Raw genomic sequence first — 56,805 nt, forward strand, 5'->3', positions numbered from 1 at the left:
CCAGGGATCTCGGGTGCACCACCGTCGGCTGTCGCCCCCGCCGCCTCGTCGCCCCCGCCTTGGGCAATCTGCCTCCCCCAGACTCCGTCCGGGGGGCCCAGGGCGGCAGGGTGGGCAAGGCGGCGCCCCAGCGCCGGGTACGCCATGTAAGGACTCGCGAAAGCGCTGAGACGGTGGTCCCAGCGCCGGGGCACCACGTAAGCGCGCCTCCGCGAAAACACCGATACGGCACCTCGCGCCGGGCACCGTGCGCGCAGGCCCGAGCGAAGAACTCGATGCAGCGCACCCGTCAGCACAGGGATATGACCTTCGGGGATGCCCGGGTCCAGGTGGAGAGTGGGTGGAAACCCGTGTGGCCGCATTCGCCGAAGACCGTCACCGGGGCGCCTCCCGAGAGGGCTACCAGGCGCCACAGGCCGGGGGATGTCGCCGCGGACGTGGGGAGGGGGAGGGCTGCCTTGCCATCGGCGTCGGCGAGTTGCCAGCCGCCCTCGGGGGACTGCGTCGGGATGACGTCCGTCAGTGTCGCCGGCCACGACTCCAGCCATGGATCCGCGGAGAGCGCCTGGCCGTATGCCGAGAGCGCCTGAGCGACATCGACCCCGACCGGCCGGCCCCCGGAGGGAACCGGCGCCGAGAACTGCTCGCCCAGCTCCGCCCGGAGGGCCCCCGCTCCGGGATGTCCCGCGATCTCCGCGTCCAGGGTCAGTCCGGCGGGCAGGGCCAGGGACGGGGCTCGGCCCGCCGCTCCGAAGGAGAGGAGCAGCGCGGTGCGGGCCGACTCGGAGCCGTACAGCCAGATGCGGCGTGTGGTGAGGTGCCCGTCCGCCGTGTCGCGCTGGGACAGGATCAGCCAGTTGTCCCGGAGCGCGGGCCCCTTCGATGAGGCGGGCAGGCCGATCCGGGTACGGACCGTGGCCGCCAAGTCGTCGGGGAGCGCCGCGCGGTGCAACCAGCCCTGGTCGAGGAGGTGCAGGAGAGCGCATTCCTCGAGCAGCCGCACCGGCCAGCCGGGGCCGCTAGCCGGGATCGCCCCCAACTCCCGGACCCGCGAGGCAAGTCCGGGTGCCTGCGCGTCGACCATGCGGGCCGCCGTCTCCTCCCACAGCCCGTAACCCGCCTGCTCCGCCTGGGCCAGTCCGCCGCGCAGCAGATCGGTGAGGCGCTGCTCCAACTCCGAGGCCCCCGCGGTGATCCGCAGCGCACGCCGCTCGGCTCTGCGCCGCGCCGCCTCGGGGTCGGCCGGGGCGGCGGCGCCGCTTGCCCCCGCTGCCGCGTCCTGCTCAGGCCCGGTCCGCTTCCTGCGGGCCTCCAGCCACTGCCCGGCCCAGTCCGGCGGCCCCTGCCCGGCCGGTGTCCCTGTGTCCCCGTCCGCCCAGAGTATGAGCAGTCCCAGCGCGTGCTTGCACGGGAACTTGCGGCTCGGGCAACTGCATTTGTACGCCGGGCCCGTGCCGTTCGGTCCGCCGCCGGTGTCCACGATCGTCTGGTACGGCTTGCTGCCGCTGCCCTTGCACAGTCCCCATACCGCCCCCTCGTCCGAACTCCCGGTCTCCGACCAGGGCCCCGCCAGCCCGAGCTTGCTTCCCGCCTTGCGTGACGAGGCGTCAGGCGCCAGTGCCAGCACCTGGTCCGTCGTCCAGCGCACCCCCTGCTGAGTCATGTCACCGACGGTAGATCCCGGCACTGACAATTCGTGTCGTGTCGTGTCTGACCTGCGGTGATCGTTGGCGCGCGGTCGATTGTCAGTGGCGTGGTGCACCGTGGAATCCATCAACGCGGCGAGGTCGTCACCTTTCCCGTCGCGATGGTTCGAGGTCGAGTGTGCGGGCGAGTTGAGTGAGCTGGAGGGGTGGGGAGAGCATGACCGCTTCCGTCGAGGTCCGGGCCGGGGAACAGGCCGAGGGCGAGGTGCTGAGGGCGCACGCCGAGGACGCCTTCGCGGGTGAACTCGCGGCACTGGCCGCGCAGGACGACCGGCAGCGGCCGGCCCGCTGGCGCCTTTCGCCCTGGGCCGTCGCCACATATCTGCTCGGCGGCACCCTGCCGGACGGGACGGTGATCACGCCGAAGTACGTGGGGCCGCGCCGCATCGTCGAGGTCGCCGTGACGACGTTGGCGACCGACCGGGCCCTGCTGTTGCTCGGCGTGCCGGGAACCGCCAAGACGTGGGTGTCGGAACATCTCGCGGCCGCCGTCAGCGGGGACTCCACCCTGCTCGTGCAGGGCACGGCCGGGACGCCGGAGGAGGCCATCCGATACGGGTGGAACTATGCGCAGTTGCTCGCCCACGGGCCGAGCCGGGACGCCCTCGTCCCCAGTCCCGTCATGCGGGCGATGGCGGACGGCATGACGGCGCGGATCGAAGAACTCACCCGCATCCCCGCCGACGTGCAGGACACCCTCATCACGATCCTCTCCGAGAAGACCCTGCCCATACCGGAGTTGGGGCAGGAGGTGCAGGCCGTGCGCGGGTTCAACCTCATCGCCACGGCCAATGACCGGGACCGGGGGGTCAATGAACTGTCGAGTGCGCTGCGACGCCGGTTCAACACGGTGGTGCTGCCGCTGCCCGCCAGTGTCGAGGCGGAAGTGGACATCGTGTCGCGCCGGGTCGAACAGGTCGGCCGTTCCCTGGAGTTGCCCTCCGCCCCGGACGGCATCGATGAGATCCGCCGGGTCGTCACCGTCTTCCGTGAGCTGCGCGACGGGGTGACCTCTGATGGTCGTACGAAGGTGAAGTCGCCCAGCGGGACCCTGTCGACGGCCGAGGCGATCTCCGTTGTGACCAATGGACTCGCGTTGTCGGCACACTTCGGTGACGGGGTGCTGCGTCCGTCCGACATCGCCGCCGGGATCCTCGGCGCCGTCGTCCGTGATCCGGCGGCGGACCGTGTCGTCTGGCAGGAGTACCTGGAGGCCGTGGTGCGCGAGCGGGACGGGTGGAAGGACTTCTACCGGGCCTGCCGCGAGGTGAGCGCATGACCGGGCCGCTGCTGCTCGGCGTCCGGCACCACGGGCCCGGCTCCGCGCGGGCCGTGCGCCGCGCACTGGACGCGGCCCGGCCGCGGGCCGTGCTGATCGAGGGGCCGCCGGAGGCCGACGCGCTGGTGCCGCTCGCCGCCGAGGAGGACATGCGGCCGCCGGTCGCGCTGCTCGCCCATGTCGTCGACGAGCCGGGGAAGTCGGCGTTCTGGCCTTTCGCCGAGTTCTCGCCCGAGTGGGTCGCCGTCCGCTGGGCCCTGGCTCACGGGGTGCCGGCCCGCTTCATCGATCTGCCCGCCGCCCACAGCCTGGCGATGAGGGACACCGAGGACGCTCCGGAGGAGGGGGCCGACAGTGATGACGTGCGCGTCGACCCCTTGCGCGTCCTCGCCGAGACCGCCGGGTACGACGACGCGGAGCGCTGGTGGGAGGACGTCGTCGAACACCGTGAGGGCGACGCCTTCGCCGCGCTCGGCGAAGCCATGGGCGCACTGCGGGAGTCGCATGGGGAGGGTGGCGACCGTGGAAACAGTGGGAATGAGGGGAACGGCGGGCGCGACCGTGATCTTGAGCGCGAGGCCCATATGAGGCTTCAAGTGCGGTCTGCGCAGAAGGAGTTCGGTGATTCCTTTGCCGTGGTGTGCGGTGCTTGGCACGTGCCCGCGCTGCGGCAGAGAACCACCGTCGCCGCAGATCGCGCCCTGCTCAAAGGGCTGCCGAAAGCGAAGGTCGACATGACCTGGGTGCCGTGGACCCACCGCAGGCTCGCCCGCACCAGTGGATACGGGGCGGGGATCGAGTCGCCCGGCTGGTACGGGCACCTGTTCAGCGTTCCGGACCGGCCCGTGGAGCGGTGGCTGACCAAGGTCGCGGGGCTGCTGCGCGACGAGGACAGGATCGTGTCGTCCGCCCATGTCATCGAGGCGGTGCGGCTCGCGGAGAGCCTCGCCGTGATGCGTGGGCGCCCGCTGGCCGGGCTGACGGAGACCACCGACGCGGTGCGGGCCGTCCTGTGCGAGGGCTCCGACGTCCCGCTCGCCCTCATCCACGACAGGCTCGTGGTCGGCGACGTCCTGGGGGAGGTGCCCGAGGCTGCGCCCGCCGTCCCCTTGCAGCGCGACCTCACCCGGCAGCAGCGCACCCTGCGCCTCAAACCGGCCGCGCCGGAGAAGGAGATCGACCTCGATCTGCGCGGCGACACCGACATCGCGCGCAGCCGCCTGCTGCACCGGCTCCGGCTGCTCGGCGTCGCCTGGGGCGAACCGGCCAGATCGGCCCGCGGCTCCACCGGCACCTTCCGCGAGACCTGGCGTCTGCGCTGGGAGCCGGAGCTGTCGGTGCGGGTCGCCGAGGCCGGCGTGTGGGGGACGACCGTGCTCGCCGCGGCGACCGCCAAGGCGCAGGGGGACGCTGTCTCCGCGACCGCCCTCGCCGACGTCACGGCCCTCGCCGAGCGCTGCCTGCTGGCCGGACTGCCGGACGCGCTGCCCGTCGTGATGCGCGTCCTCGCCGACCGTGCCGCTCTGGACACGGACGTCGGCCACCTCGCCCAGGCACTGCCCGCCCTGGTCCGCGCCCTGCGCTACGGCGATGTGCGCGGCACCGACACCCGCGCCCTCGCCGGGGTGGCCACCGGCCTGGCCGAGCGGGTCTTCGTCGGGCTGCCCCCGGCGTGCGCCGGCCTCGACACGGACGCGGCCGACGAGATGCGCGGGCACATCGACGGGGTGCACTCCGCCGTCGGCCTCCTGGAGGACGCCGCACTGCGCGAGCGCTGGCGCGCCGTGCTGCGCGTCCTCGCCGCGCGGGACAGCGTGGCGGGCGTGGTCCGGGGCCGGTGTGCCCGGATCCTGCTGGACGAGGGCGCACTCGACGACGACGGCGCGGCCCGCCTGATGGGCCTCGCCCTCTCTCCCGGCACGCCGCCGGACGAGGCGGCGGCCTGGATCGAGGGCTTCGTCGGGGGCGGTGCGGGCGGCGGCCTCCTCCTTGTCCACGACGAACGGCTGCTCGGCCTGGTCGACGCGTGGCTGACGGGGGTGTCGGGCACCGCGTTCACCGACGTACTGCCGCTGCTGCGCCGCACGTTCTCGGCGTACGAGGCCGGAGTGCGGCGTTCTCTGGGCGAACTGGTTCGGCGTGGGCCCGCGGCGTCGGCTTCCGCCGGGGCGGGCGGGGTCCCCGGGTTCGCCGATGAGCTCGATCCGGACCGGGCCGATGCGGTGGTGCCCGTTGTTCGGATGCTGCTCGGGGTGGGTTCGGGGGATGGCGGATGAGGGGTGGGGTGGTGGGGGTTGGTTGCCGGGTGCGGGCCGGTGGGGCTTCTCGCGCAGTTCCCCGCGCCCCTGAAATGCGCACTGCGTGCGCCATTTCAGGGGCGCCCACGGGGAAGTGCGCGACCAGCCACGACGAAGCCCGCGGCCGCGCTCCCGACGCACACCGCAGACCAGATGACGTATCAACAACCCCGCGGAGGCGATGACATGACCGGGACCACAGCCACCGACGACGAACGGCTCCGGCGCTGGCGCCTCGTGCTCGGCGGCGACGCGGCCGACGGCACGGGCTGCCAACTCGCGGGCGAGGACGCCGCGATGGACGGCGCCCTGACCGCGCTGTACGGGACGGGCCGAGGTGAGCAACCGGCATCCGGTGGCAGCCGAACCGCCGGGCTCGGGGCCTCCGCCCCGTCCGTCGCGCGCTGGCTCGGTGACATTCGCACGTACTTCCCGTCCTCCGTCGTCCAGGTCATGCAGCGCGACGCGATCGACCGGCTCGGCCTGGCCGCGCTGTTGCTCGAACCGGAGATGCTGGAGGCCGTCGACGCCGACGTCCACCTCGTCGGCACCCTGCTCTCGCTCAACAAGGCGATGCCGGAGACGACCAAGGAGACGGCCCGCGCGGTCGTCCGCAAGGTCGTCGAGGACCTGGAGAAGAAACTCGCCTCCCGCACCCGCGCCACCCTCACCGGCGCCCTCGACCGCAGCGCCCGGATCAGCCGGCCGCGCCATCACGACATCGACTGGAACCGCACGATCGCGGCCAACCTCAAGCACTACCTGCCCGAGTACCGCACGATCGTGCCCGAGCGGCTCATCGGATACGGCCGGGCCGCGCGGTCCGTCAAGAAGGACGTGATCCTCTGCATCGACCAGTCCGGCTCGATGGCCGCGTCCGTCGTCTACGCCTCCGTCTTCGGCGCCGTGCTCGCCTCCATGCGCTCGATCTCCACCCGGCTCGTCGTCTTCGACACGGCCGTCGTCGACCTCACCGACCAGCTCGACGACCCGGTCGACGTCCTCTTCGGCACCCAGCTCGGCGGCGGCACCGACATCAACCGGGCGCTCGCCTACTGCCAGTCGCAGATCACCCGCCCCGCCGAGACCGTCGTCGTCCTCATCTCCGACCTCTACGAAGGCGGGATACGCGACGAGATGCTGAAGCGGGTCGCCGCGATGAAGGCGTCCGGTGTGCAGGTCGTGACGCTGCTCGCCCTCTCCGACGAGGGCACGCCCGCCTACGACCGGGAGCACGCGGCGGCGCTCGCCGCGCTGGGCGCACCGGCGTTCGCCTGTACGCCCGATCTGTTCCCCGACGTCATGGCCGCGGCCATCGAGAAGCGGCCCCTGCCCATACCCGACGCGGCAGCCGAAACCGGTGGACCGGCGGCAAACCGGATATGAGTACCCATCGGTAACACGGGGCTTGCGCAGGCGCCCTCGTCCCATGCGAGGATCTGCGCACCGTGACTGCCCTGATCGCTTCTCCCGCCCCCGCCGCGCGCTTGCCGCGTGCGGTGCTGCGGCGGCGTGCGCTGCAACTGGCGCTGTTGCTGGGCGGGTTGATCGGGCTCGGTTACCTCTGTGGCGGGCAGGCCCACGCGGACGACGCCTCCGGTGCGGCCGTCGGCGCCCCCGCACCGCGTCACGTCGCGGTACGCGAGTCGGTACATGAGGCGGCGTCCGCGCCCGAGCGCAAGGTGCGTACGGCGCCCGGCCGGGTGTCCGGCGACGTGCGTGCGCGGGTCGCCGAACCCGTGCGGGAGAAGGTCGTGAAGCCCGCCGTCGACACGGTGCGCGAGGTGACCGAACCCGTGACCGAGCCGGTGACCGAATCGGTGGGCGAGTTGACCGGCCAGGTCGTCGGAGGCCTCGTCGAGAAGACTCCGCGGCCGCTGCCGGACGTGCCGCCGGCACTCCCCGCACTGCCGGAACTGCCGGGCATGCCCGGTCACTCCGCTCCTCGGCCCGTTCCCGCCGAGCCCGCGGAACCCGCCGCGACGCAGCCCGTCCACGCGCCCGCGGCCGAGCGCGGGAAGCACTCCGCTCCCCGTGCGCACGGCGCGGCGACGGCGGGCCCGACGGCGTACGACTCCGCGTGGCCCGGCGACGTACAGCGAAACGGAGTACGTCACGCGTCCGCGGCCCGGCACACCGCCGCGGCGCAGCCGGCCGCGCCGCACGCTCCGCCCCGCCCGGACGGCGCACTCGTGGCCGGTGCGGCCGCGGGTGACGGGAGTTCGACGCGCCACGGTGATCTGCACGCGGCCGCGTTCGGCAGCCGGGTACCTGTTCTGCTGCCGCCCGGCGCGCTCGCGTCCGGCGGTCCCGCGCCGGTGGCGGACCGGCATCGAGACATCCCCGAATTTCCCGGCTAGGGCAGCCCCTTCCCCGCTCGTGACCTGTCGCGCGGGGGCGGAACAGGTCTGCCCGACTCCCGGAAAATCGCCGGAAATTCGAAGGAACCACGTACGCATGAACAAGAACATTCGCCGCTCCATCGTCATAGCCGCGGGCGTCTCCGGCGCCTGGGCACTCGGCTCCGCCGTGGCCAGCGCCGACGAACTGCCCGCCCACTCGCTGTCCGTGCCGGATGTGGCCGCCGACGCCGTCTCCGACGTGCAGGACACGGCGTCGCACCTGACGCAGGGCGCCACCGACAAGGTCACGGCAAAGGTCACGGACCAGGCCGCCGGCACGGTCGCTGACAAGGTCGCTGACAAGGTCACGGACAAGGCGACCGGCCACGAGGTCACCGCCCACAAGGTCACCGGGAAGGCCGCGTCCACGGTCGCCGATGCCAAGGCCACCGCCACCAAGGGCGCCGCCACCAGGACCGCAGCCGCCAAGGCCCAGGTCAGGGCCACGGTCGCCACCGCCACCACTACGGCCACCCCCGCGCGGGACGACGTCGACTACCTCTTCGGCCCGCTGTCCACCTTCGCTGCCGAGGACGTGACCGCCACGGCCACGCCGATCGCCGACGAGACCGCCGCCGCCGTCCTGCCGCCCGTCGCCGCCACCGCCGTGCACGGCGTGCTGCCGGTCGCGGGCCGGGCCGTCGGTGATGTCGGCACGCTCGCGGGCGGCGCGGTCGGGGACGTCGCACCGTTCGCGACCGGCCTGGTCGGGCAGCAGGTGGGCCCCTTCGCCACGGGCGTGACCGGTGAGGTGCAGCCCCTGGCGACCGGTGTGGTCGGCACCGTCGGGCCGCTCGCGCAGGGTCTGGTCGTGGGTGACGTGGCGCCGTTCGCGGGCGGCGTCGTGGACTCCGTGGACCCCCTCGTGCAGACGGTCGTCGACCAGGTGCGGCCCGTCGTGCAGGGCGTCGGCGCCAGCGCGCACGGACTGGCGCAGGGCGTCACCGGCGATGTGACGCCGTTCGCGTACGGCGTCGTCGGTGAGAGCGTCGCCCCCTTCGCCCAGGCCGTCGTCGGTGACGGCGTGGCGCCCCTGGCGGGCGGCGTCCTCGGCGACGTGACCCCGTTCGCGCACGACCTGACCGGCACTGTCGTCGCCGACGTCCAGCCGCTCGCGGGCAACGCCGTCTCCGGCGTGCACGGCGTGGTCGGTTCCGTCGCGCCCAGCTACGTGCAGGGCATCTGACCGACGCCGGTGAGCCGGGGCGGCCGAAAACCATCGGTGTGACCTGGCCGACAGCCGGCGTGCGGGCGGGCGTATCCGTTGGGGACGGAACGCCCGTCCTGGGCCCCGTTTCGCGCATTTCCGGGGCTCTCGGGTGGCCTCACCGTGCGTACCCCCGCACGGTGAGGCCGCAAACGACCCGCATACGACCCGCATACGACCCGCGTACACCCCGCTTGCAAGCAGCAAACAAGTGGCGGACAGCGCGACAAACGGGACGCTCTGTGACCGGTATCACCGCTCAGGTGTGATCTGCGATTTAGAGCCCATCGCTGAGCGGCGATAACCTGCGAGACGGACATGCCGCGTACCGGCCACTGTGTACGCCTCGTACGCCTCCCTTGTGACAGCGGAGTCACGTTGCCCATCGCGGCACGCCCACGCAGGAAGATCGAACCGCGAGATCACTGATAGGGACGGACGCGCGTGGACCTGTTCGAGTACCAGGCGAGGGACCTCTTCGCCAAGCACGGTGTACCGGTGCTGGCCGGTGAAGTCATCGACACGCCTGAGGCAGCCCGCGAGGCGACCGAGCGTCTTGGCGGCAAGTCTGTCGTCAAGGCCCAGGTGAAGGTCGGTGGCCGAGGCAAGGCAGGTGGCGTCAAGCTTGCCGCCACCCCCGACGAGGCCGTTGAGCACGCCACCAACATTCTCGGCATGGACATCAAGGGCCACACGGTCCACAAGGTGATGATGGCCGAGACGGCTCCGGAGATCGTGGAGGAGTACTACGTCTCCTTCCTCCTGGACCGCACCAACCGCACCTTCCTCTCCATCGCCTCCGTCGAGGGCGGCATGGAGATCGAGGAGGTGGCGGTCGAGCGCCCCGAGGCCGTCGCCAAGACGCCGATCGACGCCAACGAAGGCGTGACCCCCGCGGTCGCGCGCAAGATCGTCGAGGACGCGAAGTTCCCGGCCGAGGTGGCCGACAAGGTCGCCGACGTGCTGGTGACGCTGTGGAAGACCTTCATCGAGGAGGACGCCCTCCTGGTCGAGGTCAACCCCCTCGCCAAGGTCGCCTCCGGCGACATCATCGCCCTCGACGGCAAGGTGTCCCTGGACGAGAACGCGGACTTCCGCCACCCCGACCACGAGGCGCTTCAGGACAAGGACGCGGCCGACCCGCTCGAGGCCGCTGCCAAGGAGAAGGGCCTCAACTACGTCAAGCTCGACGGCGAGGTCGGCATCATCGGAAACGGTGCCGGTCTGGTCATGTCGACGCTCGACGTCGTCGCGTACGCCGGTGAGAACCACGGCAACGTGAAGCCGGCCAACTTCCTCGACATCGGTGGCGGCGCGTCCGCCCAGGTGATGGCGAACGGCCTGGAGATCATCCTCGGCGACCCGGACGTCAAGTCCGTGTTCGTCAACGTCTTCGGTGGCATCACCGCCTGTGACGAGGTCGCCAACGGCATCGTCCAGGCGCTCGCGCTCCTCGAGGAGAAGGGCGAGAAGGTCGAGAAGCCCCTCGTCGTCCGCCTCGACGGCAACAACGCCGAGCTGGGTCGCAAGATCCTCTCCGACGCCAACCACCCGCTGGTGCAGCGCGTGGACACCATGGACGGCGCGGCCGACAAGGCCGCCGAGCTCGCGGCCGCGAAGTAAGGGACGAGGGACAGAACAGCCATGGCTATCTTCCTCAACAAGGACAGCAAGGTCATCGTCCAGGGCATGACCGGTGCCACGGGCATGAAGCACACCAAGCTCATGCTCGCCGACGGCACGAACATCGTCGGCGGTGTGAACCCGCGTAAGGCGGGCACCCAGGTCGACTTCGACGGCACGGAGATCCCGGTCTTCGGCTCCGTCGCCGAGGCGATCGAGAAGACGGGCGCCAACGTGTCCGTCCTCTTCGTCCCGCCGGCCTTCTCCAAGGCCGCCGTGGTCGAGGCGATCGACGCCGAGATCCCGCTCGCCGTGGTCATCACCGAGGGCATCGCCGTCCACGACTCCGCCGCGTTCTACGCGTACGCGAAGTCCAAGGGCGACAAGACCCGCATCATCGGCCCGAACTGCCCCGGTCTCATCACCCCGGGCCAGTCGAACGCCGGCATCATCCCGGGCGACATCACGAAGCCGGGCCGCATCGGCCTGGTCTCGAAGTCCGGCACGCTGACGTACCAGATGATGTACGAGCTCCGTGACATCGGCTTCTCGTCCGCCGTCGGCATCGGTGGCGACCCGGTCATCGGCACGACGCACATCGACGCGCTCGCCGCGTTCGAGGCCGACCCCGAGACCGACCTCATCGTCATGATCGGCGAGATCGGCGGCGACGCCGAGGAGCGCGCGGCCGACTTCATCAAGGCCAACGTCACCAAGCCGGTCGTCGGCTACGTCGCGGGCTTCACCGCCCCCGAGGGCAAGACCATGGGCCACGCGGGCGCCATCGTCTCCGGCTCCTCCGGCACCGCCCAGGCGAAGAAGGAGGCCCTCGAGGCCGCCGGCGTCAAGGTCGGCAAGACGCCGACCGAGACGGCGAAGCTGGCCCGCGAGCTCCTCTCGTAGTCAGCGCCTGTACGCAGATCAGTGGGCCCGCACCGGCACGGTGCGGGCCCACTGATCGTTCGCTCCGCTCGTTTCGCCTACTCCGCCGCGGGTGTGAGGCGTTCGGGGCCGCCGCTCAGCTCCGCCCGCAGCTGCCTGCGCAACTCCAGGTCCTGTGCGGTGAGCCGCTCGGGCCCGGTCAGCGGGGGCACTCCGCTGATGGGAGCACCGGGCGCGGGCACCGGCTCGTAGTGCGTCGGGGCCACCCGCACCGTCAGCGCCGTCGCGCCGACGATCAGGGTCGTGACGGCGATCGCGGTCCGCGTCCAGAACCGGGTGCGCTTCTCGCCGACACTGCGCACGAGCGCGGACTTCGGCGCGTCGAGCTTCTCCGCGCCCGCCAGCTCCGCAAGCCGCCGGTGCAGCTGCTCGGGGACGGCCAGCTCCGGCAGCCGCTCGGCGACGGCGTCGCGGGCGTTCAGGATGCGGTTCGCGGCGGCCGGCGTACTGGCCTCCGTCTCGGCGGCGGTCTCCGGCAGATCCAGGCCCACCCCGTCGTAGAGCAGCAGGGCGCGCCGGTGGGCGGGCGGCAGACTCAGGAGTACGTCGAGGAGCTTGCGGTCGTCGGCGTCGGCGGGCGGCGCCTCCGGTTGCCGGTGGGCGGGGCGCAGCCGGTGCCAGGGCGACACCGCGTACTCGTACGCCGCCGCGCGCACCCAGCCCGCCGGATCCGGATCGACGGCGACCTCGGGCCAGCGCTCCCAGGCCTGCTGGAAGGCGCGCTCGACGGCCTCGCGGGCGAGAGTGCGGCGGCCGGTGAGCAGATAGGTCTGGCGCACCAGGAGCGGGGCGGCGTGCGTGTACAGGGCGTCGAAGGCCTCGACCGGGGTCCTCGTGGCCGGCTGCTCCGGCCCGGCGGCGTGCTCGGGCGCGGTGGTGGCGTGCTCCGGCCAGGTGGCCCGTTCGCCGGGCGCGGCCGGTGCGATGTGCGCGACCGGCTCGACCTGGATGGCGCCCGCGGCCACCGGCTCCGGCTGCCGCGCACTGTTCTGGTCCCGGTTCCTGTCCCGCGCCGGGGGCCGACCCGTCAGGTCCGTCAGGAGTTTCGCGTACGCCTCCCTCTTACGGCCCCTCGGAGCGGTGCGGCCGGACTCCCAGGAGCGGATCGTCTCGCGGGTCACGCCCACCTTCGTGGCAATCTGCGCCTGGGTCAGCGACTTCGCCTCGCGGAGTCTGCGGCGCTCCTTCGGCGTCGGCAGTGGGGTCGCAGCGCTCTGCGTCATGGGGAACTCCACACACCCTTTCGCGCGAAAAAGTACATAAACGTATCTTGAGCGACACATCCATACTTCGCCTGTTGCGGGGCGAATGAGTGAGTCGTTGGGAGCATGGGCCGGTGACTCAAATGACCGGCCGTGGAGTGTCGTTGCCCCTGCTGTTGACCCGGGTGCGGGAACGATCGCCCGGACCCGCCGCCGGGGTGTTCGGGGGCGTCGTCGCGGCGGGGCTCGGGCTCGGCGTCTTCGCCGTGCTCGTGGTGGTGATGTGGATCAGCTCGCCCTACCCGGACAGCGGGCCGAGCGGCGCGCTGCACACCGCCGCCGCGCTGTGGCTGCTCGCGCACGGCGCCGAGCTGGTCAGGACGGACACGTTGTCCGGGGTGCCCGCGCCGATGGGTGTGACCCCGCTGCTGCTCATGGCCCTGCCGGTGTGGCTGGTGCACAGGGCCGCGCGGGACGCGGCGGACCCGGAGACCGACGGGGCGCAGGGCGCGGAGGCGCCGCCGCAGGTGCCCGCCTCCGGGGTGTGGGCCGGGGTCGCGCTCGGCTATCTGCTGGTCGGCACCGCGGCCGCGGCCTACGCGTCCGGCGGCGAACTGCGGCCCTCGTGGGTCAGCTGCGGGGCGCACCTCGTCCTGGTCGCCGTGGCGGCGGCCGGCGCCGGGGTGTGGAGCGCGCGCGGACGGCCGCGCGGACCGCTGCCGCAGGCGCTGCGCAAGTCCCTGGACGTGCTGCCCCAGGTGCTCGTACGGGAGGTTCTGCCGGTGGCCGCACGGGCCGCGGCCGCCGGGGTCCTCGCGCTGGCCGCCGGGGGCGCGCTCGTGGTGGCCGCGGGGCTCGTGTGGCACGGGGAAGCGGTGCGCGAGTCGTTCGAGCAGCTGACCGCGGCATGGTCGGGGCGGGTCGCGGTGCTGCTGCTCTGCCTCGCGCTGGTGCCGAACGCCACGATCTGGGGTGCCGCGTACGCGCTGGGGCCCGGGGTCGTGCTCGGCGCCGGGCACACGGTGGGCCCGCTCGGCAGCGCGAGCGGGCCGCTGCTGCCGGCGTTCCCGCTGCTCGCGGCGGTGCCCGCGCCGGGCGTGGGCTCACCGCTGACGTGGTCGGCCGGAGCGGTGCCGGTGGTGGCGGCGGTGACCGTGGCGTGGTTCGTGGTGGTGGCGGGTGAGGCGGCCGGGTGGTCGCGGGGACGGGTCGTGTACGCCGTGGGCGTGGCGGCCGTGCTGTGCGGGGCGGCGCTTGCGGTGCTCGCCGTGGCGGCGGGCGGCGCGCTGGGCGGTACGGCGCTCGCCGCGTTCGGTCCCGTGGGCCGGCAGGTCGGGCCGGCCGCGGTGGCGTGGATCGCGGGGGTGGGGGTGCCGGTGGCGCTGGTGGTGCGGTGGTGGCGCGGGCGGGAGTCCGCGGTGCGGCCCCGGATGACCGCGTGGGCCGCGTCGGTGGCGGCGCGGCGGAAGCGCTCCGCACCCGACTCCGCCGTCACTCCCGCGTCCGCTCCGGCCTCTGCCCCCGTCTCCGCTTCCGTCTCCGCTCCTGCATCTGCCCCCGGGTCCGGCTCCGTTCCCGTCTCAGTACCGGATTCCGAACTCGCCGACACATCAGGCGCGTTCGAGCCTTACGACGTCTTTGACGAAGCGTCACGCGCATCGCGCTGGGCGCTCCTCAGGGAAGAGGTGCTCCTGAGGGACGAGGCGCTCCTGAGGGACGAGGCGCTCCTGAAGGACGAGGCGCGCCTGAAAGAGGAGCCGACGCAGCCGCAGCCGCGGAGCCCGGAGCGGCCCGTCGGACCGGAGTCCTGACGCGCCGCTACCGCTTGCCGGTCACCCGGTGTCTGTCAACGCGCGCCCAGGAGGGGGCGGAGCTCCTTCGGGAGAAGGTCCTCGCAGGACTTGTTCGCCGCGTTGGTCAGGGCGTCCGCACGGCACTCGTAGTAATCGCTGTAGACCAGCTTCGCCGTGAACATCGACGCCACGAGCGCCAGCGCCAGCCCGCCCGTGACCAGGCCGCTGATCGCCGCCGTCGTCTGCGGACGGGTGGTGTCGGGGGCGGCGACGGCCGGTGCGGGGGCGTCCGGGTTCGGGGTGCGGGGCTGGGCCTTCGCGCGCAGGGCGCTGATGCTCCAGTACAGGGCGAGTGCGCCGAGCAGCAGGGCCACGTACGGCCAGGCGAACAGGGCGAAGAAGAAGCCCCACATGCCCGACAGGAGTGCGTAGCGCGCGCGGCGCTGGGCCGGGTCCGTCGGGTCCCAGCGCAAGCCGCCGGGTCCTGAACCCTGGCCGGGGCCCTTGCCGGAACCCTGGCGCTCGGGGCCGCCCTGCCCGCTGTCCCCGCTACCGGGGCGGTCACCGAACCGGCCGCCCTGGGCACGGCCCGGCTGGCGGTCGCTCCACTGGCTGCCCCAGGGAGAGCTGCCGTCGCCCCCGTCGGAATCCGAGCCCTCGGGGCGGCGCGGCTGCCAGGGGCGGTCGGGGGCGTCCTCGGGCGGCGGCGCGAACGGATTGTCCGCCGCGCTCTCCCCGGACGCCTTGCGCCCCTTGCTCCCCTTCGCCGCCTCCTCCTTGGACTCCTGAGGTCCTTTGGACTCCTTGGACTCGTTGGACTCCTTGGACGGCGACGGCGGCGTGGGTCGGCCTTCGCGCAGCAGGACAGCGCCGGCGGGCAGCGTGAGGCGAAGGCTTCGGTCCGGCATCAGGTGTGCGTCTTCCCCTAGGTCGTCTGTCGTGTCGCAGGTGCGGCTCGGTCGTGCGGCTTGGTTCGTTCTTTACGTCAACGTCCCGTGCCCGCCCGGCGTTCCGCGCCGGGGCCGGTTCTTGCGGGATCTTGCTCGGTGTTCCTGGACGCTGACGCTACCTCCCGGCCACGCCCCCGTCCCGTGGGGGCCGCCGGGTGTGCCGGTATCGTTGCTGACGGTCGGCCGATTCGTAGGTTCCCCGTACGGGCGAGTGCGATGCCTTCGTATGAACGTACGAGCGCGGGGGCGCGTCGCAGAAACGAACAAGGCCGACCGTGCGAAGCAGCTCTCCCGAGAACGAGAACGTGAACGAGAAAGGGCCCCGCCGTGGCCAAGGCCAAGCGCCTCGTCGTGCTGGTCTCCGGATCAGGTACGAATCTGCAGGCTCTGCTCGACGCCATCGCGGCCCGGGGGGCGGAAGCGTACGGAGCGGAGATCGTCGCCGTCGGTGCGGACCGGGACGGCATCGCCGGCCTGGAGCGCGCCGAGCGCGCCGGTATCCCGACCTTCGTGTGCCGGGTCAGGGACCACGCCGCGCGTGAGGACTGGGACCGGGCGCTCGCCGAGGCGACGGCCGCGTACGAGCCGGACCTGGTGGTCTCCGCGGGCTTCATGAAGATCGTGGGCAAGGAGTTCCTCGCGCACTTCGGCGGGCGGTGCGTCAACACGCATCCGGCCCTGCTGCCCAGTTTTCCCGGTGCTCACGGTGTGCGCGACGCTCTCGCGTACGGCGCGAGGGTCACCGGATGCACCGTCCACTTCGTCGACGACGGCGTCGACACCGGCCCGATCATCGCCCAGGGTGTGGTCGAGATCCGGGACGAGGACGACGAGGGCGCTCTGCACGAGCGCATCAAGGAAGTCGAGCGCACGCTGCTCGTCGATGTCGTGGGGCGTCTGGCCCGTAACGGCTTCAGCATCGAGGGACGAAAGGTAGTTATCCCGTGACCGCCGAGAGCAACAAGCGGCCCATCCGCCGGGCGCTGGTCAGCGTCTATGACAAGACCGGTCTGGAGGAGCTGGCACGCGGGCTCCACGAGGCGGGCGTCGAGCTGGTCTCGACCGGTTCCACCGCCGCGAGGATCGCGGGCGCCGGGGTGCCGGTCACCAAGGTCGAGGACGTCACCGGGTTCCCGGAGTGTCTCGACGGCCGGGTGAAGACGCTTCACCCGAAGGTGCACGCGGGCATTCTCGCCGACCTCCGTTTGGAGGATCACCAGAAGCAGCTCGCCGACCTCGGCGTGAAGCCCTTCGAGCTGGTGGTCGTGAACCTGTACCCGTTCAAGGAGACCGTCGCCTCGGGCGCCACCCCCGACCAGTGCGTCGAGCAGATCGACATCGGCGGCCCGTCGATGGTCCGCGCCGCCGCCAAGAACCACCCGTCGGTCGCCGTGGTCACCAGCCCCGAGCGGTACGTCGACGTCCTCGCGGCGGTCAAGGACGGCGGGTTCGACCTCACCGCCCGCAAGCGGCTCGCCGCGGAGGCCTTCCGGCACACCGCGTCGTACGACGTCGCGGTCGCCTCCTGGTTCGCCGACGAGTACGCCGCCGCCGACGACAGCGGTCACCCCGGGTTCCTCGGTGCGACGTACGAGCGCAAGAACGTCCTGCGCTACGGCGAGAACCCGCACCAGGGCGCGGCCCTCTACGTCGACGGCACCGGTGGCCTCGCCGAGGCGGAGCAGCTGCACGGCAAGGAGATGTCGTACAACAACTTCACGGACACGGACGCCGCGCGCCGTGCCGCGTACGACCACGACGACCCGTGCGTCGCGATCATCAAGCACGCCAACCCGTGCGGTATCGCGGTCGCCGCGAACGTCGCCGAGGCCCACCGCAAGGCCCACGCCTGCGACCCGGTCTCCGCGTACGGCGGCGTCATCGCGGTGAACCGGCCGGTCACCAAGGAGATGGCGGAGCAGGTCGCCGACATCTTCACCGAGGTCATCGTCGCGCCCGACTACGAGGACGGCGCCCTCGAAGCCCTCACCAAGAAGAAGAACATCCGCGTGCTGCGCGTCCCGAACGGACCGGCCGCGAAGGTCGAGACGAAGCAGATCGACGGCGGCGCGCTGCTCCAGGTCACCGACCGCCTCCAGGCCGACGGCGACAACCCGTCGAGCTGGACCCTTGCGACCGGCGACGCACTGTCGCAGGGCGAGCTGGACGAGCTGGCGTTCGCGTGGAAGGCGTGCCGCGCCGTGAAGTCCAACGCCATCCTGCTCGCCAAGGACGGCGCCTCCGTCGGCGTCGGCATGGGCCAGGTCAACCGTGTCGACTCCTGCAAGCTCGCCGTCGAGCGGGCGGGCGAGGAGCGGGCGCGCGGCGCGTACGCCGCATCGGACGCGTTCTTCCCGTTCCCCGACGGGCCGCAGATCCTCATCGACGCAGGCGTGAAGGCGATCGTGCAGCCCGGCGGCTCGATCCGTGACGAGCAGGTCGTCGAGGCCGCCAAGAAGGCGGGCGTGACGATGTACTTCACGGGGACGCGCCACTTCTTCCACTGAGCCACCCGCACCACGTCGAGGGCCCGCCGGTCGGTGACCGGCGGGCCCTCGACGTGTACAGGTGCCGGGGGTCAGCCCTTCACGTGGACGACGACCGTGCTCGCGACCTTGTCGTGCCAGCCCTGCTTGCGGCCGGACTTGTCCCAGAAGGGCGACAGGTAGACGACGAGCGCGCCGATGCCGCAGGCGAAGCTGCCGACGACCGGGATGATCCAGCGCAGGAAGCCGCCGCCGATGCCCGGCTTCGCACCGGTCTCCGCCTTCAGGACGCGGATGCCGACAGCCAGCTTGCCCAGCGTGGCACCGACGAAGGCGATCATCAGTACCTGGTAGAGCAGGACGACGAGCATGAAGATCCCGGCGATCGGCAACGTCGCGGACTGGAAGTCCGATGTGGCGTTGTTCACGCAGGTGTCGTACGTGGACGAGGCCGAGTCGCAGGCCCGTACCGCGTCGATGAAGTCGCTGAACTTCGGCGCCAGGAACACCACGTAGACGATGCCGATCAGTACGCCGTCGATCAGCTGCGCGCCGAGTCTGCGGCCCATCGAAGCGATCGGCGGGACCCCGGGCATGCCCTGCGGCATCCCCTGCTGCTGCGGGTGCTGGGGGTAGCCGCCGTACGGCTGGCCGGGCTGCTGCGGATATCCGTACCCCTGCGGCGGGACGCCTTGCGGGGCCTGCTGGCCGTACGGGTCCGGCTGCGGTGGTTGCTGTCCGTAAGGGTTGTTCGGTTCGCCGTAACTCATGGCGGGATTCCTCCGGGTATGGCGTCGGGGACGGCGCGGACCTGCGGAGGAATTAGTCGTAGATGCGGCCGCGTACGCGGTTTGCCCCCCTGCCGCAGTCCGCGGTACTACCCGGATCATGCTCCTCAACCGGACAGGGTCCTGTCCAGAGGGCCGCCACGGCTGTTCCGCAAGTGCAACTTGGGGGAACGCGGGCCGCCCTGAAAGAATGGGCCCCATGACCGCCCAGATTCTCGATGGCAAGGCCACCGCAGCCGCGATCAAGTCCGAACTGACCGTCCGCGTGGCGGCCCTGAAGGAGAAGGGGGTCACGCCAGGACTCGGCACCGTCCTCGTCGGCGAGGATCCCGGCAGCCAGAAGTACGTGGCAGGAAAGCACCGCGACTGCGCGCAGGTGGGCATCGCCTCCATCCAGCGCGAACTGCCCGCCACCGCCACCCAGGAAGAGATCGAGGCGGTCGTCCGCGAGCTGAACGAGGACCCGGCCTGCACCGGCTACATCGTCCAGCTGCCGCTGCCCAAGGGCATCGACGAGAACCGCATCCTGGAGCTGATGGACCCGGACAAGGACGCGGACGGCCTGCACCCGATGAACCTGGGCCGCCTCGTCCTGAACGAGCCGGCGCCGCTGCCCTGCACCCCGTTCGGCATCATCACGCTGCTGCGCAAGCACGGCGTCGAGATCAAGGGCGCCGAGGTCGTCGTGGTCGGCCGCGGTGTGACCATCGGCCGCCCGATGCCGCTGCTGCTCACCCGCAAGTCCGAGAACGCGACGGTCACCCAGTGCCACACCGGCACCCGTGACCTCTCCGCGCACCTCAAGCGCGCCGACATCGTCGTGGCCGCCGCGGGCGTGCCGCACCTGATCAAGCCCGAGGACATCAAGCCGGGCGCGGCCGTGCTCGACGTCGGCGTCTCCCGCGACGAGAACGGCAAGATCGTCGGCGATGTGCACCCCGGCGTCACCGAGGTCGCCGGCTGGATCTCCCCGAACCCCGGCGGCGTGGGCCCGATGACCCGCGCCCAGCTCCTCGTGAACGTGGTCGAGGCCGCCGAACGGAACGCGAACGGTGTTCGCTGACACCTCCCGGGGCGCGAAGAAGCGGGGCACGCGACGCTTCCCGCTGTGGACGCGGGACACCGCGCGCCCCGAGGGCGGCGGCCGCGCGGCCTCCGGCGACGCCCCCGCCCCCGCCCGCCAGTGGCCGCTGATCGCCGTGCTCGTGCTGACCGGGCTCGGGTTGCTGCTCACCGCGTTCGACCTGTTCCGCGTCGGCACGATCCTGGTGGGCGTGGGCCTGCTCGGCGGGGCCGTGATGCGCTGGGTGCTGCCGTCCGTCGGCATGCTCGCCGTGCGCTCGCGCTTCACGGACATGGTCACGTACGGGATCCTCGGCCTCGCCATCGTGCTGCTCGCGATGATGGCGCAGCCCGACCCCTGGCTGAAGATCCCCTTCTTGCAGGACACGCTGCACTTCACCGTGCGATGAGTCATCGGTGGTGGTGACGTCGGTGGTGGTGACGTCGGAGGTCGTGACGTCGGTGGCCGGCCGGGGGCTTGGCCGCAAGTGACCGCGAGTGGCCGGGAGTGACGTGTGGGGCCTCCGGGATGGAGGCCCGCCGTCCTTGTGTGGCGATGTGCGGTCAACTTCGGGGATTTGTCGTAGGGCGCCGGACTCCCCGCATAGCCTGGGAAATCGGGACCGTTCTGGACGTCCCGGACCTGGAGGGTGCGAGGGGGCACGCTCCGGAGATCGCGCTGTCGAACGCTGTCGAATGCCCCCGTGCGCCCCCGCCCAGGGAACTGACATCCTGGCTACTCGCATCCCAGTGGGTAGCCAGTGGAAGCCGGGGCCAGAGCGCGGCGCGGGGGTATTCGGGCACGTACGGGGGGAATAGGGGGAAGGAAATGCCTCGTTGGAAGGCGCTGCCGGATGAACTCGACCCGCAGGTAAAGGAGTTCGCCAGCCAGTTGCGCAGACTGGTGGACCGCAGCGGGCTCGGGATCGCCGCGCTGGCGGACCGCACCGGCTACAGCAAGACCTCGTGGGAGCGGTATCTGAACGGGCGGCTGCTCGCGCCCAAGGGTGCCATCGTGGCGCTCGCCGAGGTGACCGGCACCAATCCCGTGCATCTGACGACGATGTGGGAGCTCGCGGAGCGCGCGTGGAGCCGTTCCGAGGCGCGCCACGACATGACCATGGAGGCGATACGCATATCCCAGGCGCGCGCCGCGCTGGGAGAGTTCGGCGGACCGACCGCGCCCTCCGGCGGCGGGCGGAACGGGAGTGCGACCGCCTCCCGGACCACCGGCATCGCCGGTCCCGCGGGAGTTTCGCCGACCGTGCCGCCGCAGGCTCAAGCGCCGAGTGTCGACCAGTTCGCGCCCGTCGGCCAGTTCACACCCGTCGGCCAGTTCGGGCCTGCCGGGCCGGTCGCCCCGCCCACCCCGCCCGCGTCGCCACCGGGGGGTTCCGGCGGTCCGGGCAGGCGGCGGCTGACCATGTTCCTCGCGGGAGTGGTGGGCGCCGCGCTCGTCGTGCTCGTCGCCTACGTCCTGACCAGCGGCGGCGACAGCGACAAGAACGACAAGGCAGGGCCCTCGTCGACGCCGTCGACCAGCGCGCCCCAACTGCCCGCGGGCGTCCAGTGCGTGGGCGACGGCTGCACCGGCAAGGACCCGGAGGCCATGGGCTGCGGCGGCGACCTCGCCGACAGCCCGACCCGGTCCGTGGTCGGCGCGGTCACCGTCGAGGTCCGCTACAGCAAGACGTGCAAGGCGGCCTGGGCGCGGATCCAGGGCGCGGCCCCCGGCGACAGCGTGCAGCTCGACGCGGGCGCCAAGGCGTCGAAGAAGGGCCTGGTCGGCGACGCGGACACGGACGCGTACACACCGATGGTGGAGGTCGGTTCGGCCTCCGCCGCGAAGGCGTGCGTCACGCTCGCGTCCGGCGAGAAGGGCTGCACCGAGTAGGTGGCCCGGGTGTGTGGTCCGGTTACCTGCTCCGGGGTCGTGCTCCGAGCGTCGCCCGAATGAGTGCGCATAGGGGCTTCCTTTCGGGGAAGGCGCACCACTACCCCCACGGGATGGTCACACGGTGACACCCCCACGACGGCCGCCACGCCCACTCTCCCGGGCCGGCGGCCGTCCCCGTGTGCGAAGGGGGCGGGGGCGCGCTCTGTGGGGTGAGCCACACGAACCGGTAGGTCCGGTGGCGGCGGGGCGCGATAGCCTGACGAGCGGATCTCTTGATGCCGAGAGATCGATCAAAACCTGCTGTCATACGGAGAACGCCATGACCCGCACTCCCGTGAACGTCACCGTCACCGGCGCCGCCGGCCAGATCGGCTACGCACTGCTCTTCCGCATCGCCTCCGGCCAGCTGCTCGGCGCGGACGTGCCGGTCAAGCTGCGCCTCCTGGAGATCACCCCGGCGCTCAAGGCCGCCGAGGGCACCGCCATGGAGCTCGACGACTGCGCCTTCCCGCTGCTCCAGGGCATCGAGATCACCGACGACCCGAACGTCGCCTTCGACGGCGCCAACGTCGGCCTCCTCGTCGGCGCCCGCCCCCGCACCAAGGGCATGGAGCGCGGCGACCTGCTCTCCGCCAACGGTGGCATCTTCAAGCCGCAGGGCAAGGCCATCAACGACAACGCCGCGGACGACATCAAGGTCCTCGTCGTCGGCAACCCGGCCAACACCAACGCCCTCATCGCCCAGGCCGCCGCGCCGGACGTACCGGCCGAGCGCTTCACGGCGATGACGCGCCTCGACCACAACCGCGCGCTGACCCAGCTCGCGAAGAAGACGGGGTCGACGGTCGCAGACATCAAGCGTCTGACCATCTGGGGCAACCACTCCGCCACCCAGTACCCCGACATCTTCCACGCCACGGTCGGCGGCAAGAACGCCGCCGAGGTCGTCAACGACGAGCAGTGGCTGGCCGAGAACTTCATCCCGACCGTCGCCAAGCGTGGCGCCGCGATCATCGAGGCGCGCGGTGCGTCGTCGGCCGCGTCGGCCGCCAACGCCGCGATCGACCACGTGTACACGTGGGTGAACGGCACGGCCGAGGGTGACTGGACCTCCATGGGTATCCCCTCGGACGGTTCGTACGGCGTCCCGGAGGGCCTGATCTCCTCGTTCCCCGTCACCACCAAGGACGGCAAGTACGAGATCGTCCAGGGCCTGGACATCAACGAGTTCTCGCGTGCGCGCATCGACTCGTCCGTCGCCGAGCTGACGGAGGAGCGCGAGGCTGTTCGCGGCCTCGGTCTGCTCTAGCCTCGCCGGCGGGGTTCCGCGTTTGGCTCCGCCTTTGGTTCTGCTTTTGCCGCCCGCGGTGGGTTTTCCGACCCGCCGCGGGCGGTTTGCGTTGGGGGCGAGCGCGGCTTTCGTCGTGGCTGGTCGCGCCCCGCGGCGGAGCCGCTGATCGACACAGCCCCGCGCCCCATGAGCAGGGGCGCGGGGAACTGCGCGAGAAGTCCCCACCGGGCCGACACTCGCCCACCAAGCCCCACCTGGCAGACGATCACGCGCGACCGCGATAGCCCAAGGAAACCGCGACCGTCGCGACCAGCGTCACCACTCCGACCCCGGCCAGCGCCGAAGACATGCCCGACGAGAAGTCCGGGGCACCGGCCAGCACCGTCCCGGCGACGGCCACGCCGAGCGCCGCCCCGAGTTCGCGGGACGCCGTACCGAGGCCGGAACCCAGGCCCGCCTGGTGCGCGGGCAGGGAGGTCAGGACGCCGATGGTCAGGGCCGGCATACAGGTGCCCGTGCCGAAGGAGATGACCAGGAGCCACAGGATGTAGACGCCGTACGGGGTATGCGGCCCGGCCGTCGACGCGCCGAGCAGGCCGACGCCGATCAGCGCGAGGCCGGCCGTGACCACCGGTCGGGGCGTCGCCTGCAGGCGCGCGACGATCTTCGGGGCCAGCGCCATCCCCACCGTCACCGGCAAGATCGCGATGCCGGTGAGTGCGGGACCGTAGCCCTTGATGCCCTGCAAGTACTGGGAGTTGACGAAGAACAGGGCGAACAGGCCGAAGAAGCCCACCGCCGTGCCGAGCGTCGCCGCCCGCAGCCGCGGCGCGCGGAAGACACGCGGGTCGAAGAGGGGCGCGGGGGAGCGCAGCGCGTGCCGGGCGAAGCCGGTCGCCAGCAGCGCGCCGAGCGCGAAGGCGATGAGGATGCGGGCCGAGCCCCAGCCGTACGTCGGTCCCTCGATGATGCCGAAGAGGATCGCGACCAGGGCCGTCGTGACGAGGAGCGTGCCCAGCGGGTCCGGGTTGCCGCGGTCGGCGCGCGGGGTGCGCGGGACGGTCCGTGCGACGGCCACGGCGAGCAGCGCCGCCAGCGGCACCATCCCCCAGAACAGCGCGCGCCAGGACAGGAACTGACCCGCGAGGCCACCGCCGAGGTTGCCGAACGCGCCGCCGACGCCCATCGCGAGCGTCCACGCGGTCATGGCGCGGGCTCGCCGCTCCGGGCCCCCGGCCAGGTGGACGAGGATCGACATGGTCGCCGGGGTGATCAGCGCGGCGCCGGTGCCGCAGACCGCGCGGCCCGCTATCAGGAGGCCGGGCGCCGTGGCGAGCGCGCTGACCGCGGCGCCCGCGGCGAACAGGGCGAGGCCGGTCAGGAGCGCGCCCTTGCGGCCGTACCGGTCGGCGGCGGCGCCCGCCGGGATCAGGAGACCCGCGAACGCGATGACGTACGCGTCGACCGTCCACATGATCTGCGTCGACGAAGGGTGCAGCGAGGACGAACCCAGCTGGGGGATGAGGAGGTTGATCGCCGCGACCATGCTCTGCGCGACCAGCACGCAGGCGCAGACCGTCAGCAGGGTGAGGCGCCCCAGGCGTGGTGTCCCGGCCGGACTCCCGGCCGGACCCTCGGTCAGAGGCGGGGGCGGGGGCGGGGACGTCGTTCGGGCAGGCGTGGGCATGGCTCCTCCTGGGAGCTTCGGATGGGGAGCTTCGGATGCGGAGCTGGAGCTCGGGTGGGGTGGTGTGGGTGCCCTGGGGGCCCGTTCAACGTAGGGTCGGCCCTGGTCTGCTTTCCAGTGCAACTTATGCAGGAGGTGATTGCGTATGGCGCAATCAGCGGCCCGAGCTGCGGCGCAGTCGTCCGTGGCGGCCGGGCTCGATCTGAATCTCCTCGTCGCCCTGGACGTACTTTTGGAGGAGCAGAGCGTGCGCGGCGCCGCCCGCCGCCTCCACCTCTCCGAACCCGCGATGAGCCGCACCCTGGGCCGCGCCCGCAAGGCGCTCGGCGACCCGCTGCTCGTGCGCGCCGGGCGGCACATGGTGCCGACGCCGTACGCGCTGTCGCTGCGGGCCGAGGTCGGGGCGGTGGTGGAGCGGGCGCGGGCCCTGTTCGCGGCGCGCGGGGCGGAGGACCTGCGGTCCCTGACGCGGACGTTCACGGTGCACGGGAGCGATTCGCTCGCCGCGCTGCTCGGGCCGCCGCTGCTCTCCCGGGCCGCCGCCGAGGCACCCGGGATCCGGCTCCGGTTTCTCGGCGAGAGTCATCTGGACGCGCCGGTGCTGCGGGAGGGGACGGCCGATCTGGAGGTCGGTGTCATCGACTCGGCCGCGCCCGAGGTGCGGATCGAGCCGATGTCCGTGGACCGGATGCTGGGTGCGGTCCGCGCCGGACACCCCTTGCTGCAAGGGGAGTTGACGGCCCGTCGGTTCGCCGAGGAGGCCGAGCATCTCACCGTGTCACGGCGGGGGAAACTGCACGGCCCGATCGATGACGCGCTGGCCGAACTCGGCCTGCGGCGGCGGGTGGTGGGCAGCGTGGGCTCGTTCCCCTCGTCGCTCTTCTTCCTGCGCGACACGGACCTCGTGGGGCTGGTCGGCTCCTGGTGCCTGCCGATGACGGACGCGCTCGGCCTCGTCACCTTCCCGATCCCGCTGGAACTGCCGCCCTTGCCGATCGCCCTCGCCTGGCATCCGCGCCACGACGCGGACCCGGGGCATGCGTGGCTGCGGGGGTGTGTGCGGGATCTGATGCGAGCACAGGCGCCTCCCTCTCCGTACGACAACCTCTGAAGGCGCTCAACTCGGCTGTGCCGCGCGGAAGAGATGCCGCACCATGAGTAAATGATCAGGAAGTCGAGCCGTGAGCTGAACGTCCTCGTCCTGCGGGACAGCAACCGCCTCGCGGATGCCGTCGAGGCGGCCCTCCAAGCGGCGTCCGACGCCGAACGGCCCGGACTGGAGCGAGCCGCCGCCCTCATCGCCGAGGCGGCTGCCCGGAGCGAGGCCGAGCTGCGCGGGGACTGGGTGCGCGCACGTCTCGCGGCGGCGGGCCACGAAGGCCCCGCCGACTCGGTCCAGGCCATCAAACTCCTGCGCCAGGCCGAACCGGGCCTGAGCCTGTACGCGGCGGTCCGTCTGGCGAAGGACGCGGTGGAGACGGCCTGAGGGGGCTGCCTGAGGAGCCGGGCCCTGAAGGGTTACGCGGCGCCGAGCGAGGCCAGCTTCGCGACGTCCACAGACTCGGAGGCGGGCGGTGTCTTCAGCGGTACGGGCTTTCCGTAGTCCGCGTACCGCGTCGTGGTGTCGGTCTCGCGGGCGCCGGGCGTACCGGCGCTCACCTCGGTGTACTTGAGCGCGTACGGCTTGCCGCGCGTGGCCACGTACAGCGTCCTCGTTATGCCGCTCTCCTCGCCGGCCCTCTCGCCGGCCTTCTTGCCGGTCGGTTCGCCGGTCGGTTCGCCGGTCAGTGGGATGACGGGTGTGCCGGGCATGCCGCGTGTGCCGTCCAGTTCCGTGGGCGTGCCCTTCTTGTCGATCTCCTCCGCTTTTGTCTGGCGCCGCAACTGCTTCCGCAGCGCGTTCAGATCGCAGACGCTCGCGAGGCCCTTGAGCGCCGGGTTGCCGACGGGCCCCGTGACGTAGCGGTCCTTGTACAGCTCGGCCGCCGCCCTGCCCTTGGCGCCCGGTACCTGGGCCCGCCACAGCTTGTCGTCCATGCGCATCCACACCCGGTTCCCGCGCCGTACGACGTCGGCCGTGCCGTTGGCGCCGAAGGTGAGCGTGGCCATGCAGTTCTTGTCGCGGTCGAGCGCGATGTCCAGCGCGGACGGGGAGGTGCCGCCCGCCCCCTTCGACCGGTCCGTGACCGTGACGTGCAGTGACGCGGTGTTCAGCACTTCGCGCCGGGCTCTGTCGGATATCTCGCGGGCGGTGAGCCGCGCGACGCCGTTGTCGGCGCTTCCGCTCGTGCTCGTGCTTCCGCTCGTGCTCGTGCTTGCGCCGTCCGTGTGGTGGTCCGCGTCGCCGCCCGTGCCGCCGCCGTCCGAGAACGCCGTCGCCGCGATCAGCGTCGCCGTGCATACCGCTGACGCCAGCACCCACCCGTATCCGAACTTCTTCGCTTCGACCGTCATGGCGCGCCCCCCGAGAACAGAACGTCCCTCAGGGTACGTTTCGGCCGTTTCCCCAGCGCATACGGTGACGCAGCGCACTTCCGGCCACGGAATGCGCATGCTTTGCGCCCCCGAGGGCAGGGGCATCCGACATCACGGCAGAGCGCGCCGAGAGGCCCTCTGCGGTGCTCGGGGGAGCGATCCGGAACGGAAGGCAAAGCAGGACGTGTCAGTACAACGCACCATCCATGTCGGCGGCGAGTGGCGCGAAGCCGCCTCAGGAGCCACCCGCGAGATCATCGACCCCGCGGATGCCAAGCCGTTCGCGGTGATCGCCGAGGGCGGTACCGAGGACGCGGACGCCGCGATCGCCGCCGCCCGCCGGGCCTTCGACGAGGGGCCCTGGCCGAGCACGCCGGTCGCCGAGCGCGCCGCGCTGCTGCGCCGTGTCGCCGAGTTCCTCGTCCGGGACCGGGAGAAGATCGGCCTCCTGGAGAGCCGGGACGCCGGCAAGACCGTCGAGGAAGGCCGCGTCGACGTCGACTGCGTCGCCGACGCCTTCCGCTACTTCGCCGACCTCGTGATCGGTGAGGGCGCCGGACGCGTCGTCGACGCGGGTTCCGAGGAGATCCACAGCGTCGTCGTGCACGAGCCGGTCGGCGTCTGCTCGATGATCACGCCCTGGAACTACCCGCTGCTGCAGGCGAGTTGGAAGATCGCCCCGGCCCTCGCCGCGGGCAACACCTTCGTCATCAAGCCGAGCGAGATCACCCCGCTGACCACGGTCGTGCTCGTCGAACTCCTCGTGGAGGCCGGGTTGCCGGCCGGTGTCGCCAACATCGTGACGGGCCCCGGTGCCTCGGTCGGCGCACGCCTCGCCGACCACCCCGACGTCGACCTCATCTCCTTCACCGGTGGCCTGGTCAGCGGCACCAAGGTCGCCCAGGCCGCCGCCGCGGACGTCAAGAAGGTCGCCCTTGAACTCGGCGGCAAGAACCCGAACGTCGTCTTCGCCGACGCCTGCGAGACGGAGGACGGCTTCGACACCGCCGTCGACCAGGCCCTGAACGCCGCGTTCATCCACAGCGGCCAGGTCTGCTCCGCGGGCGCGCGCCTCATCATCGAGGAGTCCGTGCGCGAACGCTTCGTTGCCGAGCTCGCCCGCCGCGCCGAGAAGATCCGGCTCGGCCGCGGGACCGAGGACGGGGTGGAATGCGGGCCGCTCGTCAGCGAGCAGCAGCGCGACAAGACCGAGTCGTACGTCGCCTCCGCCCTCGCCGAGGGCGCGGTGCTGCGCAGCGGCGGCAAGCGCCCCGAGGCGAGCGCCGTACGGCCCGCCACCGGCTACTTCTACGAGCCGACCGTCCTCGACCAGTGCCACCGCGAGATGCGCGTCGTGCGCGAGGAGACCTTCGGGCCGATCCTCACCGTCGAGACGTTCCGCACGGAGGACGAGGCCGTCGCCCTCGCCAACGACACCGAGTACGGCCTCGCCGGTGGCGTCTGGACCGCCGACGCGGGCCGCGCCCGACGGGTCGCCGCGCGCCTGCGCCACGGCACGGTCTGGATCAACGACTTCCACCCCTACCTGCCGCAGGCCGAGTGGGGCGGCTTCGGGAAGAGCGGTGTGGGACGGGAGCTCGGCCCCGCCGGGCTCGCCGAGTACCGCGAGGCCAAGCACATCTACCAGAACCTGGCGCCGAAGCCGGTGCGGTGGTTCGCGGGCTGAGCGCCCCCGCCGGGCGCGCTCCCCGCGCCCGGCCCCGCCCCCGCACCCGTACTTCTGCACCCGTACTTCCGCACCCGTACTTCCGCACTCGTACCTTTGCACCACCCATTACGCGAAGTACTTTGCCTCGCCTTGGAGTTGACGCATGCCTGAGCACCCCGAACTGTCCGAGAACACGTACGACTACGTCGTGGTCGGCGGCGGCACGGCCGGATCGGTGATCGCCTCCCGGCTCACCGAGGACCCGGACGTCACCGTCGCCGTCATCGAGGGCGGCCCCAGCGACATCGACCGCGACGACGTGCTCACCCTGCGCCGCTGGCTCGGCCTGCTCGGCGGCGACCTCGACTACGGCTACACCACGACCGAGCAGCCGCGTGGCAACTCGCACATCCTGCACAGCCGCGCCAAGGTGCTCGGCGGCTGCTCGTCGCACAACACCCTCATCTCGTTCAAGCCGCTGCCCGGCGACTGGGACGAGTGGGCCGCGGCCGGCGCCGAGGGCTGGGACCACAAGGCGATGGACCCGTACTTCGCCAAGCTGCGCAACAACGTCGTCGCCGTCGACGAGAAGGACCGCAACGCCATCGCCCGCGACTTCGTCGAGGCCGCGCAGGCCGCGACCGGTGTGCCGCGCGTCGAGGGCTTCAACAAGGGCCCGTTCAAGGACGGCGTCGGCTTCTTCGACCTCGCGTACCACCCCGAGAACAACAAGCGGTCCTCGGCCTCGGTCGCGTACCTCCACCCCCACATGGAGGCGGGCGACCGCCCCAACCTGACGCTGCTGCTCGAGACGTGGGCGCACAAGCTGGCCTTCGTCGACGGCGTGCGCGCGCACGGCGTGCACGTACGCACGAAGGACGGCGCGGAAAAGCTCGTCCGCGCGCGCCGCGAAGTCATCGTCTGCGCGGGCGCCGTCGACACGCCCCGCCTGCTGCTGCACTCCGGTATCGGCCCCAAGGCCGACCTGGAGCGGCTCGGCATCCCCGTCGTGCACGACCTTCCGGGCGTCGGCGAGAACCTGCTCGACCACCCGGAGTCCGTCATCGTCTGGGAGACGGACGGGCCGATCCCCGACAACAGCGCGATGGACAGCGACGCCGGCCTGTTCATCCAGCGCGACCCCGAGGCCGCCGGGCCCGACCTGATGTTCCATTTCTACCAAATCCCGTTCACGGACAACCCGGAGCGCCTCGGCTACGTCAGGCCCGAGCACGGCGTGTCCATGACGCCGAACATCCCCAAGCCGAAGAGCCGCGGCCGCCTCTACCTGACCAGCGCGAACCCCGAGGACAAGCCCGCCCTCGACTTCCGCTACTTCACGGACGAGGACGACTACGACGGGCAGACCCTCGTCGACGGCATCCGCATCGCCCGCGAGATCGCGAAGACGCAGCCGCTGGCCGGCTGGCTCAAGCGCGAGGTGTGCCCCGGCCCGGACGTCACCGGCGACGAGGAACTCAGCGAGTACGCCCGCAAGGTGGCCCACACCGTCTACCACCCCGCAGGGACCTGTCGGATGGGCGCCAAGAGTGATGAACTCGCAGTGGTGGACCCTGAGTTGAGGGTTCGAGGGCTGCAGTCCATTCGTATCGCCGACGCGTCCGTCTTCCCGACGATGCCCGCGGTGAACCCGATGATCGGAGTGCTCATGGTCGGGGAGAAGTGTGCCGAGCTGCTGGGTGGTGACGCGTGATGAGTACGCAGACCGTGGTGAAGGACCCCGCCCCGGACGCCGACGCGGGCTCCACCGAGACCGTCTTCGCCGTCCGCAACCTGTGGAAGGTGTTCGGCCCCAAGTCCGAACGCGTCCCGGGCGACGCCGAACTGGCCGGCCTGAGCGCCGCCGAACTGCGCTCCCGCACCGGCTGCACCGCCGCCGTGCGCGACGTCTCCTTCGACGTCAAGCGCGGTGAGGTCTTCGTGGTGATGGGCCTGTCCGGCTCCGGCAAGTCCACCCTGGTGCGCTGCCTGACCCGCCTCATCGAACCGACGTCCGGCGACCTGTCCATGGACGGCGAGGACGTCCGCGCCATGGACAAGAGCCGGCTGCGCGCCCTGCGCCGCCGCCGCGCCGCCATGGTCTTCCAGCACTTCGGCCTGCTGCCGCACCGCACCGTCCTCGACAACGTCGCCTACGGCCTGGAGATCCAGGGCGTCGGGCGCGCCGAGCGCCGGGCGAAGGCGATGGAGGTCGTCGCGAAGGTGGGCCTGGACGGTCTCGAAGGACGCCGCCCCGGCCAGCTGTCCGGCGGTCAGCAGCAGCGCGTCGGCCTCGCCCGGGCACTCGCCGTGGATCCCGAAGTCCTCCTGTTCGACGAACCGTTCAGCGCCCTCGACCCGCTGATCCGGCGTGACATGCAGGAGGAGGTCGTGCGCCTGCACCGCGACGAGGGCCGCACGATGGTCTTCATCACCCACGACCTCAACGAGGCGCTGCGCCTCGGCGACCGCATCGCCCTGATGCGCGACGGCCGCATAGTCCAGCTCGGCACTCCCGAGGAGATAGTCGGCGCGCCCGCCGACGACTACGTCCGCGAGTTCGTCCGCGACGTGCACCGCGAGCAGGTCATGACGGTCCGGCGCGTCATGCGCCCCGCCGACGCGGACGAGGCCGACCGCGGCCCCGAGATCGCCGCCGACGCCACGGTGTCGGAAGCGATCGACGCGGTGGCACGCAGCGGGTTCGCCGTGCGGGTGATGGACGACGGCCAGTGCGTCGGCATAGTCGACCACGAGGGACTCCTCGGCGTCGTGGCCGGCACGAACGCCGACACCATGAGCGATGGCGCCGCCGCCGAGTCCGGGGCGGCCCGGGACACCGGTGGCGTGGCCGCGGGGCCCGTCGTGGCTCCGGGCGCCGCTGAGGAGGCGCCCACGTCGGCCGCCCCGAGCCCGAGCCCGAGCCCGCGCCCCGACGGCGACGAGGCGGTCTGACATGACAGCCGCCGTCACAGTCGCCCCCACCAAGGACAGCTCCGCCCGCCGCAGAGACCTGCTCCGCCACCGCGTACTCGGCAAGCTCCTGCTGCTCGCCGTGGCCGCGGCGGTGATCGTACCGATCGTCAACGCCCGCTGGTCCAGCGGCACCTGGCCGGGCGCCCTCACCGTCGACATCTCCGAACCGCTCGGCAAGGCCAGCGACTGGATCATCGACAACCGCGACAGCAGCCCGCTGTTCCTCTACTTCCTCGGTCACATCAGCAACGCGATCGTCCTCTCCATCCGCGCCGTCTACCTCGTGCTGCTCGCCGCGGGCTGGGCCGGCGTGACGGCCGCGGCCGGACTGATCGCCTGGCGCGTCGCGGGCTGGCGCCTCGCCGCCTCCGCCGTGCTCGCCTTCCTCGCGTGCGGCGCCCTCGGCATGTGGGTGCCCACGGTGCAGACCCTCGCGCTCATGGCCGTCGCCGTGTTCGTCTCGGTCGTCCTCGGCGCCGTCCTCGGTCTCGCCGGGGGCCTGAGCGACCGGATGTACCGCGCCCTGCGCCCGGTCCTCGACACCATGCAGGTGTTCCCCGCCTACGCGTACCTGCTCCCCGTCGTCCTCGTGTTCGGCATCGGCGTACCCGCCGCGGTCCTCGCCACCGTCGTCTACGCGGCCCCGCCCATGGCCCGCCTCACCGCGCTCGGCCTGCGCTCCGCCGACAGCGGCGTCATGGAGGCCGTCGCCTCGCTCGGCGCGACCGGCCGTCAGCGCCTGCTGACCGCCCGCCTCCCGCTGGCCCGCAAGGAACTCCTCCTCGGCCTCAACCAGACGATCATGATGGCCCTCTCCATGGCCGTCATCGCCTCCGTCATCGGCGCGGGCGGCCTCGGCGACCGCGTCTACCAGGCACTCGCCTCCGTCGACGTCGGCGCCGCACTGGCCGCCGGCATCCCGATCGTGCTGCTCGCCGTCGTCCTCGACCGCGTCACCGGCGCGGCGGGGGAGAAGCTCGGCTCCCACGAGCCCCCGGCGCACTGGAAGTGGGGCGTCGTCGCCGCCGGCACCCTCGTGGCCGCCCTCGCGGCCCGCTTCGCCGACCGCCTCGACTGGCCCGACTCCTGGGTCGTGAACATCGCCACCCCCGTCAACGACGCCGTCGACTGGATGACCGACCACCTCTACACCGGCGTCCCCTACGTGGGCGGCACCGCCGACTGGGCGGCCCACTTCACCACCTGGATCCTCGACCCGCTGCGCTCCGGCCTGACCTGGCTGCCCTGGTGGTCGGTGCTCCTGATCGTCGCCGCGCTCGCCTGGCTGATCGGCACCTGGCGCACCGCCCTGACCGCCGTGCTCGCCATGGCCGCGATCGGCGTACTCGGCGTCTGGAAGCCGTCCCTCGACACCCTCTCCCAGGTCCTGGCCGCGGTCGCCGTTACCCTGGTCCTCGGCTTCGCGATCGGCATCGCGGCGGCCCGCAGCGAACGTCTCGAACGCATGCTGCGCCCCGTCCTCGACGTCTTCCAGACGATGCCCCAGTTCGTCTACCTGATCCCGGTCGTCGCCCTCTTCGGCGTCGGCCGCGCCCCCGCCGCCGCCGCGGCGGTCGTCTACGCGCTGCCCGCCGTCGTCCGCATCACCGCTCAGGGGCTGCGCCAGGTCGACCCGGCCGCGATGGAGGCGTCCCGCTCGATGGGCGCCACGACGAGCCAGCAGCTACGGCAGGTCCAACTCCCGCTCGCCCGCCCCGCCTTGCTCCTCGCCGTCAACCAGGGCGTCGTCCTGGTCCTCGCCGTCGTCATCATCGGCGGCCTCGTCGGCGGTGGCGCGCTCGGCTACGACGTCGTCTTCGGCCTCGCCCAGGGCGACCTCGCCACGGGCCTCGTCGCGGGCGCCGCGATCGTCTGCCTCGGCCTGATGCTGGACCGCGTGACCCAGCCGACGGAACGCCGCAGCCGTACCGGAAAGGAGGCCTGACATGCCCGGAACCCGAACTCGTAGGACCTGCGCGGCAGTTGCCGGCGCCGGCGCACTGCTGGTCGTCACCGGCTGCGGGGCCGCCGACATGACCAAGCAGGCGTCTCCGTACGCCAACGCCCAGGGCGCCAAGACAGTGACCCTCTCCGTCCAGTCCTGGGTCGGCGCCCAGGCCAACGTCGCCGTCGCCCAGTACCTCCTGGAGCACGAACTCGGCTACCGCGTCGACACCGTCCAGGTCGACGAGGTCCCCGCCTGGGACGCCCTCAGCCAGGGCCGCGTCGACGCGATCCTGGAGGACTGGGGCCACCCCGAACAGGAACAGCGCTACGTGAAGGACAAGAAGACCATCGAGAACGGCGGCGGCCTCGGCGTCACCGGACACATCGGCTGGTTCGTCCCCACGTACTTCGCCAAGCAGCACCCCGACGTCACGAACTACAAGAACCTCAACAAGTACGCCGCTCAGCTGAAGACCGCGGAGAGCGGTGGCAAGGGGCAGTTGCTGGACGGCTCCCCGTCCTACGTCACGAACGACAAGGCCCTGGTCCAGAACCTGAAGCTGAACTACCAGGTCGTCTTCTCCGGCTCCGAAGCCGCCCAGATCACCCAGATCAAGCAGTTCGCCAAGCAGAAGAAGCCGTTCCTGACGTACTGGTACCAGCCGCAGTGGCTCTTCAAGAAGGTGCCGATGACCGAGGTGAAGCTGCCCGCCTACAAGGAGGGCTGCGACGCCGATCCGAAGAAGGTCTCCTGCGCCTACCCGCAGACCCCGCTGCAGAAGTACCTCAACGCCGACTTCGCCAAGAGCGGCGGCAAGGCCGCGGCCCTCCTGAAGAAGTTCCACTGGACGACGGAGGACCAGAACGAGGTCTCCCTCTTGATCGCCGAGCAGAAACTGTCGCCGGACGAAGCGGCGAAGAAGTGGATCGACGGTCACCGCTCCACATGGAAGGCGTGGCTGCCCAAGTAACCGGGCAGGTTCTACGGTGCCGGGTGCCTTTCCTGACGGGGGCACCCGGCACAGCTGTGTGCGGGACGGGGCGGGACGGGGCGGGACGGGACGGGGAATGGGGCGGAGTGGGGTGGGGCGGAGTGGGGTGGGGTGGAGCGGCGGGATTGGGCTGGGCTGGGCCTGGGGTCAGGCGATGGTGTCCGCGATGTCCCGCAGTGCGGCGGCCGCCCGCCGCTGCAATCCGGGCCCGAACGTGATCCGCGTCGCCCCCAACTCGCCCCACTCGCGCGGCGAAGGCCCCCCGGGTGGCGCCCCGACGTTGATCGGCCCCTCGATCTCGGCCCGCAGACGCGGCAGCACCTCGGCCGGCGCCCCGATCGGGTACACGCAGTCCGCACCCGCGGCCACGAACAACCCCGCCCGCTCGATCGCCTCCTCGACCGGATTGTCGACGCCCTTGACGAGGAACGCGTCGATCCGCGCGTTGAGCACGATCCGGTCGCCTGCCGCCGCCCGCACCTCGGCCAGCCAGTCGGCCTGCTGCCGGGCGTCCTTGAGGACAAGGTCCTGGTGCGGCCGGCCCGGTCCGGAGGGGGAAGCTTGCGGGTCCGCGTAGGAGTCCTCGAGGTTGCACCCGACGGCCCCGGTCTCCAGCAGCCGCTCCACGAGCTCCTTCGGCGCGATTCCGTACCCGGCTTCGATGTCCGCGGAGACGGGCACCGACACCGACCGCACGATCCGGGCCACGGCGGCGAACATCTCGTCCGCCGGAGTCTGTCCGTCCTCGTACCCGAGCGACGCCGCGACCCCCGCGCTCGGCGTCGCCAGAGCCGGGAACCCGGCCTCCTCGAAGACACGCGCACTCGCCGCGTCCCACGGCCCGGGCAGGATCAACGGGTCACCGGGCGAGCGGTCACGATGCAGGGCGCGAAGGACGTCCACGGGGGCCGCGGCCCCTTGCGACTGCTCCGGGTTCACCATGCGGGTCCTCCGGGTTCGATGCGACGACTGACCATCAGCCGGTTCCAACTGTTGATCACGGTGATCGCCGCGATGAGGTGGGCCAGTTCGGTCTCACTGAAGTGCTTGGCGGCGAGCTCGTACGCCTCGTCGGGCACGAACCCCTCCGTGAGGACCGTCACCGCCTCGGTCAGCGCGAGCGCCGCCCGCTCCTTCTCGCTGTACAACTCACCGGCTTCGCGCCATGCGTTGAGCAGCGCGATCCGCTTCGCGCTCTCCCCGTTCTTCCCGACGGCGATGTCGACGTGCATGTCCAGACAGAACGCGCACTCGTTGATCTGCGAAGCCCGGATCATCACCAGCTCCGCGAGCACTGGATCCCCGAGCCCCTTCTTCGCGGCCGCGCTGAAGGCGGCCATCGCATTGCGGACGCCAGGATCCAACTGGGTCGTGCGCGCGTTCACTTGAAGTCCCCCGCCTTGTAGTGCCCAGGGGCCTGACGCGTGGAGACACCGAACCGGTTCCACGCGTTGATCGTGGTGATCGCCGCGATCAACTGGCTCAGCTCCCGCTCGTCGTAGAGCTTCGCCGCCTTCTCGTACACCTCGTCCGGAACGAAGCCGTCCGTGAGTACCGTGATCGCCTCGGTCAGCTCGAGCGCGACGATCTCCCGTTCGGTGTAGAAGTGCTTCGACTCTTCCCAGGCGGCGAGCTGAATGATCCGCTCCACGCTCTCGCCCGCGGCCAGCGCTTCCTTGGAATGCATGTCCAGGCAGAGCGCACAGTGGTTGATCTGCGAGGCGCGGATCTTGACCAGCTCGTACGTCACCGGGTCGAGCCCCTGACGAGCCGCCGCGTCGAGCCGGACCATCGCCTTGAACACCTCGGGCGCGAGCTGCGCCCAGTCGAGCCGAGGCGTGTGCTCATGCATGTATTCCTTGCCGGTGGAGGCGGGGGCGACGCCGGTGGCGGCGTCCGTCGTGGTTTCGGTGCTCTCTTGTGTCCTGCTCTCGTGCGTCGTCATGCTTCGAGCCTACGAAGGGATTAGCCCAGGGGTATGGTCCATTCCCATGGCAGACCCCTGGGCCACTTCGCCCTCCGGACAGTCACTCGGCATCGACCTCCACATCGAGCCCACCGGCTCCGGCCTGCGCCGGGGCCTTACCGACGCGCTCCGGGAGGCCGTACGCGGCGGACGCCTTGCCCCCGGCACCCGACTGCCCGCCTCACGCACCCTCGCCGTCGACCTGGGCATCGCCCGCAACACCGTCGCCGACTCCTACGCCGACCTCGTCGCGGAAGGCTGGCTCACTGCCCGCCAGGGCTCCGGCACCCGGGTCGCCGAACGCCCCGTCGAGGCCCCCCGCCCGGCCCCGGCCCCCGGCCGCCGGGCCCCCGGCGGGCTCCTCCACGACCTGCACCCCGGCACCCCCGACCTGGCCTCTTTCCCTCGTATCGAGTGGCTCAAGGCAGCCCGGCGTGCCCTGACCGCGGCCCCGAACGAAGCACTCGGCTATGGCGACCCGCGCGGCCGCCTGGAACTGCGCACCGCCCTCGCCGGTTACCTCTCCCGGGCCCGGGGCGTGCACACCCACCCCGACCGCATCGTCGTCTGCGCCGGCTTCGTGCACGGCCTGATGCTGCTCGGCGACGTCCTGCGCCGCCGGGGCGTGCGCGACGTCGCCGTGGAGAGCTACGGCCTCGACGTTCACTGGAACGTCCTGACCCGCGCGAACCTACGCACCCACCCCCTCCCCCTCGATGAACTCGGCACAGTTACAGCGGAGTTGGACACCTGGGAGGCGGGTGCGGCGTCTCCGGGCGTAGGCCTGGCCGGGGCAACGGGGTCTTTGGCAACGGGGTCTCTGGGAGCGGGGTCTCGGGCAACGGGGCCTGAGGAAGATGGGGAAGGGCGTGCGGGTGTGGGGTCGGGGGCCAGTGTGTCCCTGGGTGCGGGTGCGGGTGCGGGTGCGGGTGCGGGTGCGGGTGCGAGTGCCGGTGTGGGTTTGGTGGCGGTGTTGGGCGCGGGGCCCGTTGCCGGTGCCGGTGCCGGTGCCGGTGCCGTAGGGGTAGCGGCAGGGGCGCTCGGGGCAGGAGACATCCGCGGAGTCGGCGGGAGCGCGGCGGTCGGCGCGGCCCTGCTGACGCCCGCCCACCAGTTCCCCACGGGCGTGCCGCTGCACCCGGACCGGCGTGTTGCCGTCGTCGACTGGGCGCGCCGTACAGGGGGACTGATCCTGGAGGACGACTACGACGGCGAATTCCGCTACGACCGCCAACCTGTAGGCGCCCTCCAGGGACTCGACCCGGAGCGCGTGGTCTACCTCGGCACGGCGAGCAAGTCACTCGCCCCCGGGCTGCGGCTGGGCTGGATGGTCCTGCCCGCGGGGCTCGCCGATGAGGTCATCGAAGCCAAGGGGACCACTGACTGGTCGTGCGGCGTCCTCGACCAGCTGACCCTCGCCGAGTTCCTGAACTCCGGTGCCTACGACCGTCATCTGCGCAGCGCCCGCCTGCGCTACCGCCGTCGCCGCGACCAACTCGTCGCCGCCCTGGCCGAACACGCTCCCTCGGTCCACGCCACCGGCATCGCCGCAGGGCTGCACGCGGTCCTGCAACTCCCGCCCGGCACCGAACAGTCCGTGGTCCGCGCCGCCGCCTGGCAGCGCCTGGGCGTCGCAGGCCTCTCCAGCCTCCGGCACGAGAACGCCGCCGCCTCGTCGGCCCCGCTCGACGCCTTGGTGGTCGGCTACGGCACCCCGCCCGACCACGCTTGGGCCGGCGCCCTGGACGCGTTGTGCCGGGTGCTGCCGTGACGGAGGCCGACGGGAGCTCGGCGCCGGGGCTTGGGGCGGGCGGCGGGTGGCGGGTGGCGAGGTTGGGGCCGGGCGGTGGGTGGTGGGCACTCGGGGCCAGGGACGTAAGCGGGCCGGGGCCGCCGGGCCGGGGCCGAGAAGCCGAGAAGCCGAGATAGGGGAGCCCGGGCCGGGGAGCCGGGGCCAGGGTTGAGGCCAGGGGGGTGGTGGAGGTCAGGGGTCGCGTTTGAGGCCGGGGCTCGAAACTTTGCCGCTTTCCTTCCTACTCACCTACCTGGGCCGGCTCCGCATCCCCCATCGTCGGCGCCTCGCCGAACCGGGCCAGGGCCAGCGCCCCCACAACCGCGACCGCGAACCCCAATACCGCCAGCCATGCGAGCCCCGACCGCGTCCGGTCCCCGAGCCACACCACTCCAACCAGCGCCGGACCCACCGTCTCCCCGACAACCATCCCGGCCGTGGCCACCGTCACCGACCCGCGCTGCAACGCCGACGTCAGCAAGAGAAACGCCGCCCCACCCCCCACCAACAGTGCATACGTCGCCGGATTCGACAGCAGCGCCCCCGGCGACATGTCGTCGATGAGCCGCACGCTCACCTCGACCACCCCGAACCCGAACCCCGACCCGAGCCCCAACGCCAGGGCCCGGCCTCGCCCGGGCAACCGGCCTGCTCCGGCCCCGATCAGCAGCACCCCGACCGCCACCCCGAGCATCGCGAACCGCAGCGCATCCGAACCGGCTCGCTCACCCTCGGCCCCTGACGCCAGCCCCAACATGGCCAGCCCTGCGCAGACGGCTCCCACCGCCCCCCACTCCGCGCCGCTCAACCGCACGTGCAGGAGCCGTGCGGCTACTACCGCGGTGACCGCAAGGCTTGCGGCGAGCGCTGCTCCAACGGCGTAGATCGGAAGGGACCGCAACGCCACGACCTGCAGCACGAATCCCAGCCCGTCGAATCCGAGCCCCACGAGGTATCGCCACTGCCGCAACGCCCGCATCAGCAGTGCTGTATCCACTCCTGATCCGGTCCCGGGCTCGGCCGCCCGTGCCGCCATCGCCTGAAGCACCGAGGCCGTCCCGAAGCAGATCGCGGATCCCAGCGCGCAAAACATTCCAAGAGGCACAAAGCGACTTTAGAGGAAGAGGGGTTGGCTCATTCTCTCCGCCCGAGGTTCGGCAGCCGAGGAGGCAGGGGCCGGTGATGAGGGGTGCTGCCACCAGGGGTCGGCCCTCTTGCCGGCTTCGACGGGCTCTGCGCCCCGCCGGGGCCGCGCACCGCCGACCCCGGTCCCGGCTCCGGGGTCGGCGCCTTCCAGGGCGCTATCACTCTTCAGGTGTCAAGGAACTGTCGGATGTCTCCGGGCGCTGCCGTTCACGCGCCAAGTACCGCACGGAGCTGATCGAGCCCCCAGTCCAGATCCTCCTTACTGATCACCAAGGGCGGAGCGATCCGGATCGTGGAGCCATGGGTGTCCTTGACGAGCACACCCCGGCCCATCAACTTCTCCGAGATCTCCCGGCCCGTCCCGTACGCCGGATCGATGTCGACGCCCGCCCAGAGCCCGCGGCCCCGTACCTCCGTCACCTTGCCCGTGCCGGTCAACAGGCCCAGCTCGGCGTGCAGATGCTCGCCAAGCTCCGCGGCCCGCTGCTGGAACTCCCCGCCACGCAGCATCGCGATCACCTCGAGTGCCACAGCGCAAGCAAGCGGATTACCGCCGAAGGTCGACCCGTGCTCCCCCGGCCGGAACACTCCCAGCACCGCCTTGCTGGACACCACCGCCGATACCGGTACGACGCCACCCCCGAGCGCCTTGCCCAGCACATACATGTCGGGCACCACGCCCTCGTGCTCGCAGGCGAACGTTCGTCCTGTCCGCCCGAGCCCCGACTGGATCTCGTCCGCGATGAACAGCACGCTGCGTTCGCGCGTCAGTTCCCGAACTCCCGCGAGGTATCCGGCCGGCGGCACCAGCACCCCCGCCTCACCCTGGATCGGCTCCAGGAGGACCGCCACCGTGTCCTCGGTGACCGCCTCTCGGAGTGCCGCCAGGTCCCCGTACGGGACGATGTCGAACCCCGGCGTGTACGGACCGAAATCCGCTCGTGCCTCCTGATCCGTGGAGAAGCTGACGATCGTCGTCGTCCGTCCGTGGAAGTTGTCGCTCGCGACCACGATCCGTGCCCGCCCGTCCGGCACTCCCTTGACCCTGTACCCCCACTTACGGGCGGTCTTCACCGCGGTCTCCACCGCCTCCGCCCCCGTGTTCATCGGCAGCACCATCTCCATGCCGCACAGCTCGGCGAGCCGCGTACAGAATTCGGCGAACCGGTCGTGATGGAAGGCCCGCGAGGTCAGGGTGACTCGCTCCAGCTGGGCCTTGGCGGCCTCGATCAGCCGTCGGTTTCCATGCCCGAAGTTGAGCGCGGAGTACCCGGCGAGCATGTCCAGATAGCGGCCGCCCTCGACGTCCGTCATCCAGGCGCCCTCCGCTGTGGCGACCACGACGGGCAACGGGTGATAGTTGTGCGCGCTGTGCTCGTCGGAGGCAGCGATCAAGCCCTCCGACGAGGCGCGCGGATCCTCGGGGGTGTGGGCGGAAGTCACAGAAGTCACGGGATCTCCGTTCTTACGGCTCTGAAGGCCTTGCGGCTCTTGCGGCGCGAGACGGGTTTGTAGCCCTTTCCTATCGTCGCTCGCATCATGGACGTGGAAACCTCGCGCACCGGCGTGCCCGGTAGGGTGATTTCCGGGCCGTGACTGGCGCGCTGGGATGGGACCGACCATCGGGGAGCGGCCCGCGAACTGAGTGCCGTGCGCCTGGGCCGAACCGTGCTCCGCCCTATGTGCCCGACTCCGGTCGGGCCGGGGAGAACCCGTCCCGGAGGTCCGCCATGCCAGAGCCCACTCATTCCTCCCCCCTGTCCACAGAGACCGTCGCCTTCCGTAGCGCCCTCGACGTGATCCGGAGCGTGGAGCCCCGGGTCGCCGACGCCATCGGCCAGGAGATCGCCGATCAGCGCGAGATGCTCAAGCTGATCGCCAGTGAGAACTACGCCTCTCCGGCCACGCTGCTGGCGATGGGCAACTGGTTCAGCGACAAGTACGCCGAGGGCACCGTCGGCCGTCGCTTCTATGCGGGCTGCCGCAACGTCGACACCGTCGAGTCCCTGGCCGCCGACCACGCCCGCGAGCTCTTCGGCGCCCAGCACGCCTACGTGCAGCCGCACTCCGGTATCGACGCCAACCTCGTCGCCTTCTGGGCCGTCCTCGCGGACCGCGTCGAAGCCCCCGCCCTGCAGCGGGCCGGCGTACGCAACGTGAACGACCTGTCCGACGCCGACTGGGCCGAACTGCGTCAGGCCTTCGGAAACCAACGCATGCTCGGCATGTCCCTGGACGCCGGCGGCCACCTCACCCACGGGTTCCGGCCCAACATCTCCGGCAAGATGTTCGACCAGCGCAGCTATGGCACCGACCCGGTTTCCGGACTCCTGGACTACGAGGCGCTGCGCGCCACCGCCCGCGAGTTCAAGCCGCTGATCATCGTTGCCGGCTACTCCGCCTACCCGCGCCTGGTGAACTTCCGCATCATGCGGGAGATCGCCGACGAGGTCGGGGCGACGCTGATGGTCGACATGGCACACTTCGCCGGTCTCGTCGCCGGCAAGGTCCTCACCGGAGACTTCGACCCGGTGCCGCACGCCCAGATCGTCACCACGACCACCCACAAGTCGCTGCGCGGCCCGCGCGGCGGCATGGTCCTGTGCGACGACTCGCTCGCCGACCAGGTCGACCGCGGTTGCCCGATGGTGCTGGGCGGACCGCTTCCGCATGTCATGGCAGCCAAGGCCGTCGCCCTCGCCGAAGCTCGACGCCCCGACTTCCGCGGCTACGCACAGGCCGTCGTCGGCAACGCCCGCGCCCTCGCCGAGGGCCTCATCCGGCGCGGAACCACTCTCGTCACCGGTGGAACGGACAACCACCTGAATCTGATCGATGTCGCCACCTCCTATGGTCTGACCGGCCGACAGGCCGAGTCCGCGCTTCTTGATTCCGGCATCGTCACCAACCGCAACGCCATCCCGGCCGACCCGAACGGTGCTTGGTACACCTCCGGTATCCGCATCGGCACCCCTGCCCTCACTACCCGTGGTCTGGGCGCGGCCGAGATGGACGAGATCGCCGCACTCATCGACCGTGTCCTCACGGCTACCGAGCCCGGCATCACCAGCAAGGGCGCCGCCTCCAAGGCACAGCACGTCCTGGACGCCAAGGTCGCCGACGAGGTCTCTCACCGGGCTGCCGACCTTCTCTCCGGCTTCCCGCTCTACCCGGGCGTCGACCTCACCTGAGCCCCGGCAGCCGCCTCCGGACGGGCCCACCGTGGGATGGAGGCGGCGCCGGTGCCTCTGCCGATCCAGGGGCCTGCGCTCCAGCCGGTCGTAGGTCCCGCAGCTCCTGCCGAGGGCCTGGCTCCCTGCGTCTGCGAGCCGATGGCGACGAGGCAGACAGCCGCACCACCAGCGGTCGCAACAGCAGAGCCGCCGCTGCTCCGGCGGCCAGGCCGGGGAATGTCCACCACCAGTCGACGCCTCTGCCCTGAGCCGTCGCTGCGGCCGGGGCAAGCGCGCTGGTGGCAGCTCCGGGAACTGCTGCCGCACGGAACCCGGATGCCTCAGGGTCCGGAAATATGGGAGGAGCCCCGCCGGGCGATCGCTTGCCCATCACGTCCAGCTTGTGCAGCAGAGATCGCAACTCGGTCGGCTTCTCAGCCCTGTGCCAGTAGCCGCTGAACGTTTTGGGGATGCCCGTGGACGTGTATATCCAGACCGTCCTGATGCCCGGTGTGTCCGGATAGACGCGATCCACCCGCCATGGCTGCACATCGTGGAGCAGCCAGGTCATGTTGAGCTGCCGCCCCGCGCCGACACCGAGCTCGGGCGGCAGCTTCTCCTGCCCTTCGCCCGGCTGTCCGAGCAGGCTGCTCAGCCGCCCGTACCTCTTGTCGCTGAAATAGAGCGACGCGCTCTGCTTGCTCTCCGGCGAAACGACGAGGACGCTCGTAGGTCCACCGGCCAGTGCTGGGGAGCCACTCCACAAGATCATGATCAATGCGGCAGCCAGCCCTGTGACCAGCGCACCTACTCTTCGTAACGTATGCATCCGGACCCCCGATCGGTTCCGGCACGGCTCCTCCGTGCCGGTTCACTTCTGGTACACCGCTCGAACCGTCGGGGTTCCCGATTCGGCGGGCTGTCTTTTCGTCCGTGGCCGCCGGAGCGTGGCCGGCGGATCTTGCCGCAGGGGCCCGCCGCCTGGCCCCTCGGCACATGCCAAAGAACCAGGTGCGCGGAGAAGCTCTAGCGTGGATCGCGCGCCGACTTCGCGATCTTCAGCGCCTCCTCGGCGGACGTGATGCCTTCCAACCGCAGCGTGAGATCGGCGCCGCGCCTCCACAGCAGGGTCGGCCCCGTCGTGCGCGCCGACCGCCTCCACTGTTTGCCGTGCTCGTCGTACATCCAGAAACTCAGCAGGTGCTCCTGCTGGAACCACAGCCCGGTGTCACCGTCCACCGTCACCCATCGCGGACGGAGCGGGACCGTCTTGGTGAAGGCGAGGTCGAGGTAGGCCGGATACTCGTCGAGCCGTATGGTGCCGCCCGCGCTGTGCCAGCACAGGGTGAGCAGGGACCGGTCGTCGGGCTCGTGGGTGACCGTGATCGCGTCGGGCGTCCCCAGCTCGGCTGGGAACAACGGTTGGAAACCGGCCCGGCGCACGGCCTGGTCAAGGGAGAGAGAGACACCGCAGCCCGGAATATGGGCGTCGCCTTCCGGCGCTGCCGACGGGTCGTAATGCACCTCGACTCCGCCGAAACTGAACCACTCCGTCACCGCCGCCCGCACGGGAGGCGTGAACACGACGATCGTCGCCACCCCGCACAGCGCAGCGGCCAGAGCTCGCCAGCGCGTCCGCGCCCAGTGTCGTATCCGATAAAGGATCCCTCTTAGGCCCTGTGGCTCGACGACCGGCGTGGGGACATGCTCGGCGAGTATCTGGCGTAGCACGCGCTCCGCCATCGTCTCGCCCGCGCCTTCGGGGCCCTCCATGAGTCTGCCCAGCGATCGCAGTTCGTCAGGTAGCCCTGGCTCGTCATCGCGTCGCTCGCCCACGCTTGTCACCTCCCTTCCCCAGCCGCTGCGTCGGTACCGAGGCAGGCTCCTGTCCCGCGGGCAACAACTGGCCGAGTTTGCGCAGCGCGCGATTGAGGCGGGACTTGACCGTGCCGCGCGGCCAGCCGAGCGCTTGCGCCGTCTCCGACTCGTCCATTTCCAACAGATAGCGATAGGTGACGACGAGCCGATGCTCCTCGCTCAGTCGCTCCAAGGCGCGGAGCAGCTCGGAGCGGCGCTCTATTTCGACCGCTGCGACCGCTGGATCGGCCGTCTCCGGTATCAGTGGATCGGCCTCGACCATGGCGGCCTCCCGGCCGGCGACGGAGCGTTGCCGCCCTGCCGTTCTCACTGTGTTCCTCGTCTCATTGGCGACGATCTTGAGCAGCCACGGCCTGAACGCCGAGCCGTCTCTGAACCGTCCCAAGCTGCAGTACGCCTTGAAGAAGGACTGCTGCACCACGTCTTCCGCATCCGCTCCCGCGCCCAGCGCCACCGCGGCCCGCAGGGCCACTCCGGTGAAGGCGTGGACCAACTCCGCGTACGCCTCCGGCTCTCCGGCGCGCACGCGGGCGATCACCGCACCCTCGTCGACGACGCGGCCCCCCTCCAGGACTTCCCCCTGTGGCCTCACACCTTTGATACACCGGCCGACAGCGATCGGTTCCCACCCGTCCCGCACGAGTTCTCACAGTCCGTCACGCCTCGGCCTGTGCTTGGGTGCACGTCTTCCGCACGCTGTGTGCACGCGTCGTGCACCTGGGCCCGAGCAATGAGAGACACCTGAGAGAATGAGGGGCATGGCCTCTGATAGTCCCCGCGTGCTCTCCGGTATCCAGCCCACCGCAGGCTCGTTCCACCTCGGCAACTACCTCGGTGCCGTCCGCCAATGGGTGGCGTTGCAGGAGTCTCACGACGCCTTCTACATGGTGGTGGACCTGCATGCGATCACGGTTCCGCAGGACCCGAAGGAGCTGCTCGCGAACACTCGGCTCGCCGCCGCCCAGCTTCTGGCCGCCGGTCTCGACCCGGATCGCTGCACGCTGTTCGTCCAGAGCCATGTTCCCGAGCACGCTCAGCTCGGCTGGGTCATGAATTGCCTCACAGGGTTCGGTGAGGCAAGCCGCATGACGCAGTTCAAGGACAAGTCTGCCAAGCAGGGCGCCGATCGTGCGACCGTCGGACTCTTCACCTACCCGATCCTGCAGGTCGCGGACATCCTCCTCTATCAGGCCAACCAGGTTCCGGTCGGTGAGGACCAGCGCCAGCACATCGAGCTGACGCGCGACCTGGCCGAGCGCTTCAACGGCCGCTTCGGGGAGACCTTCACGATCCCGGCGCCGTACATCCTGAAGGAGACGGCCAAGATCTACGACCTTCAGGACCCGTCGATCAAGATGAGCAAGTCGGCGTCGACGCCCAAGGGCCTCATCAACCTTCTCGACGAGCCGAAGGCCACCGCCAAGAAGGTAAAGAGCGCGGTCACCGACACCGACACCGTGATCCGTTACGACGCGGTGAACAAGCCGGGTGTCAGCAACCTGCTCACCATCTACTCCACCCTCACCGGCACCGGTATCCCGGAACTGGAGCAGAAGTACGAGGGCAAGATGTACGGTGCCCTCAAGACGGACCTGGCTGAGGTCATGGTGGACTTCGTGACGCCGTTCCGGGCCCGTACCCAGGAGTACCTGGACGACCCGGAGACGCTCGACTCGATCCTGGCCAAGGGGGCGGAGAAGGCGCGGGCCGTCGCCGCCGAGACTCTTTCCCAGGCGTACGAAAAGATCGGCTTCCTGCCGGCCAAGCACTGAACCCGAAGCAGCGCACGTCTCGCCCGCACGCCCACCACACGACGACAGGAGCATGACGTGGGGACCGTAACGATCGGTGTTTCGATCGCGGTCCCGGAGCCTCACGGCAGCCTGCTCCAGGAGCGGCGTGCGGGCTTCGGCGACCCCGCAGCGCACGGTATTCCCACGCACATCACCCTGCTCCCGCCGACCGAGGTGGAGGCCGGGGACCTGCCGGCGATCGAGGCACATCTGTTGGAGGTCGCGGGCTCGGGGCGTTCCTTCGCCATGCGCCTCTCAGGCACGGGAACCTTCCGTCCGCTGTCGCCCGTTGTGTTCGTGCAGGTCGTCGAGGGCGCCGAGGCGTGCACCTGGCTGCAGAGGCAGGTGCGGGACGCGTCGGGGCCCGTCGCACGCGAACTGCAGTTCCCGTACCACCCGCATGTCACCGTGGCGCACGGCATCGCCGAGGAGGCGATGGACCACGCCTTCGAGGAACTCGCCGACTACGAGGCGGCTTGGCCGTGCAATGGCTTCTCTCTCTACGAGCAGGGCGCGGACGGTATCTGGCGACGGCTGAGGGATTTCACCTTCGGCAAGTCCACGTTTCCGGCACAGGCCCCTGACCGCACGACGCGCGGGCGCCGGCTCCCCGCACGCTGATCCGGGCTGGACAGCGTTCCACGCAGAGGGGCGGCGTCACCCTGATAGCTCGGGAGGAACTGGCTCCCGACGAATCGACCGGGGGACGCACCGCTCAGCGTGCCCCGCGCAGGAGTGTCAGACCGGGAGCCTGCGGAACACCGGCCGCGGTACGTGTCGCAGCGCCGACATGACCACCCGCAGTGTTCCCGGCACCCAGACCGTCTCAGACCGGCGCCGGAGCCCTGCCTCGATGGCCTGCGCCACCACCTCCGGCGTCGTGGCCATCGGCGCCTCGGTCATGCCTGCCGTCATCTTCGATCGCACGAATCCGGGCCGCACCACCATGACGTGGACGCCTGTGCCGTGCAGCGCGTCGCCCAGCCCCTGTGCGAACGCGTCGAGACCTGCCTTGCTCGACCCATAGATGAAATTGGCACGACGGGCCCGCTCACCCGCGACCGACGACAGCACCACCAGCGAGCCGTGCCCCTGGGCCTGCAACGCTCGCGCACAGATCAGACCGGCCGAGACCGCGCCGGTGTAATTGGTCTGCGCGACACGCACCGCCGCCATCGGCTCGCCCTCGTCGCGGGCTTGGTCGCCGAGGATGCCGAAGGCCAGCAGCACCATGTCGATGTCGCCTTCGGCGAAGATCTTACCCAGCGTCTCCTCGTGGGATTCCGGGTCCAGGGCGTCGAACGGGACGGTGCGGGCGTCGGCGCCCACATCGCGAAGGTGCGCCGCGGCGCTTTCAAGGGCGGGGGACGGGCGGCCCGCGAGCCACACGGTGCGGGTGCGCCGGGCAACGAGCCGGCGGGCTGTCGCGAGTGCGATCTCGGACGTGCCGCCGAGGATGAGCAGGGACTGGGGGGTGCCGAAGGCGTCCTTCATGAAAATTCAACTCCAATGGGACGAGAACTGAGTGGTGGTGTGCCGGGGTGTGGGCCGTCGGCGGCCCGAGCACGGAAATCGAGGATCAGGATCGGGAACCTGATCGGCTCGAGCGGTGTATCAAAAGTGACGAGGGCGCGGAGGTTCCGCCCCGAGACAGAGCGGAGTTCCAAATGGGAATGGGAATGGGCGAGTTGCGCGACGCGCGATCAGGCCGGATGGCGAAGGGGAGTGGAAAGACGTGCGGAGGCGTTCGCAGGTGGATGCAGCGCATGGCCCGTGCTCTGCCGAGGCTCAAAGATTCAGTCGTCGCGACAGGTCCGAGCGGAACACGCCGCGTGGATCCAGCCGTGCGCGCAGGGAGCGGAAATCCTCCAGCCGTGGATACATCGCGGAGAGCAGTTCGGGGCGTAGCCGGGAGTCCTTGGCGAGATAGATGCGCCCATCCGCAGCGGCCACCTCCTCGTCGAGTTCGTCGAGGAACACGCCGAGTTCTGGCAGGCTCGCCGGGATGTCGAGAGCGAGAGTCCATCCCGGCATGGGGAAGGACAGCCAGCCGGGGTCCCCTTCGCCGAACCGCTTGAGTACCGCGAGGAAGGAAGGACAGCGACGGTCAGAGATGCGTTCCACAATGCGGCGAAGTGATTCTTCCTTCCCGTACCCGACGACGAATTGGTACTGCACGAATCCGCTGCGCCCGTAAATACGGTTCCAGTGGGGGACGCCATCGAGGGGGTGGAAGAACGTCGACAGTTTCTGGATTTCACCGACCCGGGATTTCGGTGCCTTGCGGTACCACAGCTCATTGAAGAGGCCGACGGAGGTACGGCCCAGCAGACCTTCCGGCAGGAAAGAGGGAGCGGAGGGCAGCCGGCCTGGGTGGAAGGCCAGAGGGGCATGCCGCACACGGGCGGGCAGGGCCTCCAGTGGGGCGTGATCCCCGCGGGTGAGGACGGAGCGGCCCATCGCGGCTCCGCGCGCCAGCAGATCGATCCAGGCGACCGAATAGCGGTAGCGGTGATCGGTGGCGGTGAGGCGGGCCATCAAGTCGTCCAGGTCCGCAGCGCGTTCGGTGTCGACGGACATCAACGAGGTTTCCACGCGCTGTAGTTGAACCGTGGCTGTGAGGATGACCCCGGTCAGCCCCATGCCCCCGGTTGTGGCGTCGAAAAGCTCGGTGCCACGCTCGACGACCCGGATCTCACCGTCGGCGGTGAGGAGTTCCAGCGCGAGGACGTGGCGGGAGAAGGACCCGGAGACGTGGTGGTTCTTGCCGTGGATGTCGGCGCCGATCGCCCCGCCGACCGTGACGAAGCGGGTGCCCGGGGACACCGGGACGAACCAGCCCAGAGGAAGGAGTACTTCCATCAGCTTGTGCAGTGAGATCCCCGCGTCGCACAGCACGGCGCCGCCGGCGGCGTCGATGGCGTGGATCTGGTTCAGGCCGGTCATATCCAGGACGGCGCCGCCCGCGTTCTGCGCCGCGTCTCCGTAAGCCCGCCCCAAGCCACGGGCAATGCCGCCCCGGCGGCCGGGCGCAGCGCATTCCCGGATCGCTGCCACGGTCTCCTCGTAGGAGCGGGGACGCACCAGATACGCGGATGTGGGGGCTGTGCGCCCCCAGCCGGTGACGGGCACGGTGTCGTACCCAGGCATCGAGGCTGGAACTTGAACTGAGGCCGGAACCTGAACCGGGGCCGGAACCTGAACCTGGACCGGAGCAGGAGCAGGAGCAGGAGCAGGAGCAGGAGTGGACGTTGGCGCCGAGGCCGAGGAGGGCGCCGGTGGGGTCGCAGCCGGCGCCGGTGGTGCGGGCGCGGATGCGGGGCCGGACAGGGGGGCGGCGACAGGTGCGGGTACGGAAGTGGGGGTGGAGACAGGGTCGGCAGCCATGTGCGCGACCGTATCGCCCCAAGAAGGAGGATTGGCCCTAAATCTAGCTATTCCTCCCCGAAACGGGTGATTGATCGGGTGTCATCCTAAAATGCCCAAGCTGTAGGTGTTTTGGGATTCAAAGTGAGCCACATGGATGACATGGACCGCCGATTGCTGTCGGCACTGCGCGACTGTGGCACCGACCGGCGTGTGGCCGTGGCGGCGCGGGCGCTGTCCTGGGCCGGGGAGCACGCGGCGCTGTGGCTGGCCGTCGGCCTGCTGGGGGCCGCCGCCGACCGTGAGCGGCGCCCGGCGTGGCTGCGCGGGACGGCGCTCACTGCCGGGGCGCATCTCACCAGCATGGGCGTGAAGCGGGTGGTGCGCAGGCCGCGGCCAAGGGTGGAGGTAGGCATCGAGCCGCTGGTGCGGACGGCGGGTAGGCACTCGTTCCCCAGCTCGCATGCGACGTCGGCGGCTGCCGCGGTGGTCGCGTACGGGGCGCTGAGGCCGGTGGGGGCGCGTCTGGTCCCACCGTTGGCTGCAGCGGTGTGCGTCTCGCGGATGGTGGTCGGCGTGCACTACCCCTCCGACGTCGTGGCGGGCGCGGCGCTGGGCGCGCTCACGGCACGGCTCGGGGCGCGCTGGATGGTAGGGGGCGAGGCGCGGTGACGGAGCGCATGAAGAGGGCGGAGCAGCGAAGCAGGGGGGCAGAAGCGGCGGGCAAGGCAGACGAGTTGAACGAGTTGAACGGGTTGGACGCCCGCGGGGCGCTCGGCGAGGGACAGAACCGACAGGGGGGTGAGGAAGGGATGGTGAGCGGGAGCGCAGCTCGGCTCGTCGGGGCGGTTGGAGCCGGCGGAGTCGCCACGGCGGTACTGGAGCGGCCGCGTGAACCGGTGCCGACGGCGAGGGGAGCGTCGCCGTTCGGGCTGTCTGCCGGGTTGTTCTGGACGGCGCGGCCGAAACAGTGGGTGAAGAACGTCTTGGTGGTGGCCGCGCCTGCGGCGGCGGGGGAGTTGTTCGCGCGGCATGCGCTGCTTCAACTGGCGGTGATTTTCACGCTGTTCACGGCGGCGGCCTCGGCGGTGTACCTGATCAACGACGCGCGGGACGCCGAGGCGGATCGAGCACACCCGGTGAAGCGGAACCGGCCGGTGGCGGCGGGACTGGTACCCGTACCGGTCGCCTATGCCGTCGGGGGGACGCTGGCGGTGCTCGCGCCCGCCGTGGCGGCGGTGCTGTGCAATCCGACGACCGCGGCGCTGCTGACGGCCTATGTCGGAATGCAGTTGGCGTACTGCATCAGTCTCAAGCACGTGCTGGTCGTCGACCTGGTCGTGGTGACCACCGGGTTCCTGATGCGGGCGATGATCGGGGGGCTTGCGCTCGGCATTCCGCTGTCGCGCTGGTTCCTGATCACCACAGGCTTCGGCGCCCTGTTCATGGTCTCGGCGAAGCGGTACTCCGAGGCGGTCCAGATGGCCGGCAGTGCGGGGGTCACGCGGGCCCTCCTGACCGAGTACACGACGGGGTACCTGCGGTTCGTATGGCAGTTGGCGGCTGGGGTGGCCGTGCTCGCGTACTGCCTGTGGGCGATGGAGGAAGGGGGAGTCGCGCGCAGCAGCCTGCTGCCGTGGCGGCAGTTGTCGATGGTGGCGTTCATTGTCGCGGTTCTCAGATATGCGGTCTTTGCCGACCGGGGCACGGCGGGTGAACCGGAGGACGTGGTGTTGCGGGACAGGGCGTTGGCGGTGATCGGGATCGTGTGGCTGGCGATGTACGGACTCGCGGTCGCGGACTGGTGAGGGCGGCGGGGCAGGGAATGGCGAGCAAGGGCGTGATGAGCGCGGCGGAGGGAGCAGGAGGCGTGGGAGCGGAAGGGAGGAGGGGAGCGGGGGTGTGGGGCCGAGCGGAGGTGCGGGTGCGGGAGCTGGGGCCCGAGTTGGTGGGATTCGCGACGGCTGGGGTCTGTGCGTACGCCGTTGACCTGGGGATCTTCGTGTGGTTGCGCGGGTCGGCCGGGATGGATCCGATCTCCGCCAAAGCGCTGTCGTTCGTGGCCGGATGCTCGGTGGCGTTCCTGGGGAACGCGCTGGGAACGTACCGCAGAAGGACGTTCCGGGCGTCGCGGCTGCGGCAGTGCGGGGTGTTCTTCGCGGTGAACGTGGCGGGGGCCCTGGTGCAGCTGTTGTGCATTGCGGTGTCGCACTACGCCTTGGGTCTCACCTCGCCTCGGGCGGACACGATTTCGGGGGCCGGGGTCGGGATGGCCCTGGCCACGGTGCTGCGGTTCTGGGGTACCCGGACTCTGGCCTTCGGTACGAGACCGAGTCAGGGGCCGGCCGACGACAGGCCGGTCGGAGCGAGACCGGTCGAACCGGTCAATTAGGGCAGGCTGGGATCATGGACTGGCTGAAGAAACTCCCCGTTGTCGGGCCGTTGGTCGGCTGGCTGATGCGGACCCATGCCTGGAAGGCCTACGAGCGGCTGGACGAGGTGATCTGGGCGCGGCTCGCGGCGGCGATGACCTTCATCAGCTTCCTGGCGTTGTTTCCGCTCCTCACCGTGGCCGCCGCGATCGCCGCCGGAACACTCGGCACCGATCAGCAGAACAAGCTCGAGTCGAAGATCAGCGAGCAAGTTCCGGGAATCGCCGACCAGCTGGACCTCGGGGCGCTGATCGACAACGCGGGGACGATCGGGATCGTGGCCGGTGCGCTGCTGCTGTTCACCGGTGTCGGGTGGGTCGGGTCGATGAGGGGCTGCCTGCGGACCGTGTGGGAGCTCCCGGACGGCGAGGAGAACCCGCTCCTGCGCAAGGCGAAGGACGCCGGAGTGCTGGTAGGGCTCGGGGGTGCGGGGCTCGCGTCGTTGGTGGCGTCGACGGTGGCGTCCACGGCGGTGGGGTGGACGGCGGATCAGTTGGGGATCGACAGAGAGGGGTGGGGCGGGGCGCTGTTGCAGGTCTTGGCGTTCGGGATCGCGGTACTGGCGGACTTCCTGCTGCTGTTGTACGTGCTGACGTTGTTGCCCGGGGTGCAGCCGCCGCGGCGGGATCTGGTGACGGCGGCGCTGATCGGGGCGGCCGGGTTCGAATTGCTGAAGCTGTTGCTCGGCGGCTATATGAAGGGCGTCGCGGCGAAGAGCATGTACGGGGCGTTCGGCACGCCGGTCGCGTTGCTGCTGTGGATCAACTTCACGGCGAAGCTGGTGTTGTTCTGTTCGGCGTGGACCGCGACCGGTCGCGCTGCCGCGCAGAAGGCTGCCGCGCAGAAGGGGGAGGAGGACGTCCCCGGGGTCGATGACTCTGGTGACGCCCGCGACTCCGGCACCATTGGTGTTGGGGCTGCTGATGTTGCTGGAGGCAGTGGTGCTGCCGACTCAAGTCCTGGAGGGAGTTCCGTCGCACCCGGGGCCGGTACCGATAGAGGTTCGGCGGCGAAGAGTTGACCCGCTTCTTCGGTCTGCTCGTCGACCTGCGAGGCGTAAGGGCCCGGGGCGGGAGGCGGGGGATCGCCGGGTTGGTGGGCGAACCGGGGAAGCGCCGGATCTGCGGAGCTGTACGAGGATCCGGCTAGCGGGGCCTCTGGACCCCGGAGCCGTGACGCACCCGGCGTGACCCCAGTCCGGTCAGCCCCTCCGGCCTGCTCCGGGTCCGGCCTGCTCCGGGTCCGGCCTGCTCCGGGTCCGGCCTGCTCCGGGTCCGGCCTGCTCCGGGTCCGGCCTGCTCCGGGTCCGCTCGGCTCTGCCCCCGGCCGGTTCCGGGTCCGCTCGGCTCTGCCCCCGGCCGGTTCCGGGTCCGCTCGGCTCTGCCCCCGGCTGGCCCCGCGTCCGCTCGGCTCTGCCTCCGGCCGGCTCTGCGTCCGGCCTGCTCCGGGCCCGGCCGGCCTCGCGTCCCCTCCGCTCGGCTCCGCTCGGCTCCGCCCGGCTCAGGTGGTTTCCCGGTTCGGGTGGCTTCAGTGCAGGTACGTGTGCAGGTGCACGGATCGGTCGGCCCGGGTCGGTCCAGCTCTTGCCCGACTCCGCCCAGCCGGACTCGGCCCCAGTTCAAGCGGAACCCGGCGCTACTCGACGCGAATCCAGCTCAGTTCGGACGAGGCCCGGGTTCCGGATTCGCTCAGGACTTTGTTCGGATCGGCCACTTCTTGCGGACGGCGTAGACCGCGCCGGCCAGGACGACCAGGATGCCGCCCGTGATGGCGAGGGCCATACCGACGCCGCTGGAGCCGCCTGTGGAGACCGAGGCGTGGGCGGCGGGCTTTGCGGGGCCCGCGTCGCCCTGGGGGCTGGCCGCGCCGGCGGTGTCGGAGCCGGGGGGTGTGGCGCTCTTCGGGGGGACGAGGGTGCCGACAGGGGTGACCTTGCCGTTGGCCTGGAAGCCCCAGTCGAGGAGGCGGGCGGTCTCCTTGTAGACGGCCTGACTCTCGGTGGAGTCGGGGTTCATGACGGTGACGAGGAGGACCTTGTTGTTGCGTTCGGCGACGCCGGTGAAGGTGGCCCCCGCGTTGGTGGTGTTGCCGTTCTTGACGCCGGCGATGCCCTTGTAGGGGTTGAGGCCCACGTCGCCGGTGAGGAGGCGGTTGGTGTTCTGGATGGCGAAGCGTTCGGTGGTCTTCCCCTTCTTCTGCTCCTTGGGGAACTGAGCGGTGGCCGTGGCGGCGTACTCGCGGAAGTCCTTCTTCTGCAGTCCGGAGCGGGCGAAGAGGGTGAGGTCATAGGCGGAGGAGTACTGGCCGGGGGCGTCGTAGCCGTCGGGGCTGATGACGTGCGTGTCGTCGGCCTGGAGTTCCTGGGCGTGGGCCTGCATGTCCTTGACGGTCTGCGGGACGCCGTGGTTCATCGCGGACAGGACGTGCACCGCGTCGTTGCCGGAGCGCAGAAAGACGCCGAGCCACAGGTCGTGCACGGTGTAGGTGTAGTCCTCTTTGACGCCGACGAGGCTGGAGCCCGCGCCCATGCCGGCGAGGTCGGAAAGGAGGACCTTGTGCGTCGTGGTCTTCGGGAACTTGGGGAGGAGCGTGTCCGCGAAGAGCATCTTGAGGGTGCTGGCGGGGGGCAGCTTCCAGTGCGCGTTGTGCGAGGCGAGCACGTTGCCCGATTCGGCGTCCGTGACGATCCAGGACTTGGCGGTGAGGTCCTTGGGCAGGACGGGGGCGCCGGCCCCCAGTTTCACCTGGGTGCCCGATTTCCCGAGCAGCTCGCCGCCGATCTTCGACATGTCGGCCGGGGGTTTGGCCTTCGCGGAGTTCTTGGACGGCTTGTCGTCCGGCTGGTCCTTGGCGGACGCGGGGAGCGCCGCCGTCAGGGACAGGGCGGTGACCGTGAGCAGGACCGCGGAAGTCGTGAGCAGCGTGGAGCGCAGGGAGCTCGTCGCGCGCGTGAGCTGTGCGGACTTCTTCATGTAGGACATGTACGACGCATGGGAGGCAGGCACGGACGAGAACGTACATGTACCCGGCCCGTATGTCTCCGCCGAGGTGTTCTGTGTCTCTCGGGCCCCACCCCGGCGGCGGCGCGCGAAGGCGGCTGGCGATACTGAACGCATGAAGCTCAGCCGTTCCGTCTCCTGGTTCCTGCTCGCCTTCGGGGTGTGGAGCTGGATCATCTGGATCACTTTCGTCAAGAACCTGTGGAAGGACGGCAGCGGCCTCGCCTTCGACGACGCCGGTGACCCGACGGCGTACTTCTGGGTGCATCTGACGCTCGCCGTCGTCTCCTTTGTCTTGGGGACGGTGGTGGGAGGCATCGGGTTCCGTGGAGTGCGTGCTCTGCGGCGGACCTCATAGGCTGAACGGGCTGAACGGGCTGAACGGGCTGAACGGGCTGAACGGGCTGAACGGGCGGGACAGGCTGAACGGGCGGGCGGGGTCATGGTCGTTGTCTTTGTGCTGATCGCTCTTGCCGCGCTCGCGGCGTTCGCGGGGCTGCATTACTACGCGTGGCGTCGTCTCGTGCGGGACACGACGGCGGGGCCCGGGTGGCCGAGACGCCTGGGCACGGCGGTGTTCGTGGGCGGGCCGGTGCTGATGTTCGCGGCGGTGGCCGCGGAGCGGGCCGGGGCGCCGTTTCTTGTGCAGCGGATTCTGGCGTGGCCGGGGTTCCTGTGGATGGCGTTCTCGATCTATCTGGTGCTCGCGTTGCTGGTGGGGGAGGTTGTGCGGCCTCTGTTGCGGCGTGTACTCGACCGGCCCCGGTCGGCAGCGCCGCCCGCCGCGGCCGCGGAAGGCCCGGCCCAAGCCGACCCCCGGCCCCAGACGGAACCCCAAACTGAAGCCCAAGTCCCGGGTCGAGCCACAAGTCAGGCCACAAGTCAGGCCACAGCTCAGGTCCCGGACCCGGCCGCGTCCCCCACCCGCCGCCTGCTTCTCGCCCGCTCCGTGGGGGCCGCCGTCACCGTCGCCGCTGTGGGCGTCGTGGGCAATGGCGCGTACGGCGTATTGCGGGGGCCGAAGGTGAAGCGGGTCACGGTGCCGTTGGCCAAACTGCCGCGTGCGGCCCATGGGTTCAGGATCGCGGTGGTCAGCGACATCCACCTCGGTCCCGTGCTCGGGCGGGGCTTCGCCGAGCGTGTCGTGGACACCATCAACGCCACGCAGCCCGATCTGATCGCGGTCGTCGGTGACGTGGTCGACGGGAGTGTGGCGGACCTCGCCCCGGCGGTCGCTCCGCTCGCCCGGCTGCGCGCACGGCACGGCACGTTCTTCGTCACGGGAAACCACGAGTACTTCTCGGGCGCGGACGCGTGGGTCGAGCACGTTCGCGAGATCGGGCTGCGTCCGTTGGAGAACGCCCGTGTCGAGATGGGCGCCTTCGACCTCGCGGGGGTCAACGACATCAGCGGCGAGAACTACGACGAGGGCCCCGATTACACGAAGGCGCTCGGCGACCGCGACCGGTCCCGCGCCGCCGTTCTCCTCGCCCACCAGCCGGTGATGATCCACGAGGCGGTGCGGCACGGCGTCGACCTGCAACTGTCCGGGCACACGCACGGCGGCCAGCTGTGGCCCGGCAACTTCA

General features: G+C 70.9%; 47 protein-coding genes and 1 riboswitch (1 of these 48 cut by a window edge). Of the genes, 31 read left to right on the forward strand and 16 right to left on the reverse strand.

Going from position 1 to position 56,805, the window contains the following annotated elements:
* Positions 1 to 289: 289 nt before the first annotated feature.
* On the reverse strand, positions 290 to 1,663 hold the full coding sequence (locus ACIREE_RS00225; protein WP_404144368.1) for an SWIM zinc finger family protein: 1,374 nt from the start codon (positions 1,661 to 1,663) through the stop codon (positions 290 to 292).
* 200 nt (positions 1,664 to 1,863) lie between these two features.
* Here ACIREE_RS00225 and ACIREE_RS00230 point away from each other — a divergent pair, with 200 nt between their 5' ends.
* The 7 genes from ACIREE_RS00230 to sucD all read left to right on the forward strand — a co-directional run bounded on the left by ACIREE_RS00230 (position 1,864) and on the right by sucD (position 11,417).
* A complete protein-coding gene (locus ACIREE_RS00230) occupies positions 1,864 to 2,985 on the forward strand; it encodes an AAA family ATPase (RefSeq protein WP_404144370.1) in 1,122 nt (373 codons plus the stop codon).
* Positions 2,982 to 5,261, forward strand: coding sequence for a DUF5682 family protein (locus ACIREE_RS00235; protein ID WP_404144372.1), 2,280 nt, complete (start codon positions 2,982 to 2,984; stop codon positions 5,259 to 5,261). The genes ACIREE_RS00230 and ACIREE_RS00235 overlap by 4 nt, the downstream gene beginning before the upstream one ends.
* Before the next feature lie 207 nt (positions 5,262 to 5,468).
* Positions 5,469 to 6,668 (forward strand): VWA domain-containing protein, encoded by a 1,200-nt coding sequence (locus ACIREE_RS00240; RefSeq protein ID WP_404144373.1) that lies wholly within the window; start codon positions 5,469 to 5,471, stop codon positions 6,666 to 6,668.
* A gap of 62 nt (positions 6,669 to 6,730) precedes the next feature.
* A complete protein-coding gene (locus ACIREE_RS00245; protein WP_404144375.1) occupies positions 6,731 to 7,642 on the forward strand; it encodes a hypothetical protein in 912 nt (303 codons plus the stop codon).
* A 97-nt stretch (positions 7,643 to 7,739) separates the two neighbouring features.
* Positions 7,740 to 8,870, forward strand: coding sequence for a hypothetical protein (locus ACIREE_RS00250; RefSeq protein WP_404144376.1), 1,131 nt, complete (start codon positions 7,740 to 7,742; stop codon positions 8,868 to 8,870).
* A gap of 465 nt (positions 8,871 to 9,335) precedes the next feature.
* Positions 9,336 to 10,514 (forward strand): ADP-forming succinate--CoA ligase subunit beta, encoded by a 1,179-nt coding sequence (gene sucC, locus ACIREE_RS00255; RefSeq protein WP_404144377.1) that lies wholly within the window; start codon positions 9,336 to 9,338, stop codon positions 10,512 to 10,514.
* 21 nt (positions 10,515 to 10,535) lie between these two features.
* Positions 10,536 to 11,417 (forward strand): succinate--CoA ligase subunit alpha, encoded by an 882-nt coding sequence (sucD, locus tag ACIREE_RS00260; RefSeq protein ID WP_404144379.1) that lies wholly within the window; start codon positions 10,536 to 10,538, stop codon positions 11,415 to 11,417.
* Positions 11,418 to 11,494: 77 nt separating this feature from the next.
* Here the strand turns inward: sucD and ACIREE_RS00265 are convergent, their stop codons facing one another.
* The gene (locus tag ACIREE_RS00265; protein WP_404144380.1) at positions 11,495 to 12,679 is read right to left on the reverse strand and encodes a helix-turn-helix domain-containing protein; all 1,185 of its coding nucleotides are present in this window, start codon (positions 12,677 to 12,679) and stop codon (positions 11,495 to 11,497) included.
* A gap of 122 nt (positions 12,680 to 12,801) precedes the next feature.
* Between ACIREE_RS00265 and ACIREE_RS00270 the strand changes: the two genes are divergently transcribed.
* Positions 12,802 to 14,469, forward strand: coding sequence for a DUF6350 family protein (locus tag ACIREE_RS00270; protein ID WP_404145266.1), 1,668 nt, complete (start codon positions 12,802 to 12,804; stop codon positions 14,467 to 14,469).
* A gap of 35 nt (positions 14,470 to 14,504) precedes the next feature.
* On the opposite strand, the gene ACIREE_RS00275 is transcribed toward ACIREE_RS00270, so the two are convergent.
* The gene (locus ACIREE_RS00275) at positions 14,505 to 15,359 is read right to left on the reverse strand and encodes a hypothetical protein (RefSeq protein ID WP_404144382.1); all 855 of its coding nucleotides are present in this window, start codon (positions 15,357 to 15,359) and stop codon (positions 14,505 to 14,507) included.
* 369 nt (positions 15,360 to 15,728) lie between these two features.
* Here ACIREE_RS00275 and purN point away from each other — a divergent pair, with 369 nt between their 5' ends.
* Entirely contained in the window at positions 15,729 to 16,349 is a 621-nt protein-coding gene (gene purN, locus ACIREE_RS00280) for a phosphoribosylglycinamide formyltransferase (protein WP_404144384.1), read from the forward strand.
* Complete coding sequence (gene purH, locus ACIREE_RS00285) at positions 16,346 to 17,908, forward strand: bifunctional phosphoribosylaminoimidazolecarboxamide formyltransferase/IMP cyclohydrolase (protein ID WP_404144385.1); 1,563 nt, start codon at positions 16,346 to 16,348, stop codon at positions 17,906 to 17,908. Before purN ends, purH begins: the two co-directional genes overlap by 4 nt.
* Before the next feature lie 71 nt (positions 17,909 to 17,979).
* On the opposite strand, the gene ACIREE_RS00290 is transcribed toward purH, so the two are convergent.
* Positions 17,980 to 18,657, reverse strand: coding sequence for an RDD family protein (locus ACIREE_RS00290; protein WP_404144387.1), 678 nt, complete (start codon positions 18,655 to 18,657; stop codon positions 17,980 to 17,982).
* 217 nt (positions 18,658 to 18,874) lie between these two features.
* On the opposite strand from ACIREE_RS00290, the gene ACIREE_RS00295 reads away from it, so the two are divergent.
* From ACIREE_RS00295 to ACIREE_RS00310, 4 genes are all read left to right on the forward strand, one after another.
* Positions 18,875 to 19,738, forward strand: coding sequence for a bifunctional methylenetetrahydrofolate dehydrogenase/methenyltetrahydrofolate cyclohydrolase (locus ACIREE_RS00295; RefSeq protein WP_404144388.1), 864 nt, complete (start codon positions 18,875 to 18,877; stop codon positions 19,736 to 19,738).
* Positions 19,728 to 20,147, forward strand: a complete 420-nt coding sequence (locus ACIREE_RS00300; protein ID WP_404144390.1) for a DUF3017 domain-containing protein — start codon at positions 19,728 to 19,730, stop codon at positions 20,145 to 20,147. Before ACIREE_RS00295 ends, ACIREE_RS00300 begins: the two co-directional genes overlap by 11 nt.
* Before the next feature lie 419 nt (positions 20,148 to 20,566).
* A complete protein-coding gene (locus tag ACIREE_RS00305) occupies positions 20,567 to 21,631 on the forward strand; it encodes an XRE family transcriptional regulator (protein WP_404144391.1) in 1,065 nt (354 codons plus the stop codon).
* A 322-nt stretch (positions 21,632 to 21,953) separates the two neighbouring features.
* On the forward strand, positions 21,954 to 22,943 hold the full coding sequence (locus ACIREE_RS00310) for a malate dehydrogenase (RefSeq protein ID WP_404144393.1): 990 nt from the start codon (positions 21,954 to 21,956) through the stop codon (positions 22,941 to 22,943).
* A gap of 247 nt (positions 22,944 to 23,190) precedes the next feature.
* On the opposite strand, the gene ACIREE_RS00315 is transcribed toward ACIREE_RS00310, so the two are convergent.
* Positions 23,191 to 24,612 carry an MFS transporter gene (locus ACIREE_RS00315; protein ID WP_404144395.1) on the reverse strand — a complete coding sequence of 474 codons (1,422 nt, stop codon included), beginning with the start codon at positions 24,610 to 24,612 and terminating at the stop codon, positions 23,191 to 23,193.
* Positions 24,613 to 24,757: 145 nt separating this feature from the next.
* Here ACIREE_RS00315 and ACIREE_RS00320 point away from each other — a divergent pair, with 145 nt between their 5' ends.
* Together ACIREE_RS00320 and ACIREE_RS00325 are read left to right on the forward strand one after the other, a co-directional pair.
* Positions 24,758 to 25,723, forward strand: a complete 966-nt coding sequence (locus ACIREE_RS00320; protein ID WP_404144397.1) for a LysR substrate-binding domain-containing protein — start codon at positions 24,758 to 24,760, stop codon at positions 25,721 to 25,723.
* A 51-nt stretch (positions 25,724 to 25,774) separates the two neighbouring features.
* Complete coding sequence (locus ACIREE_RS00325; RefSeq protein ID WP_404144399.1) at positions 25,775 to 26,098, forward strand: hypothetical protein; 324 nt, start codon at positions 25,775 to 25,777, stop codon at positions 26,096 to 26,098.
* 32 nt (positions 26,099 to 26,130) lie between these two features.
* Here ACIREE_RS00325 and ACIREE_RS00330 read toward each other — a convergent pair whose 3' ends face one another.
* Positions 26,131 to 27,066, reverse strand: a complete 936-nt coding sequence (locus tag ACIREE_RS00330; protein ID WP_404144400.1) for a hypothetical protein — start codon at positions 27,064 to 27,066, stop codon at positions 26,131 to 26,133.
* Positions 27,067 to 27,271: 205 nt separating this feature from the next.
* Between ACIREE_RS00330 and ACIREE_RS00335 the strand changes: the two genes are divergently transcribed.
* The 5 genes from ACIREE_RS00335 to ACIREE_RS00355 all read left to right on the forward strand — a co-directional run bounded on the left by ACIREE_RS00335 (position 27,272) and on the right by ACIREE_RS00355 (position 34,650).
* On the forward strand, positions 27,272 to 28,774 hold the full coding sequence (locus ACIREE_RS00335) for an aldehyde dehydrogenase family protein (RefSeq protein WP_404144402.1): 1,503 nt from the start codon (positions 27,272 to 27,274) through the stop codon (positions 28,772 to 28,774).
* Positions 28,775 to 28,919: 145 nt separating this feature from the next.
* Entirely contained in the window at positions 28,920 to 30,470 is a 1,551-nt protein-coding gene (locus ACIREE_RS00340) for a GMC family oxidoreductase (protein ID WP_404144403.1), read from the forward strand.
* Complete coding sequence (locus ACIREE_RS00345; protein WP_404144405.1) at positions 30,470 to 31,711, forward strand: glycine betaine/L-proline ABC transporter ATP-binding protein; 1,242 nt, start codon at positions 30,470 to 30,472, stop codon at positions 31,709 to 31,711. The genes ACIREE_RS00340 and ACIREE_RS00345 overlap by 1 nt, the downstream gene beginning before the upstream one ends.
* A 1-nt stretch (position 31,712) precedes the next feature.
* Positions 31,713 to 33,677, forward strand: a complete 1,965-nt coding sequence (locus ACIREE_RS00350; protein ID WP_404144407.1) for an ABC transporter permease — start codon at positions 31,713 to 31,715, stop codon at positions 33,675 to 33,677.
* A 1-nt stretch (position 33,678) separates the two neighbouring features.
* Entirely contained in the window at positions 33,679 to 34,650 is a 972-nt protein-coding gene (locus ACIREE_RS00355; protein ID WP_404144409.1) for an ABC transporter substrate-binding protein, read from the forward strand.
* 168 nt (positions 34,651 to 34,818) lie between these two features.
* Here the strand turns inward: ACIREE_RS00355 and ACIREE_RS00360 are convergent, their stop codons facing one another.
* From ACIREE_RS00360 to ACIREE_RS00370, 3 genes are read right to left on the reverse strand one after another with little or no spacing between them, the layout of a single operon-like run.
* Positions 34,819 to 35,613: an isocitrate lyase/phosphoenolpyruvate mutase family protein gene (locus ACIREE_RS00360; RefSeq protein ID WP_404144411.1), complete on the reverse strand. Its 795-nt coding sequence runs from the start codon at positions 35,611 to 35,613 to the stop codon at positions 34,819 to 34,821.
* A complete protein-coding gene (locus ACIREE_RS00365) occupies positions 35,607 to 36,056 on the reverse strand; it encodes a carboxymuconolactone decarboxylase family protein (RefSeq protein ID WP_404144413.1) in 450 nt (149 codons plus the stop codon). The genes ACIREE_RS00360 and ACIREE_RS00365 overlap by 7 nt, the downstream gene beginning before the upstream one ends.
* Positions 36,053 to 36,616 carry a carboxymuconolactone decarboxylase family protein gene (locus ACIREE_RS00370; protein WP_404144415.1) on the reverse strand — a complete coding sequence of 188 codons (564 nt, stop codon included), beginning with the start codon at positions 36,614 to 36,616 and terminating at the stop codon, positions 36,053 to 36,055. Before ACIREE_RS00370 ends, ACIREE_RS00365 begins: the two co-directional genes overlap by 4 nt.
* Before the next feature lie 46 nt (positions 36,617 to 36,662).
* On the opposite strand from ACIREE_RS00370, the gene ACIREE_RS00375 reads away from it, so the two are divergent.
* Positions 36,663 to 38,408, forward strand: a complete 1,746-nt coding sequence (locus tag ACIREE_RS00375) for a PLP-dependent aminotransferase family protein (protein ID WP_404144416.1) — start codon at positions 36,663 to 36,665, stop codon at positions 38,406 to 38,408.
* A gap of 262 nt (positions 38,409 to 38,670) precedes the next feature.
* Here the strand turns inward: ACIREE_RS00375 and ACIREE_RS00380 are convergent, their stop codons facing one another.
* Together ACIREE_RS00380 and rocD are read right to left on the reverse strand one after the other, a co-directional pair.
* A complete protein-coding gene (locus ACIREE_RS00380) occupies positions 38,671 to 39,522 on the reverse strand; it encodes a hypothetical protein (protein ID WP_404145268.1) in 852 nt (283 codons plus the stop codon).
* A gap of 260 nt (positions 39,523 to 39,782) precedes the next feature.
* Positions 39,783 to 40,970, reverse strand: coding sequence for an ornithine--oxo-acid transaminase (rocD, locus tag ACIREE_RS00385; RefSeq protein ID WP_404145269.1), 1,188 nt, complete (start codon positions 40,968 to 40,970; stop codon positions 39,783 to 39,785).
* 187 nt (positions 40,971 to 41,157) lie between these two features.
* A riboswitch (ZMP/ZTP riboswitch) is annotated at positions 41,158 to 41,244 on the forward strand.
* A gap of 61 nt (positions 41,245 to 41,305) precedes the next feature.
* Here rocD and ACIREE_RS00390 point away from each other — a divergent pair.
* Positions 41,306 to 42,766, forward strand: coding sequence for a glycine hydroxymethyltransferase (locus ACIREE_RS00390; RefSeq protein WP_404144417.1), 1,461 nt, complete (start codon positions 41,306 to 41,308; stop codon positions 42,764 to 42,766).
* A gap of 1,008 nt (positions 42,767 to 43,774) precedes the next feature.
* Here ACIREE_RS00390 and ACIREE_RS00395 read toward each other — a convergent pair.
* Positions 43,775 to 44,584 carry a hypothetical protein gene (locus tag ACIREE_RS00395; RefSeq protein ID WP_404144418.1) on the reverse strand — a complete coding sequence of 270 codons (810 nt, stop codon included), beginning with the start codon at positions 44,582 to 44,584 and terminating at the stop codon, positions 43,775 to 43,777.
* The gene (locus ACIREE_RS00400; RefSeq protein WP_404144420.1) at positions 44,565 to 45,164 is read right to left on the reverse strand and encodes an RNA polymerase sigma factor; all 600 of its coding nucleotides are present in this window, start codon (positions 45,162 to 45,164) and stop codon (positions 44,565 to 44,567) included. Before ACIREE_RS00400 ends, ACIREE_RS00395 begins: the two co-directional genes overlap by 20 nt.
* 220 nt (positions 45,165 to 45,384) lie before the next feature.
* Here ACIREE_RS00400 and trpS point away from each other — a divergent pair, with 220 nt between their 5' ends.
* Positions 45,385 to 46,398, forward strand: coding sequence for a tryptophan--tRNA ligase (gene trpS / locus ACIREE_RS00405; protein ID WP_404144422.1), 1,014 nt, complete (start codon positions 45,385 to 45,387; stop codon positions 46,396 to 46,398).
* A gap of 57 nt (positions 46,399 to 46,455) precedes the next feature.
* Entirely contained in the window at positions 46,456 to 47,040 is a 585-nt protein-coding gene (locus tag ACIREE_RS00410; RefSeq protein WP_404144424.1) for a 2'-5' RNA ligase family protein, read from the forward strand.
* 117 nt (positions 47,041 to 47,157) lie between these two features.
* Here the strand turns inward: ACIREE_RS00410 and ACIREE_RS00415 are convergent, their stop codons facing one another.
* Positions 47,158 to 47,913, reverse strand: a complete 756-nt coding sequence (locus ACIREE_RS00415) for a decaprenylphospho-beta-D-erythro-pentofuranosid-2-ulose 2-reductase (protein ID WP_404144426.1) — start codon at positions 47,911 to 47,913, stop codon at positions 47,158 to 47,160.
* A 294-nt stretch (positions 47,914 to 48,207) separates the two neighbouring features.
* The gene (locus ACIREE_RS00420) at positions 48,208 to 49,569 is read right to left on the reverse strand and encodes an FAD-binding protein (protein ID WP_404144428.1); all 1,362 of its coding nucleotides are present in this window, start codon (positions 49,567 to 49,569) and stop codon (positions 48,208 to 48,210) included.
* Between the two features lie 369 nt (positions 49,570 to 49,938).
* On the opposite strand from ACIREE_RS00420, the gene ACIREE_RS00425 reads away from it, so the two are divergent.
* The 4 genes from ACIREE_RS00425 (at position 49,939) to ACIREE_RS00440 (ending at position 53,238) form a co-directional block, all read left to right on the forward strand.
* Entirely contained in the window at positions 49,939 to 50,457 is a 519-nt protein-coding gene (locus ACIREE_RS00425; RefSeq protein WP_404144430.1) for a phosphatase PAP2 family protein, read from the forward strand.
* A 140-nt stretch (positions 50,458 to 50,597) separates the two neighbouring features.
* Positions 50,598 to 51,593: a decaprenyl-phosphate phosphoribosyltransferase gene (locus ACIREE_RS00430; RefSeq protein ID WP_404145271.1), complete on the forward strand. Its 996-nt coding sequence runs from the start codon at positions 50,598 to 50,600 to the stop codon at positions 51,591 to 51,593.
* Positions 51,594 to 51,655: 62 nt separating this feature from the next.
* Entirely contained in the window at positions 51,656 to 52,177 is a 522-nt protein-coding gene (locus tag ACIREE_RS00435) for a GtrA family protein (protein ID WP_404144432.1), read from the forward strand.
* Positions 52,178 to 52,191: 14 nt separating this feature from the next.
* On the forward strand, positions 52,192 to 53,238 hold the full coding sequence (locus ACIREE_RS00440; protein ID WP_404144434.1) for a YihY/virulence factor BrkB family protein: 1,047 nt from the start codon (positions 52,192 to 52,194) through the stop codon (positions 53,236 to 53,238).
* 667 nt (positions 53,239 to 53,905) lie between these two features.
* Here the strand turns inward: ACIREE_RS00440 and ACIREE_RS00445 are convergent.
* Positions 53,906 to 55,393: a D-alanyl-D-alanine carboxypeptidase gene (locus ACIREE_RS00445; protein ID WP_404144435.1), complete on the reverse strand. Its 1,488-nt coding sequence runs from the start codon at positions 55,391 to 55,393 to the stop codon at positions 53,906 to 53,908.
* Here ACIREE_RS00445 and ACIREE_RS00450 point away from each other — a divergent pair.
* Positions 55,332 to 55,574 (forward strand): SCO4848 family membrane protein, encoded by a 243-nt coding sequence (locus ACIREE_RS00450; RefSeq protein WP_404144437.1) that lies wholly within the window; start codon positions 55,332 to 55,334, stop codon positions 55,572 to 55,574. The two genes, ACIREE_RS00445 and ACIREE_RS00450, sit on opposite strands and share 62 nt — an antisense overlap.
* A gap of 84 nt (positions 55,575 to 55,658) precedes the next feature.
* Positions 55,659 to 56,805: the 5' portion of a metallophosphoesterase gene (locus ACIREE_RS00455; protein WP_404144439.1), read on the forward strand. Its footprint extends 155 nt past the window's final position; only the first 1,147 of its 1,302 coding nucleotides appear in the window; the start codon lies at positions 55,659 to 55,661; its stop codon lies beyond the right edge, outside the window.

This window comes from Streptomyces sp. NPDC102467 (assembly GCF_044765445.1).
Taxonomy (GTDB): domain Bacteria; phylum Actinomycetota; class Actinomycetes; order Streptomycetales; family Streptomycetaceae; genus Streptomyces.

Bases quoted from the DNA above. Each gene is read 5' to 3' on its own strand.
- ACIREE_RS00225 (WP_404144368.1), bottom strand. From the start codon at position 1,663: ATGACTCAGCAGGGGGTGCGCTGGACGACGGACCAGGTGCTGGCACTG.
- ACIREE_RS00230 (WP_404144370.1), top strand. From the start codon at position 1,864: ATGACCGCTTCCGTCGAGGTCCGGGCCGGGGAACAGGCCGAGGGCGAG.
- ACIREE_RS00235 (WP_404144372.1), top strand. From the start codon at position 2,982: ATGACCGGGCCGCTGCTGCTCGGCGTCCGGCACCACGGGCCCGGCTCC.
- ACIREE_RS00240 (WP_404144373.1), top strand. From the start codon at position 5,469: ATGACCGGGACCACAGCCACCGACGACGAACGGCTCCGGCGCTGGCGC.
- ACIREE_RS00250 (WP_404144376.1), top strand. From the start codon at position 7,740: ATGAACAAGAACATTCGCCGCTCCATCGTCATAGCCGCGGGCGTCTCC.
- sucD (WP_404144379.1), top strand. From the start codon at position 10,536: ATGGCTATCTTCCTCAACAAGGACAGCAAGGTCATCGTCCAGGGCATG.
- ACIREE_RS00265 (WP_404144380.1), bottom strand. From the start codon at position 12,679: ATGACGCAGAGCGCTGCGACCCCACTGCCGACGCCGAAGGAGCGCCGC.
- ACIREE_RS00270 (WP_404145266.1), top strand. From the start codon at position 12,802: ATGACCGGCCGTGGAGTGTCGTTGCCCCTGCTGTTGACCCGGGTGCGG.
- ACIREE_RS00275 (WP_404144382.1), bottom strand. From the start codon at position 15,359: ATGCCGGACCGAAGCCTTCGCCTCACGCTGCCCGCCGGCGCTGTCCTG.
- ACIREE_RS00290 (WP_404144387.1), bottom strand. From the start codon at position 18,657: ATGAGTTACGGCGAACCGAACAACCCTTACGGACAGCAACCACCGCAG.
- ACIREE_RS00295 (WP_404144388.1), top strand. From the start codon at position 18,875: ATGACCGCCCAGATTCTCGATGGCAAGGCCACCGCAGCCGCGATCAAG.
- ACIREE_RS00305 (WP_404144391.1), top strand. From the start codon at position 20,567: ATGCCTCGTTGGAAGGCGCTGCCGGATGAACTCGACCCGCAGGTAAAG.
- ACIREE_RS00310 (WP_404144393.1), top strand. From the start codon at position 21,954: ATGACCCGCACTCCCGTGAACGTCACCGTCACCGGCGCCGCCGGCCAG.
- ACIREE_RS00315 (WP_404144395.1), bottom strand. From the start codon at position 24,612: ATGCCCACGCCTGCCCGAACGACGTCCCCGCCCCCGCCCCCGCCTCTG.
- ACIREE_RS00320 (WP_404144397.1), top strand. From the start codon at position 24,758: ATGGCGCAATCAGCGGCCCGAGCTGCGGCGCAGTCGTCCGTGGCGGCC.
- ACIREE_RS00325 (WP_404144399.1), top strand. From the start codon at position 25,775: ATGATCAGGAAGTCGAGCCGTGAGCTGAACGTCCTCGTCCTGCGGGAC.
- ACIREE_RS00330 (WP_404144400.1), bottom strand. From the start codon at position 27,066: ATGACGGTCGAAGCGAAGAAGTTCGGATACGGGTGGGTGCTGGCGTCA.
- ACIREE_RS00340 (WP_404144403.1), top strand. From the start codon at position 28,920: ATGCCTGAGCACCCCGAACTGTCCGAGAACACGTACGACTACGTCGTG.
- ACIREE_RS00345 (WP_404144405.1), top strand. From the start codon at position 30,470: ATGAGTACGCAGACCGTGGTGAAGGACCCCGCCCCGGACGCCGACGCG.
- ACIREE_RS00350 (WP_404144407.1), top strand. From the start codon at position 31,713: ATGACAGCCGCCGTCACAGTCGCCCCCACCAAGGACAGCTCCGCCCGC.
- ACIREE_RS00355 (WP_404144409.1), top strand. From the start codon at position 33,679: ATGCCCGGAACCCGAACTCGTAGGACCTGCGCGGCAGTTGCCGGCGCC.
- ACIREE_RS00360 (WP_404144411.1), bottom strand. From the start codon at position 35,613: ATGGTGAACCCGGAGCAGTCGCAAGGGGCCGCGGCCCCCGTGGACGTC.
- ACIREE_RS00370 (WP_404144415.1), bottom strand. From the start codon at position 36,616: ATGACGACGCACGAGAGCAGGACACAAGAGAGCACCGAAACCACGACG.
- ACIREE_RS00375 (WP_404144416.1), top strand. From the start codon at position 36,663: ATGGCAGACCCCTGGGCCACTTCGCCCTCCGGACAGTCACTCGGCATC.
- ACIREE_RS00380 (WP_404145268.1), bottom strand. From the start codon at position 39,522: ATGTTTTGCGCGCTGGGATCCGCGATCTGCTTCGGGACGGCCTCGGTG.
- ACIREE_RS00390 (WP_404144417.1), top strand. From the start codon at position 41,306: ATGCCAGAGCCCACTCATTCCTCCCCCCTGTCCACAGAGACCGTCGCC.
- trpS (WP_404144422.1), top strand. From the start codon at position 45,385: ATGGCCTCTGATAGTCCCCGCGTGCTCTCCGGTATCCAGCCCACCGCA.
- ACIREE_RS00415 (WP_404144426.1), bottom strand. From the start codon at position 47,913: ATGAAGGACGCCTTCGGCACCCCCCAGTCCCTGCTCATCCTCGGCGGC.
- ACIREE_RS00420 (WP_404144428.1), bottom strand. From the start codon at position 49,569: ATGCCTGGGTACGACACCGTGCCCGTCACCGGCTGGGGGCGCACAGCC.
- ACIREE_RS00425 (WP_404144430.1), top strand. From the start codon at position 49,939: ATGGATGACATGGACCGCCGATTGCTGTCGGCACTGCGCGACTGTGGC.
- ACIREE_RS00430 (WP_404145271.1), top strand. From the start codon at position 50,598: ATGGTGAGCGGGAGCGCAGCTCGGCTCGTCGGGGCGGTTGGAGCCGGC.
- ACIREE_RS00440 (WP_404144434.1), top strand. From the start codon at position 52,192: ATGGACTGGCTGAAGAAACTCCCCGTTGTCGGGCCGTTGGTCGGCTGG.
- ACIREE_RS00450 (WP_404144437.1), top strand. From the start codon at position 55,332: ATGAAGCTCAGCCGTTCCGTCTCCTGGTTCCTGCTCGCCTTCGGGGTG.
- ACIREE_RS00445 (WP_404144435.1), bottom strand. From the start codon at position 55,393: ATGATCCAGCTCCACACCCCGAAGGCGAGCAGGAACCAGGAGACGGAA.